The 57,671-nt window shown below is 40.5% G+C and carries 58 protein-coding genes and 1 pseudogene (1 of these 59 running past the window's edge); 28 read left to right on the forward strand and 31 right to left on the reverse strand.

Annotation, left to right across the window (positions count from 1 at the left end; all coding sequences use genetic code 11):
- Positions 1 to 559: 559 nt before the first annotated feature.
- From AY606_RS03640 to rplM, 5 genes are all read right to left on the reverse strand, one after another.
- Positions 560 to 1,222 carry a hypothetical protein gene (locus tag AY606_RS03640; RefSeq protein ID WP_067864902.1) on the reverse strand — a complete coding sequence of 221 codons (663 nt, stop codon included), beginning with the start codon at positions 1,220 to 1,222 and terminating at the stop codon, positions 560 to 562.
- Between the two features lie 19 nt (positions 1,223 to 1,241).
- On the reverse strand, positions 1,242 to 1,679 hold the full coding sequence (locus AY606_RS03645) for a ClpXP protease specificity-enhancing factor (protein ID WP_067864904.1): 438 nt from the start codon (positions 1,677 to 1,679) through the stop codon (positions 1,242 to 1,244).
- A gap of 11 nt (positions 1,680 to 1,690) precedes the next feature.
- On the reverse strand, positions 1,691 to 2,344 hold the full coding sequence (locus AY606_RS03650; RefSeq protein WP_067864906.1) for a glutathione S-transferase N-terminal domain-containing protein: 654 nt from the start codon (positions 2,342 to 2,344) through the stop codon (positions 1,691 to 1,693).
- A gap of 330 nt (positions 2,345 to 2,674) precedes the next feature.
- Positions 2,675 to 3,061, reverse strand: a complete 387-nt coding sequence (gene rpsI / locus AY606_RS03655) for a 30S ribosomal protein S9 (RefSeq protein WP_067864908.1) — start codon at positions 3,059 to 3,061, stop codon at positions 2,675 to 2,677.
- A 12-nt stretch (positions 3,062 to 3,073) separates the two neighbouring features.
- Positions 3,074 to 3,502, reverse strand: coding sequence for a 50S ribosomal protein L13 (gene rplM / locus AY606_RS03660; RefSeq protein ID WP_067864911.1), 429 nt, complete (start codon positions 3,500 to 3,502; stop codon positions 3,074 to 3,076).
- A gap of 325 nt (positions 3,503 to 3,827) precedes the next feature.
- Here rplM and pdxA point away from each other — a divergent pair, with 325 nt between their 5' ends.
- Genes pdxA through AY606_RS03675 form a run of 3 tightly spaced genes read left to right on the forward strand, consistent with a single transcriptional unit; the run spans position 3,828 to position 6,491 of the window.
- Positions 3,828 to 4,796, forward strand: coding sequence for a 4-hydroxythreonine-4-phosphate dehydrogenase PdxA (gene pdxA / locus AY606_RS03665; protein ID WP_067864913.1), 969 nt, complete (start codon positions 3,828 to 3,830; stop codon positions 4,794 to 4,796).
- A 33-nt stretch (positions 4,797 to 4,829) separates the two neighbouring features.
- The gene (gene rsmA, locus AY606_RS03670; RefSeq protein ID WP_067864915.1) at positions 4,830 to 5,642 is read left to right on the forward strand and encodes a 16S rRNA (adenine(1518)-N(6)/adenine(1519)-N(6))-dimethyltransferase RsmA; all 813 of its coding nucleotides are present in this window, start codon (positions 4,830 to 4,832) and stop codon (positions 5,640 to 5,642) included.
- A gap of 15 nt (positions 5,643 to 5,657) precedes the next feature.
- Positions 5,658 to 6,491, forward strand: a complete 834-nt coding sequence (locus AY606_RS03675; protein ID WP_249409212.1) for a symmetrical bis(5'-nucleosyl)-tetraphosphatase — start codon at positions 5,658 to 5,660, stop codon at positions 6,489 to 6,491.
- Between the two features lie 70 nt (positions 6,492 to 6,561).
- Here AY606_RS03675 and AY606_RS03680 read toward each other — a convergent pair whose 3' ends face one another.
- The 8 genes from AY606_RS03680 to hflX all read right to left on the reverse strand — a co-directional run bounded on the left by AY606_RS03680 (position 6,562) and on the right by hflX (position 11,954).
- Complete coding sequence (locus AY606_RS03680) at positions 6,562 to 7,011, reverse strand: DUF2147 domain-containing protein (protein ID WP_067864919.1); 450 nt, start codon at positions 7,009 to 7,011, stop codon at positions 6,562 to 6,564.
- 162 nt (positions 7,012 to 7,173) lie between these two features.
- Complete coding sequence (locus tag AY606_RS03685) at positions 7,174 to 7,623, reverse strand: DUF2147 domain-containing protein (protein WP_067864921.1); 450 nt, start codon at positions 7,621 to 7,623, stop codon at positions 7,174 to 7,176.
- Between the two features lie 163 nt (positions 7,624 to 7,786).
- Positions 7,787 to 8,236: a DUF2147 domain-containing protein gene (locus tag AY606_RS03690; protein WP_067864926.1), complete on the reverse strand. Its 450-nt coding sequence runs from the start codon at positions 8,234 to 8,236 to the stop codon at positions 7,787 to 7,789.
- Between the two features lie 147 nt (positions 8,237 to 8,383).
- On the reverse strand, positions 8,384 to 8,830 hold the full coding sequence (locus AY606_RS03695; protein WP_067864929.1) for a DUF2147 domain-containing protein: 447 nt from the start codon (positions 8,828 to 8,830) through the stop codon (positions 8,384 to 8,386).
- A 160-nt stretch (positions 8,831 to 8,990) separates the two neighbouring features.
- Positions 8,991 to 9,437, reverse strand: a complete 447-nt coding sequence (locus AY606_RS03700; protein WP_067864939.1) for a DUF2147 domain-containing protein — start codon at positions 9,435 to 9,437, stop codon at positions 8,991 to 8,993.
- 85 nt (positions 9,438 to 9,522) lie between these two features.
- On the reverse strand, positions 9,523 to 10,197 hold the full coding sequence (locus tag AY606_RS03705; protein WP_067864942.1) for an LrgB family protein: 675 nt from the start codon (positions 10,195 to 10,197) through the stop codon (positions 9,523 to 9,525).
- Positions 10,198 to 10,207: 10 nt separating this feature from the next.
- Entirely contained in the window at positions 10,208 to 10,579 is a 372-nt protein-coding gene (locus AY606_RS03710) for a hypothetical protein (protein ID WP_067864945.1), read from the reverse strand.
- A gap of 43 nt (positions 10,580 to 10,622) precedes the next feature.
- Positions 10,623 to 11,954, reverse strand: a complete 1,332-nt coding sequence (gene hflX, locus AY606_RS03715; RefSeq protein ID WP_067864948.1) for a ribosome rescue GTPase HflX — start codon at positions 11,952 to 11,954, stop codon at positions 10,623 to 10,625.
- Positions 11,955 to 12,338: 384 nt separating this feature from the next.
- On the opposite strand from hflX, the gene AY606_RS03720 reads away from it, so the two are divergent.
- A complete protein-coding gene (locus tag AY606_RS03720; RefSeq protein ID WP_067864951.1) occupies positions 12,339 to 13,148 on the forward strand; it encodes a lysophospholipid acyltransferase family protein in 810 nt (269 codons plus the stop codon).
- Positions 13,149 to 13,184: 36 nt separating this feature from the next.
- Here the strand turns inward: AY606_RS03720 and AY606_RS03725 are convergent, their stop codons facing one another.
- Entirely contained in the window at positions 13,185 to 14,819 is a 1,635-nt protein-coding gene (locus AY606_RS03725) for a phospholipase D family protein (protein WP_081408351.1), read from the reverse strand.
- 111 nt (positions 14,820 to 14,930) lie between these two features.
- Here AY606_RS03725 and AY606_RS03730 point away from each other — a divergent pair, with 111 nt between their 5' ends.
- Together AY606_RS03730 and AY606_RS03735 are read left to right on the forward strand one after the other, a co-directional pair.
- Positions 14,931 to 15,941 carry a metallophosphoesterase gene (locus AY606_RS03730; protein WP_067864954.1) on the forward strand — a complete coding sequence of 337 codons (1,011 nt, stop codon included), beginning with the start codon at positions 14,931 to 14,933 and terminating at the stop codon, positions 15,939 to 15,941.
- Positions 15,942 to 16,027: 86 nt separating this feature from the next.
- On the forward strand, positions 16,028 to 16,372 hold the full coding sequence (locus AY606_RS03735) for a hypothetical protein (protein WP_067864956.1): 345 nt from the start codon (positions 16,028 to 16,030) through the stop codon (positions 16,370 to 16,372).
- A 57-nt stretch (positions 16,373 to 16,429) separates the two neighbouring features.
- On the opposite strand, the gene AY606_RS03740 is transcribed toward AY606_RS03735, so the two are convergent.
- Both AY606_RS03740 and trhA read right to left on the reverse strand, forming a co-directional pair.
- Complete coding sequence (locus AY606_RS03740) at positions 16,430 to 17,746, reverse strand: MFS transporter (protein ID WP_067864958.1); 1,317 nt, start codon at positions 17,744 to 17,746, stop codon at positions 16,430 to 16,432.
- Between the two features lie 145 nt (positions 17,747 to 17,891).
- Positions 17,892 to 18,533 (reverse strand): PAQR family membrane homeostasis protein TrhA, encoded by a 642-nt coding sequence (gene trhA / locus AY606_RS03745; RefSeq protein WP_067864960.1) that lies wholly within the window; start codon positions 18,531 to 18,533, stop codon positions 17,892 to 17,894.
- A 102-nt stretch (positions 18,534 to 18,635) separates the two neighbouring features.
- Between trhA and AY606_RS03750 the strand changes: the two genes are divergently transcribed.
- Both AY606_RS03750 and AY606_RS03755 read left to right on the forward strand, forming a co-directional pair.
- Positions 18,636 to 19,862, forward strand: a complete 1,227-nt coding sequence (locus AY606_RS03750; RefSeq protein ID WP_067864962.1) for a class I SAM-dependent methyltransferase — start codon at positions 18,636 to 18,638, stop codon at positions 19,860 to 19,862.
- A 67-nt stretch (positions 19,863 to 19,929) separates the two neighbouring features.
- Positions 19,930 to 20,361: a GNAT family N-acetyltransferase gene (locus AY606_RS03755; RefSeq protein ID WP_067864969.1), complete on the forward strand. Its 432-nt coding sequence runs from the start codon at positions 19,930 to 19,932 to the stop codon at positions 20,359 to 20,361.
- A 73-nt stretch (positions 20,362 to 20,434) separates the two neighbouring features.
- Here the strand turns inward: AY606_RS03755 and AY606_RS03760 are convergent, their stop codons facing one another.
- The 4 genes from AY606_RS03760 to AY606_RS03775 form a co-directional block, all read right to left on the reverse strand.
- Positions 20,435 to 20,752, reverse strand: a complete 318-nt coding sequence (locus tag AY606_RS03760) for a hypothetical protein (protein ID WP_067864979.1) — start codon at positions 20,750 to 20,752, stop codon at positions 20,435 to 20,437.
- 289 nt (positions 20,753 to 21,041) lie between these two features.
- Positions 21,042 to 23,177, reverse strand: a complete 2,136-nt coding sequence (locus AY606_RS03765) for a 3-hydroxyacyl-CoA dehydrogenase NAD-binding domain-containing protein (RefSeq protein ID WP_067864981.1) — start codon at positions 23,175 to 23,177, stop codon at positions 21,042 to 21,044.
- Between the two features lie 11 nt (positions 23,178 to 23,188).
- Positions 23,189 to 24,394 (reverse strand): acetyl-CoA C-acetyltransferase, encoded by a 1,206-nt coding sequence (locus AY606_RS03770; RefSeq protein ID WP_067864983.1) that lies wholly within the window; start codon positions 24,392 to 24,394, stop codon positions 23,189 to 23,191.
- Positions 24,395 to 24,558: 164 nt separating this feature from the next.
- Positions 24,559 to 25,569, reverse strand: a complete 1,011-nt coding sequence (locus AY606_RS03775; RefSeq protein WP_067865120.1) for an AraC family transcriptional regulator — start codon at positions 25,567 to 25,569, stop codon at positions 24,559 to 24,561.
- Positions 25,570 to 25,812: 243 nt separating this feature from the next.
- Between AY606_RS03775 and AY606_RS03780 the strand changes: the two genes are divergently transcribed.
- From AY606_RS03780 to AY606_RS03790, 3 genes are all read left to right on the forward strand, one after another.
- A complete protein-coding gene (locus AY606_RS03780) occupies positions 25,813 to 26,931 on the forward strand; it encodes a CaiB/BaiF CoA transferase family protein (protein WP_067864985.1) in 1,119 nt (372 codons plus the stop codon).
- A gap of 357 nt (positions 26,932 to 27,288) precedes the next feature.
- Positions 27,289 to 28,932, forward strand: a complete 1,644-nt coding sequence (locus AY606_RS03785) for a nitrite/sulfite reductase (RefSeq protein ID WP_067864987.1) — start codon at positions 27,289 to 27,291, stop codon at positions 28,930 to 28,932.
- Positions 28,925 to 29,410 carry a DUF934 domain-containing protein gene (locus tag AY606_RS03790; protein WP_067864994.1) on the forward strand — a complete coding sequence of 162 codons (486 nt, stop codon included), beginning with the start codon at positions 28,925 to 28,927 and terminating at the stop codon, positions 29,408 to 29,410. Before AY606_RS03785 ends, AY606_RS03790 begins: the two co-directional genes overlap by 8 nt.
- Before the next feature lie 80 nt (positions 29,411 to 29,490).
- Here the strand turns inward: AY606_RS03790 and AY606_RS03795 are convergent, their stop codons facing one another.
- The 3 genes from AY606_RS03795 to AY606_RS03805 form a co-directional block, all read right to left on the reverse strand.
- Positions 29,491 to 29,940, reverse strand: a complete 450-nt coding sequence (locus tag AY606_RS03795) for a VOC family protein (RefSeq protein WP_067864996.1) — start codon at positions 29,938 to 29,940, stop codon at positions 29,491 to 29,493.
- Positions 29,941 to 30,106: 166 nt separating this feature from the next.
- Positions 30,107 to 31,282: a thiolase family protein gene (locus tag AY606_RS03800; RefSeq protein ID WP_067864998.1), complete on the reverse strand. Its 1,176-nt coding sequence runs from the start codon at positions 31,280 to 31,282 to the stop codon at positions 30,107 to 30,109.
- A gap of 115 nt (positions 31,283 to 31,397) precedes the next feature.
- Positions 31,398 to 31,919, reverse strand: a complete 522-nt coding sequence (locus AY606_RS03805) for a GspH/FimT family pseudopilin (protein ID WP_067865000.1) — start codon at positions 31,917 to 31,919, stop codon at positions 31,398 to 31,400.
- Between the two features lie 370 nt (positions 31,920 to 32,289).
- On the opposite strand from AY606_RS03805, the gene omp38 reads away from it, so the two are divergent.
- The gene (gene omp38 / locus AY606_RS03810; RefSeq protein ID WP_067865003.1) at positions 32,290 to 33,330 is read left to right on the forward strand and encodes an outer membrane protein Omp38; all 1,041 of its coding nucleotides are present in this window, start codon (positions 32,290 to 32,292) and stop codon (positions 33,328 to 33,330) included.
- A 141-nt stretch (positions 33,331 to 33,471) separates the two neighbouring features.
- Positions 33,472 to 34,308 carry an alpha/beta fold hydrolase gene (locus AY606_RS03815; protein WP_067865006.1) on the forward strand — a complete coding sequence of 279 codons (837 nt, stop codon included), beginning with the start codon at positions 33,472 to 33,474 and terminating at the stop codon, positions 34,306 to 34,308.
- A gap of 44 nt (positions 34,309 to 34,352) precedes the next feature.
- Here AY606_RS03815 and AY606_RS03820 read toward each other — a convergent pair whose 3' ends face one another.
- The 3 genes from AY606_RS03820 to AY606_RS03830 form a co-directional block, all read right to left on the reverse strand.
- On the reverse strand, positions 34,353 to 35,819 hold the full coding sequence (locus AY606_RS03820) for an amino acid permease (protein WP_067865007.1): 1,467 nt from the start codon (positions 35,817 to 35,819) through the stop codon (positions 34,353 to 34,355).
- Positions 35,819 to 36,853 carry a methyltransferase gene (locus AY606_RS03825; RefSeq protein WP_067865010.1) on the reverse strand — a complete coding sequence of 345 codons (1,035 nt, stop codon included), beginning with the start codon at positions 36,851 to 36,853 and terminating at the stop codon, positions 35,819 to 35,821. Before AY606_RS03825 ends, AY606_RS03820 begins: the two co-directional genes overlap by 1 nt.
- A gap of 65 nt (positions 36,854 to 36,918) precedes the next feature.
- Positions 36,919 to 38,289: a uracil-xanthine permease family protein gene (locus AY606_RS03830; RefSeq protein WP_067865014.1), complete on the reverse strand. Its 1,371-nt coding sequence runs from the start codon at positions 38,287 to 38,289 to the stop codon at positions 36,919 to 36,921.
- 173 nt (positions 38,290 to 38,462) lie between these two features.
- On the opposite strand from AY606_RS03830, the gene typA reads away from it, so the two are divergent.
- The 3 genes from typA (at position 38,463) to AY606_RS03845 (ending at position 41,812) form a co-directional block, all read left to right on the forward strand.
- Complete coding sequence (gene typA, locus AY606_RS03835) at positions 38,463 to 40,298, forward strand: translational GTPase TypA (RefSeq protein ID WP_067865017.1); 1,836 nt, start codon at positions 38,463 to 38,465, stop codon at positions 40,296 to 40,298.
- Positions 40,299 to 40,523: 225 nt separating this feature from the next.
- Complete coding sequence (gene mscL / locus AY606_RS03840; protein ID WP_067865020.1) at positions 40,524 to 40,961, forward strand: large conductance mechanosensitive channel protein MscL; 438 nt, start codon at positions 40,524 to 40,526, stop codon at positions 40,959 to 40,961.
- 401 nt (positions 40,962 to 41,362) lie between these two features.
- On the forward strand, positions 41,363 to 41,812 hold the full coding sequence (locus AY606_RS03845) for an HAD family hydrolase (RefSeq protein ID WP_067865024.1): 450 nt from the start codon (positions 41,363 to 41,365) through the stop codon (positions 41,810 to 41,812).
- Here the strand turns inward: AY606_RS03845 and AY606_RS03850 are convergent.
- Both AY606_RS03850 and mutM read right to left on the reverse strand, forming a co-directional pair.
- The gene (locus AY606_RS03850; RefSeq protein WP_067865025.1) at positions 41,793 to 42,074 is read right to left on the reverse strand and encodes a peptidylprolyl isomerase; all 282 of its coding nucleotides are present in this window, start codon (positions 42,072 to 42,074) and stop codon (positions 41,793 to 41,795) included. The genes AY606_RS03845 and AY606_RS03850 overlap by 20 nt on opposite strands.
- Complete coding sequence (gene mutM / locus AY606_RS03855; protein WP_067865029.1) at positions 42,071 to 42,925, reverse strand: bifunctional DNA-formamidopyrimidine glycosylase/DNA-(apurinic or apyrimidinic site) lyase; 855 nt, start codon at positions 42,923 to 42,925, stop codon at positions 42,071 to 42,073. Before mutM ends, AY606_RS03850 begins: the two co-directional genes overlap by 4 nt.
- A gap of 497 nt (positions 42,926 to 43,422) precedes the next feature.
- On the opposite strand from mutM, the pseudogene AY606_RS03860 reads away from it, so the two are divergent.
- The 4 genes and pseudogenes from AY606_RS03860 to AY606_RS03875 all read left to right on the forward strand — a co-directional run.
- A pseudogene (locus tag AY606_RS03860) lies at positions 43,423 to 43,665 on the forward strand (carbohydrate porin); the annotation flags it as partial.
- A 20-nt stretch (positions 43,666 to 43,685) separates the two neighbouring features.
- The gene (locus tag AY606_RS03865) at positions 43,686 to 45,821 is read left to right on the forward strand and encodes a TonB-dependent receptor domain-containing protein (RefSeq protein WP_067865038.1); all 2,136 of its coding nucleotides are present in this window, start codon (positions 43,686 to 43,688) and stop codon (positions 45,819 to 45,821) included.
- Between the two features lie 11 nt (positions 45,822 to 45,832).
- Entirely contained in the window at positions 45,833 to 46,954 is a 1,122-nt protein-coding gene (locus AY606_RS03870; RefSeq protein ID WP_067865041.1) for an NADH:flavin oxidoreductase/NADH oxidase, read from the forward strand.
- A gap of 58 nt (positions 46,955 to 47,012) precedes the next feature.
- Positions 47,013 to 47,936, forward strand: a complete 924-nt coding sequence (locus AY606_RS03875; RefSeq protein WP_067865043.1) for an AEC family transporter — start codon at positions 47,013 to 47,015, stop codon at positions 47,934 to 47,936.
- A 54-nt stretch (positions 47,937 to 47,990) separates the two neighbouring features.
- On the opposite strand, the gene AY606_RS03880 is transcribed toward AY606_RS03875, so the two are convergent.
- Complete coding sequence (locus tag AY606_RS03880; protein ID WP_067865045.1) at positions 47,991 to 48,797, reverse strand: tetratricopeptide repeat protein; 807 nt, start codon at positions 48,795 to 48,797, stop codon at positions 47,991 to 47,993.
- A gap of 332 nt (positions 48,798 to 49,129) precedes the next feature.
- Between AY606_RS03880 and AY606_RS03885 the strand changes: the two genes are divergently transcribed.
- Positions 49,130 to 49,381 (forward strand): hypothetical protein, encoded by a 252-nt coding sequence (locus AY606_RS03885; RefSeq protein ID WP_067865047.1) that lies wholly within the window; start codon positions 49,130 to 49,132, stop codon positions 49,379 to 49,381.
- 56 nt (positions 49,382 to 49,437) lie between these two features.
- Here AY606_RS03885 and ygfZ read toward each other — a convergent pair whose 3' ends face one another.
- Entirely contained in the window at positions 49,438 to 50,160 is a 723-nt protein-coding gene (gene ygfZ, locus AY606_RS03890; protein ID WP_067865049.1) for a CAF17-like 4Fe-4S cluster assembly/insertion protein YgfZ, read from the reverse strand.
- A 258-nt stretch (positions 50,161 to 50,418) separates the two neighbouring features.
- On the opposite strand from ygfZ, the gene acnD reads away from it, so the two are divergent.
- Together acnD and AY606_RS03900 are read left to right on the forward strand one after the other, a co-directional pair.
- Positions 50,419 to 53,025 (forward strand): Fe/S-dependent 2-methylisocitrate dehydratase AcnD, encoded by a 2,607-nt coding sequence (gene acnD, locus AY606_RS03895; RefSeq protein ID WP_067865051.1) that lies wholly within the window; start codon positions 50,419 to 50,421, stop codon positions 53,023 to 53,025.
- Positions 53,026 to 53,116: 91 nt separating this feature from the next.
- Positions 53,117 to 54,910, forward strand: coding sequence for a hypothetical protein (locus AY606_RS03900; RefSeq protein WP_067865054.1), 1,794 nt, complete (start codon positions 53,117 to 53,119; stop codon positions 54,908 to 54,910).
- Here AY606_RS03900 and AY606_RS16050 read toward each other — a convergent pair.
- Positions 54,882 to 55,052: a hypothetical protein gene (locus AY606_RS16050; RefSeq protein WP_155858115.1), complete on the reverse strand. Its 171-nt coding sequence runs from the start codon at positions 55,050 to 55,052 to the stop codon at positions 54,882 to 54,884. The genes AY606_RS03900 and AY606_RS16050 overlap by 29 nt on opposite strands.
- Positions 55,053 to 55,076: 24 nt before the next feature.
- Between AY606_RS16050 and AY606_RS15695 the strand changes: the two genes are divergently transcribed.
- The 5 genes from AY606_RS15695 to AY606_RS03920 all read left to right on the forward strand — a co-directional run.
- Positions 55,077 to 55,220 (forward strand): zinc ribbon-containing protein, encoded by a 144-nt coding sequence (locus tag AY606_RS15695; protein WP_081408354.1) that lies wholly within the window; start codon positions 55,077 to 55,079, stop codon positions 55,218 to 55,220.
- A 166-nt stretch (positions 55,221 to 55,386) separates the two neighbouring features.
- A complete protein-coding gene (locus AY606_RS03905) occupies positions 55,387 to 55,608 on the forward strand; it encodes a hypothetical protein (RefSeq protein ID WP_067865056.1) in 222 nt (73 codons plus the stop codon).
- 125 nt (positions 55,609 to 55,733) lie between these two features.
- Positions 55,734 to 56,000: a hypothetical protein gene (locus AY606_RS03910; RefSeq protein WP_067865058.1), complete on the forward strand. Its 267-nt coding sequence runs from the start codon at positions 55,734 to 55,736 to the stop codon at positions 55,998 to 56,000.
- Positions 56,001 to 56,635: 635 nt separating this feature from the next.
- Positions 56,636 to 56,884 (forward strand): DUF6868 family protein, encoded by a 249-nt coding sequence (locus AY606_RS03915; RefSeq protein WP_067865060.1) that lies wholly within the window; start codon positions 56,636 to 56,638, stop codon positions 56,882 to 56,884.
- 143 nt (positions 56,885 to 57,027) lie between these two features.
- Positions 57,028 to 57,671: the 5' portion of an SIMPL domain-containing protein gene (locus tag AY606_RS03920; protein ID WP_067865062.1), read on the forward strand. 70 nt of this gene lie beyond the right edge of the window; only the first 644 of its 714 coding nucleotides appear in the window; it begins with the start codon at positions 57,028 to 57,030; the stop codon falls past the right edge of the window.

The following is a 57,671-nucleotide window of genomic DNA, read 5'->3' on the forward strand; positions in this document are numbered from 1 at the left end:
CCTCTTTGCGCTGATGGTAGTGTGGGGTTACCCATGTGAGAGTAAGTCATCGCCAGCTCATTATTCCTGAAAACCCCCTCAAATGATTGAGGGGGTTTTTTTTAGGTCGTAAGTTTTATATGCTAAAAACATCCCTGCAGAGAGAGCCTTTGATTGGATGAAGTGTTTCAACAAAGTGAGGGTTAGCTAACTTGGTATTCAAGCTTGAACTTTAAAAATGAATATCTATGTCTAGAACTTGTTTTATTAAATTAAGAATAAGATAAATTGATGAATAGCTTAAAATTTCTCTTACCTTGTTAAAAGTCATTTCTCTGGTAAATAGGATAGGAAAAATACCTTCTACATCAAGTAGAAATGACTTAATCAATAGCTTAAATAGATAGACGACGGAATCTTCATGAATGAAAGAAGTCCACGGTAGGTTGGCTATATTGAGAAAATATATTAAGCATTATTTATTTTTAGCTACGCTATTTATAAGTCTAAACTATTGACCTATTTCCAAATAAAAATCGCCATTTAGGCGACTTCTATTTTTACTAAACTTTTAAATATTTCAGTTAAACATTTGAGTTGCAGCAGAATATAAAATCCAAAGAATGATGATGGCAACTGCAGGTTCTAGACGTTTTGCCCATGTTGGCACTGCACTACTTACTGCCGCTGCGGTTCTGTGCTGATCTTCATTAATATCAGTATGTTGTTGACTTACCATTTGATTAAACTCCTTCATTGTTGAATCTAATGATATCTCTTCTTGCACAATCGGTTTAGAGCCTTTTAACTCTAACAGATCATTTGTTGACCAAACCCAATCAGGCGCTTGACCAGCAAGATGTTCAATTTGTCCTAAGAGTAATTCATGTAATCCTCGAACTTCGAGATTACCAATATCATTAAGTTGCTTGAGCTCTGCCAGTTGTAAGCGCAATATCTCTGTGACTGCTGGCTCTAATTCACTTTTAGCTAATGTGGACTGATTTTTTGGAGAAGTGGTCAGGTGGCGGGCAACCTCTTGTATAAAGAGCTCATCGGGTGAGGAAATTTCCTGATAAACTTTTTTGTCATTAGAGCGCCAAAGTGTAATCAACTTACCCAACACAAGCGCATTTATTTCCAATAAATGCTCTTTTTTATCTTCTCTAGAGTATTGCCCGAGAAGCTGAGGCTTTTGAGTGTTAATCTGCTCAGCAAAATATTGTACTAAATCAAAAGCCATCAATTTACTCCATATTGTTTTAGTCTAATAACCGTAAACTCGGTTTTTTCTTGGTCTTGGGTTGTTCAGTTTCTTCTGAAAGTGTTGTTGATTTTAAAGTATCTTCAGGGATTTGGGTATCTTCATATTCACTTGGATCAAAGAATAGACCTTGACCATTTTCACGTGCATAAATACCCATCACAGCATTTAAAGGTACATATATATCACGAGACACGCCGCCAAAACGAGCGGAGAAAGTAATGCTAGCATCGCTTATATTTAATTTATGAACTGCATGAGGGGCGATATTTAAAACAATTTGCCCGTCTTGAATAAATTGTTCTGGAACCATGGTATTCGGTTGTGTGGCATCAACAAGCAAATGTGGGGTGAGGTTGTTGTCACAAATCCATTCATAAATTGCACGAGCGAGATAAGGACGGGTGGGAGTGAGGTTTAATTCCTGATCAGACATTGAAATATACTCTATTGATTCACTAAAATTTCACGATATTTATTTTTTTCCTGCATGGTCATAGACTTGATAAAAGCAGGACGGGAAAATATCCGTTGGCAATATAAAAAAATGGGGCGGCAATGTTGTTTAGGGAGTTCAATCCCCATTGAATGTAACCGTAAAAAAATTGGCGCTAACATGCAATCTAAAATTGTAAAATTTTCTGACATAAAATAGGGAAAATGCTGAAATAATGGCGTTAGAGAGATGAGTATTTCACGCAATTGTTTTTGGGCTTTTGCTTTATCTTTTGTATTTAAGCTATCTGGATGACGCAGCATGATATCTGCAAGCTTTAACCAATCTTGTTCAAATCGCCAAATATATTGACGCTGTTCAGCGCGCGGCATGGGTGCATCCGCATATAATTTATTTTGACGATAGCGATCATCTATATATTCGGAAATAATACTGGTATTGAACAGTTTAAGTTCATTTTCAATCAGCATCGGAACTTGGTTGTATGGATTTAAGCTAGCGAGATCTTCATCGTCTTCATCTACAATAATCAGATGATATTTAATTTGCTTCTCGGCAAGGACATAGCGAATCCAATGTGAACGAAAGTCATCTGCATGGCTATACAGTGTAATTCCTTGAACAGGTGCGGTTTCGACGGACATAATCCCAAACAAAGCAAAAATGAATAGAATAGGATACTAAAATTCAACCTAAAAAGCACGAAGCATAAAAGACGAATCAACTATTGCACAGGTAGATTATAAGAAAAAATGGCTGGAGTAAGAAAATATGATAATTAAACTGGGTTTGATGATGCTTTTTATTTTAATTGGTGTTGCTAACTACTATCTGAGTAAGTCATTTTGGTGTCATGAAGGAGTGTGGGGTAAAGATGTGCATAAGCAGTAGAAGAACAAAGGCCTCACCTAAATTTTTAGGACATAAAAAAGCCTTGGATAAACCAAGGCTTTTTGTCCGATTCGGTAAACGAATTAACGTTTAGAGAACTGAGGACGTTTACGAGCTTTACGTAAACCAAGTTTCTTACGTTCAACTTCACGAGCATCACGAGTAACGAAACCAGCTTGACGAAGAGCAGGTTTTAAAGTTTCGTCAGAAGCGATCAATGCACGAGTAATACCGTGACGGATAGCGCCTGCTTGACCACCAATACCACCACCAGCAACAGTGATGTAAAGGTCATATTTTTCAGTAACTTCTAAAAGCTCAAGCGGTTGACGAACAACCATACGAGCAGTTTCACGACCGAAATATTGTTCGATAGAACGGTTGTTAATTACGAGTTTGCCTGTACCAGCTGACAAGAAAACACGTGCAGTTGCGGTCTTACGGCGACCTGTACCATAATTAGTAGCCATGTGCTGTATCCCTTAGATGTCCAAAACTTGTGGCTGTTGAGCTGTATGTGGATGCTCAGTACCAGCGTACACTTTCATTTTTTTGATCATTGCATAACCAAGAGGACCTTTTGGTAACATACCTTTAACAGCTTTTTCTAAAACTGCTTCAGGTTTGTGAGCGATTAACTTCTCGAAGTTAGTCTCACGGATACCACCAGGGAAACCAGTATGGCGATAGTATTTCTTATCCTGAGCTTTTTTACCAGTCACAGTAATTTCTTCAGCATTGATTACAACGATATAATCGCCAGTGTCAACGTGAGGAGTATAAGAAGTTTTATGCTTACCGCGTAAACGACGAGCGATTTCAGTCGCAAGGCGACCTAAAGTTTTGCCAGAAGCATCAACAACATACCAGTCATGTTGAACTTCAGCTGGCTTAGCGCTGAGAGTTTTCATTAAACCACTACCTATTATAGTTGGTTTGGACTATGGAATCTGTCCAAACAAAAGGAGACGCGATTCTAAACGAATACGTGAAGAATCACAAATGAAAATGTAGAATTTCAAGGGCTATATTTTATAGGTAAAACCTGTAATGTGCAAAGAATAATCACAACTATTTTTCATATTATCAATAGAACGGATAGAACTTGATATTACCCCATCCATGATTAGGAGCTGATCTCTATTTTCTCTTGGAAAATAGCTGTTAGCGAAAAACTTGTTTATCTAACCTGTATATAATAATGAGATTCGAGCGCAGCTTAGACGAGACGAAAATATGCTTCCTTTATATGTAACCAGTGGTGAACCTGCAGGGATTGGTCCAGACATCTGTTTAAGTTTGGCGATGCGTATTGATGAACGTCCGGTTGTGATTTTGGCTGATCTCAATCTTTTAAAAAAACGCGCCGAAATTCTAAAGCAAACCATTGAACTGATTGAGTATCAAGGACAATCAGAATCCTCAGCCCAAGGTCAGTTATATGTGGAGCATATTCCACTCAATACTGAGGTGGTCTTGGGTGAGTTGAATGCTGAAAATTCTGCTTATGTATTAGAACAACTCCGTCGTTCCGCTGATTATGCGATGTCAGGTAGAAGTGTGGGGGTGGCAACAGCTCCCGTACAAAAATCAGTGATCAATGATGCCGGCATTCATTTTAGTGGTCATACCGAGTATTACCAAGAATTTGCAGGTGTTGAACGCGTCGTAATGATGCTCGCAACCAAGACCTTACGTGTAGCCCTCGCAACCACGCATCTGGCTTTACGCGATGTTGCAGATGCCATTACCACGCAGCGTCTGCATCAAGTCCTTGATATATTAATTCATGATTTAAAAACCAAGTTCAAGATTGAGCATCCGCATATTCTGGTCTGTGGCTTAAATCCGCATGCAGGCGAGGGGGGGTATTTGGGGATGGAAGAAATCGAAGTGATTAATCCGGTGCTTGAAAGCTATCGGGCGCAAGGCATTAATATGAGTTTGAGTCTTCCTGCTGATACCTTGTTCACTCCTGAAAATTTAAAAGATGCCGATGCTGTTTTGGCGATGTATCACGATCAGGGTTTACCTGTGTTAAAATCACAGGGCTTTGGTGAAGCCATCAATATTACTTTGGGCTTACCTTTTATTCGAACTTCTGTCGATCATGGCACAGCACTCTCCCTTGCGGGTAGCGGACTTGCGAAAAGTTCAAGCCTGCACGTTGCTGTCGATTTAGCCCTCGATTTGGCGCGCCACTGATTATTGTTCATTACTCACGTTGGAAATGTTTTTATGTATCAAATTAATGCCTTAAACCCAAAACAAGAAGGGCATCAGGCTCGAAAACGATTTGGTCAAAACTTTTTACATGACCAGCGTGTCATTGCCAAAATTGTACGCTCAGTCAATCCGCGGCCAGGTCAAAATATTCTAGAAATTGGACCGGGTTTAGCTGCGTTGACCTCACCATTAATTGGCGAGTGTGATGCTTTAACCGTGCTTGAGCTGGATCGTGATTTGGCGGCAGGCCTACCGGGTCGTGTGCCATATCCTGAACGTTTAACCATTATCGAAGCCGATGCATTGAGATATGATTATTCTCAATTGTTCCAAGAAGATCGCCCTTTACGTGTGGTTGGCAACTTGCCTTATAATATTTCGACACCACTTTTGTTCCATCTCTTGGAGTTTGGTGACAAAGTGCAAGACATGCACTTCATGTTGCAAAAAGAAGTGGTAGATCGGATTACCGCTTCGCCCAATACCAAAGAATATGGTCGTTTATCGGTGATGATCCAGTATTACTGTAAACCGACATTTTTATTTGAAGTGCCGCCAGGATCTTTTAATCCACCACCCAAAGTGACCTCTGCGGTATTCCGTTTAGAGCCGTACGCGGTAAAACCGATTATTGCCAAAAATGAAAAAGCTTTGGCCCGTCTGGTTTCACATGTGTTTACTCAGCGTCGTAAAACACTGCGTAACAGCTTGAAGGGTATGTTGGTGGAAGATGCCTTCGAAAAAACCGGTATTGATCCGATGGCACGTCCAGAGACCTTATCTATGGCACAATTTGTTGCTTTGTCAGATCAAATGGTGGCTTAAGTGGCACGCTCAGATATTCGATACAACTATGTCATTGGTGATGTTCAAGGCTGTTTTGAAGCCCTAAAAGCCTTGCTAAAAGAAATCAAGTTTGATCCGGATCAAGATTTTATCTGGTTTGCCGGTGATTTGGTGGCACGTGGTGAAAATTCGCTTGGTGCATTGCGGTTTGTTAAAAAACTTGTTGATGGTGGAGTCGCCGCAACAGTTTTGGGTAATCATGACCTGACTCTTTTAGCCTGCGCGCGTGGTTTAAAAGAGTTAAAAGACAAAGACAATACTCGTGATGTAATTGATGCGATTGATAGTGATGACCTGATTGACTGGTTGCGTAAACAACCCTTGTGTCTTTTCCCCAATGATCACACCATTTTGACTCATGCGGGTATTCCATGCATTTGGTCAGCAGAACAGACTTCTGCTTTGGCAAAAGAAGTTGAAGCGATCATCGGTCATGAAGACTTTGCTGTGCTCGATGCTTTCTTGAAGGAAATGTACGGTACCGAACCTGAGCTCTGGTCGGCTGATCTAGAAGGTCATGCGCGCATACGTTGTATTACCAACTATTTAACCCGTATGCGTTTAACCGATAGCCAAGGTCGCTTAGAGTTTAGCTTTAAAGATTCGCTCGATGAGCCAATGCCTCAAGGTTTTAGACCATGGTTTGAATTTGAATCGGAAGCTGCAAAAACACATCAATTGATCTTTGGACACTGGGCTGCATTACAGGGTAAAAGTATTAATCCACAGATTCAGAATGTCGATGGCGGCTGTGTTTGGGGTAATCAGTTGATTGCCTATCGCTTGGAAGATAAAGAAATATTTAAAGTTAATAATCCAGTGATGTAATCTTTGGATAATTTAAAAAATAAAAAGCCACATGATGTGGCTTTTTTATGGGTATTTATCAGGTTTAAATTTACTCAAGTCGAATCCATGTTTGGCTACGTCCCAAAGTTGAAACGCCCATATAGGCTCTCAAAGTAAGACGCTTACCAGTAGCATTCATTTTAATTTTGGCATCATAAACATTGCCTGCTAAAGGATCAATCACCCGACCTTTTTCATAATTGTTGGTTCCTGCAACATGTTTTAAGCCTTTAATGATTTCCATGCCTAAAATTGGCTGGTTGGTATAGGGTGCAGGGCAGTTATTACATGTTTCACGAGGAGTATAACCTGGACGAGGTGTTACTTTGACAATCTTAGCTGTAAAGCTGTTGTTGGCTTCTTGATGGATTTTGATAATTGCTTTGGCTGCACCCGATTTATCATCAATTTGCTGCCAAGTTCCAGAAATGTCTTCAGCAAAAACATTCGCACTAAAAAGTACACTCGCCAAAGTTGCAAGCAATATATTCTTTTGCATATACATCCTTTACATAATTCATTATTTTTTATTGAGTCGGTATATTAGAAGGATTATGTGATTAGTCAATATTCTGGAGAGTGTGCAAAAAAATGAGATCATTTGATTGACTAATGTAAAAAAGCCACTTTAGGGTGGCTTTTTGTTGAGTTTACATTCTGATTATTCTACCCGAAGCCAAGTTTGACTGCGTCCCAGTGCGGAGATACCGACATAACCGCGTAAGGTCAAGCGTTTGCCATTGCTACTTATCTTGACTTTAGCATCGTAAATTTTTCCTGCAAGCGGATCAATCACGCGACCTTTTTCATAATTATTTGTATCAGGCACATGTTTTAAGCCGGTGAGGACATCCATGCCTAAAATTGCTTGGTTGGTATAAGGTGCCGGACAGTTGTGGCATAACTTTTGAGGTGTATAACCTGGACGAGGCGTGACTTTAATAATTTTACCCGCGTAAGTATTATTGGCTTCTTGACGAATTTCGATTAGCGCTTTAGGTGAACCGGTTTTATCGTCAATTTGTTGCCAAGTCCCCGACAGGTCTTGTGCCCATATATTTCCACTGAAAAATAAGCCAGCGAAAGTAGCAAGCATAATATTCTTTTTCATATCAATTCCTTCGATTGTGGACAATAATTTTTTTTTATCTATAAGAACATAATATGAGCGTTTAATTATTAGTCAATATGTGGGTTTATAAAAAATCAAAATAATGTGAAATATTTAAAGAATTATAAATAAAAAAGCCACATAGTGCGGCTTTTTGTCAGGATTAATCACTTTTAATCCAGGTTTGAGTTCGACCTAAGGCAGAAATCCCCACATAACCGCGTAATATAAAACGTTTACCGTTGGCGGAAACTCGTCCTTTCAAGCCATATATTTTTCCAGTTAAAGGATCCAATACCCGACCGTTGGCATAATTATTTCCTTCGATATGTTTTAAATCTTTAAACACTTCTAATCCTAATATGGGTTGATCTGTGTAGGGCGGTGGGCAACGATAACAGGTTTCTCTAGGTTTATAACCCGGGCGTGGCGTTACTTTAATAATTTTACCAGTATAAGATTCATTATTTTGTTTCTCAATTTGAATCAGTGCTTTAGGTGAACCTGTTTTATCATCAATTTGTATCCATGTACCGGCTATCTCCTGAGCAAAAATTGAAAAACTGCTGAATAGTGCGACAAAAAATGAAGTCGCGATTGCTATTTTTTTCATAAAATTTCCTTATTTATATAAGTTCACTGTCCTGCTAACTTAGTTTAAGGTAAGGCTGTGATACGAAATTAAGCAATCTTTTAAATGAAAATTAAGCTGTTATTCGTACCACATTAACCTTCTATGCTGAATGGTAATGAGCATAATTTAATCTTGCTTAATCCAGGTTTGGCTACGACCCAATGCGGAAACACCGACATAACCACGTAGCGTGAGACGTTTACCATTGGCACTCAATTTTGCTTTCCCGCTGTAAATTTTACCCGTGAGAGGATCAAGAACTTTAGCATTTACAAAGTGGTAATCATCCGCAGCTTTCAATCCGGTTAAAATATCTAAGCCTAAAATGGGTTTGTTGGTATAAGGCGCAGGACAATTTATACAGGTTTCCTTCGGGGTATAGCCTGGGCGCGGGGTTACTTTGATGATTTTTGCGGTATAAGTACCATTATTTTCTTGGCGCATTTCCAAAATTGCTTTTGATGAGCCTGTTTTATCGTCAATGGTCTTCCATGTTCCGGTAATATCTTCTGCTAGTACATTCCCACTAAAAGCTAGACTAGCAAAAGCAATACATAATAGATTTTTCTTCATATCCATTCCCATAAGTAAGGAAAATATTTTTCTTATCAGTTTAAAGATATAATCATTGTTTAAAGATCAGTCAACCTATTGCTTCATAAAAAATGAAAATAATGTGAATTATTTAGATACTATTAAAGAAAAAGCCACATAGTGTGACTTTTTGTCATATTTAGTCATTTTTAATCCAGGTCTGGCTGCGACCTAAAGCTGAAACTCCGACATAACCACGCAGGGTTAAACGCTTACCGTTTGGACTTAATTTTGCTTTCATACTGTAAATATTGCCGCTAAGTGGATCAATAATCTTGCCGTCAGTAAAGTTGGATCCTGCGGCCGGTTTTAAACCTTTTAAAACATCCATCCCTAGAATAGGCTTATTGGTATAAGGCGCAGGACAATTCACACAGGTTTCTTTGGCTGTATAACCGGGGCGAGGAGTGATTTTTACAATTTTTGCGGTATAAGTGCCGTTATTTTCTTGGCGAATTTCAAGAATCGCTTTTGAAGAACCGGTTTTATCATCAATATTTTTCCAGACTCCCGAAAGGTCTTCCGCAAAAACAGCACTACTGCTGGTGGATAGAAGTAGCGCTGCTAAAAGTCTAAAATTTTTCATCAAATAACCGTTCAATAAATTTAGGAATAATTTTCATCATAAGGTCAAATTTTGACTATATAAATGTGTATTAGTGAAGTATCAGTCACATTTTTTGCAAATAGAGTATAAACGTTGGCAACCAGATGGCGGTGAACACGGCATTCACAGCCATACCAAATGCCGCATAACGGCCTGCCACACTGCCTCGTTGCCATGCCTGTGCAGTTCCAATGGCATGTGCTGCCAAGCCTAATGCCAGACCAGAGGCTCTTTCATCATTCATATGACGCAAGATAAATGGAGAAAAAGCAGCACCAATCACACCGGATAAAATGACAATTAAAATAACCAAGCTGAGGGGTGCATGTAACAGTGTGGCGATATTAATGGCAATTGGTGTGGTTACCGCCCGAGTTGCAAAGGCCATGATGCTTGCATCAGACATATGCAATAAATAGGCAAGTCCCATCGGTAAAGCCACAGCACTAATACTGGCAAAAATCAAAATACCGACAATCGCTTTGAGTGGTAAGTCGTCATAACGCATGGCGGCAAGCGGAATGGCTAAGGCAACAGTGACATAGCCGAGTAAATGATTAAACAGCGGATTGACCCGAGTCATATAAGATTCGTAAGGAATCCCAAACACAAATAACAATCCAATAATGAAAAACATGCCGATGACAATGACTGGAACTTGAGGAAGCCTTTTGTTTAAAGGTTTGGCTATAATATAGGCGAACAGGGTTAAGATAAAACCGTAGAGTACTGCTAACATCATATTTCCCCTATAACCAGCGTTTGGCCATTTTTGCGTAGATCCATAATGGAATCAGGGTACTGATACACATCACCACAAGAAAAACAGGAATTTCCTTTCCCATGTGTACCAGCATAATCAGCGAGCCTGCACTAATCGGCAAAAAAGCAAAGGCACTTTCCTTCATGATTTTATTGTTGGTATCGACTAAACGCGCAGGTAATTTGTGGACATTTCTCCAGATAAGCAGAGTCAGCAACAAGCTAATCAAGCCGACCAAATTACCCAGTTCAGGATGATTAAATTGCGTCATTAACCATACTGCTCCCTCACGAAAGCAGATGATTAAAGCCAGTGTACCGATCCATGCTGGCCAGTCGATGGTTTTTATCCCGTGCATTTTTACCAAACTTTAAAATTATACTTATCACGTTTTAACCGATTTATCTTTTGATTTCAAATTCCTCAAGCGGTTTTTTAAATTGCGTGGCTTTTTTCCCCAGAATTTCATCAATCGGTAAATGTGCCTGTTTAATCAGTTGCTCCAGCTTTTGTGGGGCAATAATGACGTGTAAATGCAGATTGCCATTTTCATCATGATTTTCAGTTTGAATGACATTTAGCGCATACAGTTGAGTACGCAATTTTCCATATTCGGGTTTTAATACCAGCTCGAAACTTTGCAACTGTCCCATCAAGCATTCTTGAACTGCTTGGCGTAACAGGTCTAAACCTTTGTTGGCATGCGCAGATACATAGACACGATCGGGCAAATGCGGTTTGGCATACACAATTTTGGCATCTTCACCGCTGATATCAATTTTGTTATAGACGCGAAGTACCGGGACATCGACCCCAATCTCTTTTAAAACAGACTCGACGGCTTCAATTTGTTCCAGCATATCTGGACTGCTGGAATCGATGACATGCAGCAGCAAGGTAGCCTCCGCCGTTTCCTCAAGCGTGGCTTTAAAGGATTCTACCAAGGCATGGGCGAGGTTACGGACAAAACCTACGGTATCAGCCAGAACCAGAGCACCAATCCCATCCCAATTTAAACGGCGTAAAGTCGGATCAAGTGTGGCAAACAGCTGGTCTGCGGCATATACGTCAGAGCGCGCCAATAGGTTAAATAATGTCGATTTACCTGCATTGGTATAACCGACTAGAGATACCGTTGGAATGGCCGCTTTCTGGCGTGCAGAACGACCTTGCATACGGGTTTGACGAACTTTTTCCAGTTTGTCTTTTAATTGTCCAATACGTAAACGCAGTAAACGGCGATCTGTTTCCAGTTGTGTTTCACCAGGTCCACGTAAACCGATACCGCCTTTTTGACTGTCTAAACTGATGCCACTGCCGACTAGACGTGAAGACAAATAATCCAATTGTGCCAATTCAACTTGAAGTTTACCTTCATGGGTACGGGCACGTTGGGCAAAAATGTCCAGAATAAGCCGCGTACGATCAATCACGCGGCATTGAATGACTCTTTCTAAATTGCGTTCTTGGGAAGGGGTCAGGCTATGATCAAAAATGACCAAATCTATTTCTAATTCTTTAGCTCGCTCCGCGATTTCTTCTGCTTTCCCCGAGCCAATAAACAGTTTTGGGTCGGGCTTGATACGTTGAGCGGTAATATGTTCTACAATTTCAGCACCCGCTGACTGGGCCAATAAGCGAAATTCTTCTGCATCAAGGTCATCTAAAAGTTGTACAGAGACACTTACTAATAGGGCGCGTTCGCCACCTTGATGTCGCTCAATATATTCCACTAAATACTATCTCAACTACGTTAAAACTTCATTTTAGTAGAAAATAAGCACGGATAGTGAAAAATAGATCAGACTGGCTAAAGTAAGGTAACAAAACATTCAGTAAATAAAAATATCCTGGCTAAATGTAAAAGTCATTTTTGTTAAACTGATTTTAAGATATTGATAAATTTTATAATTTTAATGGATGGTCAGGTTGTTAAAGCAGACGGATTTATTCGTATAATTTGTGTATTAGATCAAAGTGCCGTGTTTTTGGATTTTCATCATTCCATTAAAAAGGCAGGATTCGGTTTTTATGATCAATGCAAGATCAAAATGAACAGTATAGAATGGCTGAAAATAAATGATTAAACCCTGTGTCTGGTAATTAGTGATCAATCTATGACTCAATCCTCTGTAACTGAAACTTCATCGTTAAATAGTATGTCTAAATTTTTCTTATATAGTAAAAAGTTATTGGCGGTTATCGCGGCGATTGCACAAGGGTTTTATCTGGTTTTTCGGCACCGTTTATATAAAGATCCGAATAATCCGTGTAACACGCGTTATGTGCAGCATTTTTGCCGTCAATTATGTAAGGTTTTTAATCTTGAGATTCAGGTACATGGAATCATTCCACGTGAGCCGGCGCTCTGGGTGAGTAATCACATTTCCTGGTTAGATGTTGCCGTTTTGGGATCTGGGGCTCGAGTTTTCTTTCTGGCAAAAGCTGAAATTGAACAATGGCCGTTACTTGGCAAACTGGCAAAGGGCGGTGGGACACTGTTTATTAAACGTGGTTCCGGCGATTCGGTTAAAATTAAACAGCAAATTACCGATTTTTTAAAACAGGATATTCCAGTATTATTTTTCCCTGAAGCGACCACTTCAGATGGCTCAAGAATAAAAAAAATCTATGGACGTATTTTAGGTGCAGCCATTGAAGCCAAGCGTCCTGTACAAATATGTTTGATTTGTTATGTGAATCAACATGGACAACTGGATCTGGTAGCGCCGTTTGTTAATGATATTAGCTTTGCCGATCATGTTAAAAACGTCTTGGAAATGCCTAAAGTGAAAGCACATTTAATCGCCTTGCCGGCAATATCTACTGAAGGGCATACGGTAGAAACATTGACTCAAGAAGTTCAAAGCAAAATGACTGAAGGGCTAGCACAATTGCAGCAAAAAGTGCTTAAAACTGCAGCTTGAACAGGCAAAACAATGAATGTCAGACAAAGTAAAGGCTTACATAAAGCCTTCGAGTGGCAACCATGAAATCACTTTAACTCCTGCCTTTTGCCACCATTTCATTTTCGGTTCTTTGAGATAGGTTTTGATGCTGCCATCATGGCGTTTGATTTTCCAGTTGATGTTATTATTGGCATCTAAAACCAGTTTATAAGCATATTTGGATAAATTTTCATCCATGGTTTGGTGTACAGCTCTGGCTAAATTCGGGCTGTCCAGCAACACGCCAATTTCCGTATTTAAATAGGCAGAACGTGGATCAAAATTGAAAGAACCAATAAAAACCTGTTTTTGATCAATCGTCATCAGTTTGGCATGCAGGCTGGAACGGCTTAAACCTTTTAAGCTAACTTTGGCTTTTTTAGCAAGTTCATCGGTATTGGCATTCAAGTTTACCGTTTCAGGGGCAGACAGAAACTCATATAACTCGACATCATCCTTTAATAAATTTTTTCGATACTTTCCATAAAAAGCATGCACTAAAAACACATCATTGGCTTTAAAAGAGTTGGTGAGTACTCGGACATGGATATTATTTTGAGCCAGTTCACTCAGCATCTTTTCGCCTTTTTTTTCAGGGACGAAATAGGCTGAAATAATATCGACGCTTTGTTCCGGTTTGTCTAAACGATTCAGCAGCTGAAAATTCAGGTGTTGCTCTTTTTTCGCTTTAGCCCTGATTTTACTGGGTGAATCATTCACGATTTCGGCTTTGACCCAGTCAAACTGGATACTGCTATTGAGCCATTTTTCAAAGGCGTGCGATCGGTTGGCTAAATCTAGATAGTTTTGAACGTTAACAGTTTGTGAATGCTGCTCGAGTTGCTGTTTTAGACTTTCAAAACGCAATGCATAATGTCGAGGATTAACAATTTTTTTAACTGGAAATGCATAATCATCATTCCAGTAGTCATCAAAAGAATGAACGATTTCATCGGACGCAGAGCCGACCAGCATCACATCGACATCAGAAAATTGATAATTGTCGCTGACGTTATAATATTGATTACTCATATTGCGACCACCAATTAAAGCGATCTGGTTGTCTGCAATGAAGCTTTTGTTATGCATACGACGGTTAATACGTTTTAAATCCAGCACCATATCCATGGCACGGTAATGTCTAAAACGGTAAGGATTATACAGTCTGACATCAATATTTTTATGTTGATCGAGTGCCAGATAAATGCCTTCCATCTTTTTGGCATTGTTGTCATCCATCAACAAACGGACTTTTACCCCACGGTCTGCTGCTTTAATGATGGAATGCAGTGCAAGCGAGCCAATTTTATCGTTGTCCCAGATATAGTATTGTAAGTCTAGAGTTTTTTCTGCTTTATCAATAAGATGTATGCGTGCTGCTATAGCTTCCAGGGGGTCGTATAAAACATGATAACCGGTAAGATTAGGGTTCTGTTCTCTTAAGGGTAAAATGATTTGAGCCAGTGAGGTTTGTTTGGTTTCGGTATCAAATGCATATTCAATCGGTTGCGGCGTTTGTTTAGGCAGAGTGGTACATGCGGGAATCCCTACAATCAGGCTACAACTTAGTAATACTGTAGTTTTAGTGGAGGTAGAGTTACGCAATTTATAAGTATCTGATTGAGTTTTAGGAGAGCAAGATCGCGCCATAAGTTATAAACAATACCAAAATTTGGTTTGAGTATAATGGTCAGCTATGAAAAGATAAATATCAGAATAGATGAATGATGTCATATCTTCGTTATCGTTAGAGAAATCATTATGTGGGATACAGACTCGGTCGTTTTTTATTTTTATATCAGTTTTTTAGTGCTTGGAATTTGGGGTGTGGCCCAAGCATGGTTAAGTCAAACGCGTACGGAAACCATTCATCCGTTTAAAGCTTTTGTGCATTTACTGGCATTTTATCTATCTTATTTACTCCTTCCTTTGTTTTTCTTTAGCATTTATGCCGGTTGGAGTGGCTATTACTCCATTCATCAAGCTGTTTTTATCTTCCTGCTGAGTAGCGTACTCATTTATGCACGTTTTATTGAGCCGCAGCATGTGATGGTGAAAACCCTGCAATATCAGTTGAATCCGAATCAGAACATGCAGCGTCCAATCAAACTGGCCTTGATTGCCGATTTACATATTGGTCTGTTTTCAGGGCATGAACGGCAACTGAAAATTATTGTCGATAAAATTAACCAGCAGAATCCTGATTTAGTGGTAGTAGCCGGGGACTGGACCTATGAACCAGAAAACAAACTTGCCGATGAACTGGCAATTTTAAAACAGATCAATGCCCCGGTTTATTCAGTCAATGGCAATCATGACGAACAATATCCAGGCCCCCCGATTCAGCAATTATTAAGACATGCTTTAAAGATCAATGATGTGATTGATATTGAAGGACAGATGGTGGAATTTGATGAATTTCGCTTGTTGGGAGTCGGTGATTTATGGGCAGGCAAAACCGATATGCGTTTTATGCCTGATTTACCTCAAGATAAACCTTGGGTGATTTTGTCGCATAATCCTGACACAGTGGATATGGTGCCACAATTGCCGACACGTCCTTTAATGCTGTCTGGTCATACGCATGGTGGTCAAGTTGAGCTGCCTTGGTTAACCAATTACATCATGAAAAAAGTGTCTATACTGGGACATAAAAAAGGTTTATATCAGCATGAATATGCGGATGTATTTGTTACGGTTGGAACAGGAATGGTGGGCGTACCGTTTCGTTTTCGGGTGCCACCGACCATTGATATCATTGAGCTGGTTTGAAATTAAAGATCGAGTACTGGAACAATTATTGACATAGCGTAAAACAAGATTGCTTTATAACAATGAGAACAAAACAGGAGAAGAGTATGTCTTTTTCAGAAGAGGTCGGTCAGTTTTTTGCTTTAACAGAGACTCAATCGGCACAGCTTGAAGCGGGTCTGCTTGCTTTAGAACAGGCTTTTCAGCAAGCCGAAAGCGATGTCATCAATACCCCAGCTTTTGCCAGCCGGTTTTATCAAAAGTTTCAGCAACTGATGACGGCATTTGATATTGATGAAAATCATGTGGAAGCTTTTTTAGACCACTTATATGGGACGGAAAGATACCGTCAACTGGTGACTTACATTGTTCCGAGTTATTACATTGCCGGTGGTGATCGTAAGGTTTTTGAAGAGCTTTATCAGGAAATGTTAAGTGATGAACAGATCTGAAAAAACAGCATAAAAAAACCAGCATGATGATGCTGGTTTTTTTATTTTTCGATGATATTAAACTTGGTTGTTTACATCATCGTTTTTGGTTTCACGCATCGCCAGGAAAGCAAGAAGTGAAAGGATGGATGCAGCCGTCAAGTAATAACCTACCGCTTGTAAACCATAAGTGGTTGCAAGTTTAGTGGCAATAAGGGGAGCAAAAGATGCCCCAAAAATACCAGCAAGGTTAAAGGTTAATGCAGAACCAGTGTAACGGACTGAAGTCGGGAAGAGTTCAGAAAGTACAGTACCAATGGGACCATAGGTTAAGCCCATGATCGCTAAACCCGTACATAAGAATAAGAACACGACAATAGTGCTGCCAGACTCAAGCATGCTTGCGAACACTAAACCGAATAACGCTGAAGCGATACATACGCCAATAGATGTTGCCTTACGACCAAATTTCTCGGCAAAAACTGCAGAAAGTGGAATGAATGCAGCAAAACACAGGGTAGCAACCAATTGCAATTGCAGGAATTCAGCGCGGCTATAACCGAGCTTGGTTGTGCCCCAGTTTAATGCAAATACTGTGGTCAAGTAGAACACCACAAAAGTACAGATAGCAGCAATAGTACCCAGAATCAGCATGCGCCAGTGTTTGGTCATGACTTCTTTAAATGGAATATTTACTTCTTTTTGCTTGTCCAGTACTTTTTGGAATGCAGGCGTTTCGTGAAGTTTTAAACGAATCCAGAGACCCACAATGACCAGTGCAGAACTTGCAAGAAACGGAATACGCCAGCCCCATTGCATAAAGTCTGCTTCAGACATAAATGCGCCCAGGGTCAAGAATGAACCTGTAGCCAAGATAAAGCCGATTGGTGCGCCCAGTTGCGGGAACATGCCATACCAGGCACGTTTGCCTTCAGGGGCATTTTCCGTAGCAAGCAGAACCGCACCACTCCATTCGCCACCAAGACCCAGACCTTGTCCTAAACGGCAAAGCGCGAGCAGTAATGGGGCAACAATACCAATCTGTGCATAGGTTGGAAGTAAACCGATACATACAGTTGAAACACCCATGGTGAGTAAGGCAGCAACCAGCGTGGCTTTTCGACCAATACGGTCACCCAAATGTCCAAACAAAGCAGCACCAATTGGACGGGCAATAAAGGCAATAGCAAAGGTTGCTAAAGACTGAATGGTTGCAGTCGTTGGATCTGTACTTGCAGGGAAGAACAAATGAGGAAAAATAAGCACTGCAGCGGTGGCGTAAATATAAAAATCGAAGAACTCGATTGTTGTACCTACAAGACTCGCAGTGAGTACGCGGAATTTTGAATTTGTAGCTACTTCTTCCGAAGCAGGAATAGAATTTGATGACGCCATGAGAAACCTTACACTTACTAAAATTAAAAAAGATTAGTTTTAAAAGCGTAATCTTTTTAAAAAAGGCGTAATTTCTTAAAAAAATACGAAATACCGGCTCATGTCTACGGATTTAGGGTTACTAAAAAATATAGAGATAGAGGGTTTATATCACGTAAAGACAGATCGCTAAGAAGTGTGATCCAGCACCAATCAATACAAAAACATGCCAGATAGCATGCGTATATCTTACCTTTTTTAGGGCATAAAACAATGCACCAATGGTATAGGCCAGTCCACCGATCACCAGATAGGTTAATGCTTGATCGCTTAAAAAGCGTCGCATATCATCCATGACCAACAATGCAAGCCATCCCATAGCCAGATAGGCGATGAGTGAAACTTTCTGGAAACGATGAATGAAAACTAACTTGAATAGGGTGCCAATGCCAGCAATCACCCACAGTGCAATTAATAGGTATTGCGCTTTTGCCGTTGGAAGGGCGATAGACAAGAACGGAGTATAGGTTCCAGCAATCAAATAATAAATTGCGGTGTGATCGAGTTTTTTGTACCAGCCGCGACGCTGTGGCGATTCGGCATAGTGATATAAACTTGAAGCGGCAAAGAGTAAAATCAGGCTCAATGCATAAACACATAGGCCAATAAATTGTCCTAGCGGTAAATAACTGCCTTTAACCAGCATGAAAATACTGGCTATGACTGCCAGAAGTGCGCCAATTGCATGACTAATCGCATTTATTTTTTCTTCATGTGGATCGTAAGCCTGCAAGGTAGATGTACTCATTGCTTATTTTCTTTAATTAAAAATACACTTGTATAGTAATGAAGTTTTACCTTTAAAGTAAGAAGTTTTACACTGAGCACTTAATTTACTCGGGTTATGTATATGTCTCAATTGGCTTCTCCTTCTATTCAGGAACAACAATTCTTAGATGCTTTTCAGCAAGCCATTGAAACACAAAGTTTTGATCGAATGATTCTTAGCCAGTATAAAGGTGAACTTGAAAATCTGGAGAAAATGACCTTGCGAGTCATTTCACTGCAAGGACAGCTGGTTTTAAGTTGTTTATATCGGTATAAGACTCAGGATGTCACCAAAAACTACCCTTTAGCGGAAGCCAAACCACTCGTTCAGGATTTATTGGCCCAATGTAAACAAGCCAATCTGTTTAGCACTGAAGAAGAGTTGCAACTCAAAAAGAATAAGAAAAAAGCCATGTTGACGGTGAGTAAAAATAAATCTGCATTAAAGCCACAGAATATAGAAAATCAGCACGGGCATGACCGCAGCAAATATCGCTATGTTGATCAAAACAGTTATTTTCTACAGCCTTTAGGCATTACTGACGCGAAAGCGCAAATTATTCCCAGCATGGCGCGTAAATGGAAGCAGATTAATAAATTTGTAGAAATCTTCTCGGGTGCTTTAGATCAACTTCCACAACAAGAGCATGCTTTGCGTGTGGTCGATTTTGGTTCGGGTAAAGGTTATTTGACTTTTGCCTTATACGATTATCTGGAAAAGCAGGATCAAACCCCATTTGTTACCGGTGTTGAGTTGAATGACAAAATGGTGGAGTTCTGTCAGCAGGTTGCCGAAGAGTCTCAATTTAGCCAACTGGATTTTTTCCAAGGGGATGTACGAACCTATCAACCTGAACATCTGGATGTAATGATTGCTTTGCATGCCTGTGATGTGGCGACCGACTTTGCCATTCACAGCGGTATTCGTTTAAATGCACAAATGATTATGTGCGCGCCGTGTTGTCACAAGGAATTGCGTCCACAGCTGAAAAGCCCGGAAGTGCTAAAGCCGATGTTGCAATTTGGCATTCATTTAGGTCAGCAGGCAGAAATGCTGACCGATACCATTCGTGCTTTATTGCTTAAAGCCTATGGCTATGAAACCAAAGTGTTTGAATTTGTGGCTTTGGAACATACCAGTAAAAACAAGATGATCTTGGCGACCAAACGTAAAGACTATCAAGCGCCGGATCAGGCAGTATTGGAGCAGATTCACGCCTTAAAAGAGATGTATGGCATTCACAAGCATTCGCTGGAATTGTTGCTCAACAACCAGTGGGATCAGCAGGATATTGGCTGCAAGTGTTAATTTAAAACCAGTTTAAAATGAATGAAGCGGTCGCAAGGCTGCTTTTATTTTAGGAAGATGATTTTTGATGAGCCAATTTATCATACGTACAGGCAGTTGGGATGAGCTGCAAAATGATGCAAAACTGATTCGTGAGCAGGTATTTGTTCAGGAACAGCAGATAGCTGCTGAAGATGAATGGGATGCTGACGATGCAGTGTCGCTACACTTTGTGATTTACAATCAAGATCAGCCGATTGCCACAGCGCGGTTATTACAAAATAACAGCGTCGGGCGCGTGGCGGTGCTGAAATCGTATCGCGGTGTAGGCATTGGAAAATGGCTGATGCAACAGATTATTCAGCAAGCCCAACAGGAACAGCGCGAATTTTTAAAGTTGTCTTCTCAAGTACATGCCATTCAGTTTTATGCGGGTCTGGGTTTTAAAGTGGACGGTGAGCAATATCTGGATTGCGGTATTCCGCATATCAATATGCGATTGCTATTCAATTACGCTTAGATATTTAAAATTTCCGTGTTGAAAATAAAAAAGCCACTAAAAAGTGGCTTTTTTATTTTCAGAAATCTTGGAATCAATGCCCATGCTGAACTGATTTTTCCGCTTCTGTCATTGCAGCATGTTCTTCTGCCGACATTTGAGGATCTTGAGCAGTCACTGTTGCAGCAGCTTCTTTCTGATTTTTAGCCTCAGCTAAAGCTTCTTCAGACATTGCTGGTGCATTTTTAAAAGCATGTTGCTGGGTATTTTTTTGCTGTTGGCTCGGCATGTAATCTGGTTCGTTGCTTACGGCAAGATAGAAAAAACCCATGAAAAAAGCACCTAAAATACACGCAATAATCAGCGCTTTCCAGCCCCAAGGGGATTTTTCGGGAGAAGAATTGTCAGTCATGAATAAATACCAAAATGGATAAAAATAAATCAGAATCTATGTAACTTTATAACACAGAATAGAAGAAAATCCGACTCATAACTGATTCAACTATTTATTTAAACTAAGCGAGTGAAATGAATTCAAGGAGCTGGTTTCGGTTTAAGTGAAGTCAAAGTTTATATCGCTATAAATATTCAGGCTTAAAAGATAGGGAAGTGTTTTAAATGAGCAAAAAACATTTCAATGTATTAACGCCCTTATCTTCAATCTAAAGAAAGGGCGTTAATGCTTTATAACTTAAGGGGTTTTATGAAATTTTCTCGCCAGTGTGTACTTTATCTTTCAGTAATTGTGGCGCTTTAAAACGTTCACCATATTTAGCTTTAAGCGTATTGGCGCGGATGAAGGCTTTTTCCAGACCATACTGGTTCAGATACTGTATGGCTCCACCGGTCCATGGGGCAAAACCAATCCCGAAAATGGAACCGACATTGGCATCGACAACCGACTCCAACACACCTTCTTCAAAGCAGCGCAAAGTATCCAGCGCTTGAACAAACAGAAAACGGTCAATCATTTCCTGTTCGGATATCTCCACGTCTTTTTTCCAGTGGCTTAAACCTTCCCATAAGTGCTTTTTGCCAGCTGCAGGATATTCATAGAAACCCGCACCCGCAGCTTTACCTTTACGGTTGAATTGATGAATCATGCTTTCAATCACCTCATCGGCAGCCGAACGTGGCAGGGTTTTGCCTTCTGCGTGTAAGGCTTTGCGCGTCTCTGCAGCCACGTGTTCAGACAAGGTTAAAGAGACTTCATCCTGAATCGCAAGTGGCCCAACAGGCATGCCGGCTTTAAGTGCTGCCATTTCAATCTTGGCAGGATGAACTCCTTCCGCAAGCAGTCGTAAACCCTCTTGCACAAAGGTACCAAACACACGACTGGTGAAAAAACCACGACTGTCATTCACCACAATTGGGGTTTTACCCATTTGCTGCACGAAATCAAAAGCCTTGGCTAAGGTTTCAGCTGAGGTATTTTTTCCTTTAATGATTTCCACCAGTTGCATCTTATCCACAGGGCTGAAAAAGTGCAGACCAACGAAGTGGGTGTCGTCTTTAGAAGCTTTGGCAAGTTCGGTAATGGGCAGGGTAGAGGTATTTGATGCCATCACACCACCGTCGATTAAATAGCGTTCTGCTTCTTGAGTGACTTTGGCTTTCAGTTGCGGATTTTCAAACACTGCTTCAATGATCAGGTCACAACCTTGCAAGTCTTCTGCTGAAGCGGTTGCTGTAATTAAACTTAAAACTTGATCACGTTTTTCAGCCGTTAAACGGCCTTGAGAAATTTTCTTGTCCAGTAGCTTTTGACTGTAGGCTTTGCCTTTTTCAGCCGCCTCTAATGACACATCTTTTAGAACGACTGGTATGCCTTTCGATGCAGTCGCATAAGCAATGCCTGCGCCCATCATTCCTGCACCTAAAATACCGACTTTGCTGGCTTTCCATTTGGGAATATTTTTAGGCCGGCTTGCACCTGACTTAATCGCATTCAGACCATGCCAAAAAGTGCCTATCATATTTTTGGAAATCTGACCGGTCGCCAGATAAGTAAAGTAGCGCGATTCGATGGTCAGTGCGGTATCTATATCTACCTGCGCACCTTCCACGGCTGCTGCCATAATGGCTTCAGGAGCGGGATAGCAACCTTTGGTCTTGTCACGCAGCATGGCAGGTGCAATGGCAAGCATTTGAGCAACAGCAGGGTTTTTGGGGTCGCCACCTGGAATTTTGTAGCCTTTCACATCAAACGGTTGTTGTGAGATTGGATTGGCTTTGACCCAGGCAAGCGCCTGGTCTAAAAGTTCTTGTTCAGTTTCCACAATAGCGTGAATTAAACCTAAAGCCTTGGCTTTATCGACAGAAAACTGTTTGCCTTCCATCAACAGTGGAAAGGCATTTTGCAAACCGAGCAGGCGCACCATACGCACAATTCCGCCACCGCCGGGAAGCAAACCTAAAGTCACTTCTGGTAAGCCAAATTTGGCTGTCGGGTCATTCAGTGCAATACGGTGGTGACAGCACAAAGCCAGTTCCCAGCCGCCACCCAGCGCCGTACCATTGAGTGCTGCAACCACCGGAACACCACGTGTTTCGATATAACGCAGTTTGGCTTTCATCTCTTCAATCATGTTGAAAAATGCTGTGGCATGCTCCGGCTCTGCCTCAATGAGTTCATCCAAGTCCCCCCCAGCAAAAAAGGTTTTTTTCGCTGAACGGAAAATAATCCCGGAAATTTCTGCATCTGCTTGCAGTTTTAAAACAATATCTTCCAGTGCCACACGGAAATCTGCATTCATAGTGTTGGCAGACTGATTTGGAGAATCTAAAGTTAAAATGACGATGTTGTCTGCATTTTTTTCATATTGAATTGCGCTCATTGTTGTTCTCCTTATACCAATTCAATAATGGTTGCGATGCCCATACCGCCACCGACACATAAAGTGGCCAAACCGCGTTTTTTACCTTGACGTTCCAGTTCATCCAGCAGCGTACCCAGAATCATTGCCCCGGTTGCCCCGAGTGGATGACCCATGGCAATTGCCCCGCCGTTAACGTTGACTTTAGCCGGATCTACTTTAAGTTCAGTAATAAAGCGCATCACCACCGCTGCAAAGGCTTCATTGACTTCAAACAGGTCAATGTCATCTATTGTTAAACCTGCTTTTTCCAATGCCTTACGTGCCGCAGGGGCAGGACCGGTTAGCATGATGGTTGGATCAGATCCGACCAGTGCAGTAGCCAAAACTTTGGCACGCGGTTTTAACCCTTGTTCTTTCACTGCTTTTTCTGAAGCAATTAAAACAAGCGCTGCACCATCGACAATGCCGGATGAATTTCCTGCATGGTGCACATGATTAATTTGTCCGACTTCTGGGTATTTTTGCAGGGCGATCGCATCGAAGCCCATTTGTCCCATCATGGCAAAACTTGCATTGAGCTTGGTCAAGCTTTCTGCAGTTGTGGTCGGTTTAATAAATTCATCTTGGGCTAAAATGGTTACCCCAGCTTTGTCTTTGACCGGCACAATCGATTGATTGAAATAGCCGGCGGCTTGAGCAGCGGTAGCCTTACGTTGTGATTCTGCTGCGAATGTGTCGACATCTAAACGCGTATAACCGTCAATGGTAGCAATCAGGTCAGCACCAATGCCTTGCGGAACAAAGTCGCAGGCCATATTGGTTTCCGGATCGAGTGCCCACGGGCCACCATCTGAACCCATTGGCACACGTGACATCGATTCCACACCACCCGCCACCACGATATCTTCCCAACCGGAACGGACTTTCATGGCTGCCATATTTACCGCTTCTAGTCCTGATGCACAGAAACGATTGATCTGTACACCTGCGACATCATTGTCCCAACCTGCAGCAATGGCAGCGGTCTTGGCAATGTCAGCGCCTTGGTCACCAATCGGGGTCACACAGCCCAGCACAATGTCATCCACTTTAGAGGTGTTGAGCTGGTGACGGTCTTTCAGTTCATTGAGTAAGGTGGTGAGTAATGTGATCGGTTTCACCTGATACAGCGAACCGTCTTTTTTTCCTTTTCCGCGTGGTGTGCGAATGGCATCAATGATGTAGGCCTCGCTCATAGCTGTTCCTTTGTTATGACTTTTAAATTGTTATACTTTTTGAGTTTAATGATTAATTTTTGAAGTGCAATGACGAGAACGGATCAGATCAAATGAGTTTTTTTGCCAATAAAAAAAGCCCAGACATCGAGTCTGGGCGGAGAAACTGTTATGCAATTAAATGATTAATGATAGCCGTGTAACTGACGATACAGTCCTGGGGTGACTCCGGTCCATTTCTTGAATGCGCGGTGGAAAGTACTGGTTTCACTGAAACCAACTTGTTGTGCTACATCTTCCAAGGTTAGGCCCGGGTTGAGTAAAAGGTGAATGGCCGCATCACGACGTAATGCATCTTTAACCCCTTGATAGCTTTTACCTTCAGCAGCCAAGCGACGACGTAAAGTCTGTGGAGACAAGTACAACATAGAAGCGACATCATTCAAGGTTGGCATTTCTTCACCAATCTGGCTTTTGAGGACTTCACGAATACGCGAAGTTAAAGAGTTGGTGTTCTTGAATTTGACCAGTAACTGAGCCGGTGCAGCTTTTAAGAATTCTTCCAGATTTTCTTCAGTTTGACGAAGCGGTAAATCCAGATAATCTGCTGCAAACGTAATTTCGGTGCGTGGAGCATCAAACTGCATCACCGGTGCAAAGAACAGTGCATCGTATTCATCGGCCTGGGTAGGGCGTGGATAGCCAAAATGCACGCGTTCCAATGGAATACGGCGTTCAATTAACCAGGATGCCAGACCATGCCAAATCATCAGCATACTTTCAGTAATGAAATGGTCGGGATCCATGCTCTGGGGAACATGAGGAACTAGACGTGCTTCGTGTTTATCACGCTCTATAGTCACTGACCATTCATCACCAAACAGTTTATAGAATTGTGCAGAAAGATCTAAAGCATCTCCTAGCGTTTTCGCGTGAATTATCAACTGACACATAATGGCAAAAGTGCCCAAGCGACGTGGCTGTAAGTCAAAGCCCATATGTTCGTCTTGAGTCACCATCCATAACATTTTAATAAATCGGGTGTATTGCTCAGGAGAAATACGTGCCTTAGGTTGACGTAATAAGTCGGGTTCAATGCCTACATGTGACAATAAAGTTTCGACGTCCATACCTAGACGTTTTACGCCTGTTAAAGCCGCATTCACGAAGTGGATACTAATCGTATCGCGACTTATATTGAAGTCTTCAGTTTCTTTATCTTTTATATTCACTGGTAGTTGACCTAATTTTATATTCACTTGTGGTTGACCTAAATGACGCTAAAAAATGTTGGGGTGGCAATTTACAATATATATTTTACCTTATCTACATATTAAATTGCCGAAATAATCAAGGTAAATGGCTGAACATGACATTGTTTTGTTGCATTTATATTTCTAATATGAGGAAAAAATCAACATAAAATGAGTAAAAAGAACATGGACGCTGCTTTAAAAGGACTAAAAGTTCTCGATTTTTCTACGCTTTTGCCGGGACCATTCGCCACATTATATTTGGCTGACATGGGTGCAGAAGTCATCCATGTGGAATCGCCGACACGTCCGGATTTAATCCGTTTGTTGCCACCTTATGCCAATGGACAAGCGACTGCACATAGTTATTTGAATCGAAATAAACAATCTATAGCGCTGGACTTGAAAGATCCTGAAAATATTGCTGCCATTAAACAGAAAATTTCTGAATTTGACATTGTGGTTGAACAGTTTAGACCCGGAGTGATGCAACGGCTGGGCTTGGATTACCAAAGTCTTGCCAAGATTAATCCGCGACTGATTTATTGTTCCATTACCGGTTATGGACAAACCGGACTCTATAAAGATAAAGCCGGTCATGACATCAATTATCTCGCCCTTTCCGGAATTGCAGGACATAGCGGTCGACAAGACAGTGGCCCACCGCCCATGGGTATTCAAATTGCAGATGTTGCAGGAGGCTCTTTACACGCAGTGATTGGAATTCTGTCTGCGGTAATTGAACGGCAACGTAGCGGACAGGGTCAATATATTGATATTTCCATGACCGATTGTGTGGTGGCCTTAAATAATATGGCAGCGTCAGCATCCCTTGCCGGAAAAACTAGCCAATATGCTGAACAAGGGCATTTAAATGGCGGAACTTTTTATGATTATTATCAGACCCAAGATGGTCGTTACTTGTCTGTAGGGAGTTTAGAACCGCAATTTATGTCTGGCTTGGCCAGCATTTTACAACTTCCAATCCTTTTAGAAAAAGGTGCTTCTTTTGATGAGTCAGATCGACAAATGGTTAAGCAAGCCATTCAAGACAAAATAAAATCCAAAGCTTTTGTTGAGTGGCAGGCGGTTTTCGCAGCGCAAGACGTTTGTGTTGAACCTGTACTACATTTGCATGAGGCGCTGGATTCGGAGCTTGCCAAGCAACGACAATGGACAGTCTTGGTGCCTTTAAATACAAACTCAGAACAGACTGAGCAGCAGTTAAGTTGTCCCATCAAGTTTTCCCGATCAAAAAATATCTATAACTTCGCTGGACAGCGGCTCGGGGAAGGAAAATGGTAATTACTTTACCTGATCAAAAGAAATAAGTATTAAAAATAAAAAAGCCTAATTCTTCAGGCTTTTTTATTGGATCAATTTAATCATTTTTAAAAAATTTAAATTTCTCATATAAAAAATAGGAGTATTTACAGGGGGATTTGCAGATTTATTTTCTATATGAAAAATAATGCTAAGCAATTGAAAACAACATCAAATCTGGTTGAAACTGGCAGGATTCGGCTGTAAGTGGCTATATCAGTGAAATCCAGACATGCTTATCAATAAAACCGCTATTAAATATGTAAAAAACGCATTTTGTTGATAGGTTAAATCTCGTTATGCTGTCAGCCGTTATAATGAACCTACTAGCTGTACGCCATGTATTTATATACTGATTTCGATCAGCAACTGATCAATGAACGTGTTGCACAGTTCCGTGACCAAACGGAACGTTATTTAGCGGGTAAATTGACGGAAGATGAATACCGTCCGCTACGTCTCCAAAATGGTTTATACGTGCAACGTTATGCACCAATGTTACGTATTGCTGTGCCGTATGGTCTGATGAATTCGAACCAGCTCCGTAAAATTTCGGATTTGGCTAAAGACTATGACCGTGGTTATGCACATGTATCAACACGTCAAAACATTCAGTTTAACTGGCCTGCACTAGAAAATGTACCTGACATGTTGGCAGAACTGGCAACAGTTCAAATGCACGCCATTCAAACATCGGGTAACTGTATTCGTAACACTACAACTGACCAGTATGCAGGGGTGGTTGCCGGTGAAATTGCTGACCCGCGTCCAACCTGTGAATTGATTCGTCAATGGTCAACCTTCCACCCGGAATTTGCTTTCTTGCCGCGTAAATTTAAAATTGCGGTGTCTGCTCTGGCTGAAACAGACCGTGCAGCGGTTTCATTCCATGATATCGGTGTATATATCGTGAAAAATGAAGCAGGCGAGATCGGCTATAAAATTAAAGTCGGTGGCGGTCTTGGTCGTACACCCGTCATTGGTAGCTTTATTCGTGACTTCTTGCCGCGTGAAGATTTAATTGCTTATCTTGAAGCAGTGCTTCGCGTATACAACTTGCACGGCCGCCGTGATAACAAATATAAAGCACGTATTAAAATTTTAGTAAAAGCGTTAACGCCTGCTGTATTTGCTGAAAAAGTCGAAGCCGAATTTGCCCATACTATTCAGACTTTAAAGATTCAGCCTGAAATCCTGAAAAAGCTGGATGAAGAATTCACTCCATTTGATTATCAAACTTATGAAGATGAAGATTTCACTGAACAGTTTGCAGCGCATCCAAAATTCAAACAATGGTTCAACATCAATACCAATGCACATAAAGTGAAAGGCTATCGTATTGTTACGATTTCACTGAAACGTGCCGGTATTGCACCGGGTGATATGAGCGTTGAAGAAATGAATTTGATTGCAGATCTTGCAGACAAATATACTTTCGGTGAACTTCGTACCACACATGAACAAAATATTTCATTGGTTGATGTTCCACAAAAAGATTTGTTTGAATTGTGGCAAATCCTTGAACAAAACAATTTGGCACGTGCGCATATTGGTTTTATTACCGATATTATCTGCTGCCCGGGCGGTGATTTCTGTTCATTGGCAAATGCAAAATCGATTCCTATTTCTGAAGCGATCTCTCGCCGTTTCGATGACTTGGATACCGTATATAACCTCGGTCATCTTGACTTGAATATTTCTGGTTGTATGAATGCCTGTGGTCATCACCATGTCGGTAATATCGGTATTTTAGGTGTTGATAAAAAAGGCGCTGAATTCTACCAAATTACTTTAGGTGGCAATGCCGATCATGATGCTTCAATTGGTGACATCTTAGGACCATCATTTGCCGCGGATCGTGTACCGGATGTTGTAGAAGAAATCTTGAATACTTATCTCGATTTGCGTGCAGATGGTGAAGAGTTTATCGATACTTACCGTCGTGTTGGCATTCAACCCTTTAAGGAGCGTGCATATGCTTAATACTGCGCTACAAGTGCTCTCTAAAGATGGCACGATTGCAGACAACACTTATCAATTGATGGATGAAGATGGGGTTTTGCCGCAAGGTGACGTGGTTCTGACGGTAGAGCAGCTTGATCAATTGGCAAATGTACAAGGTAAAAAAGCTTTGTATATTACGGTTGATGCTTCTCCTGAAGTCAATGAATTCCCGCTTGACCAGTTAGATGCAATCTTTATCGAGTTTGCAGGCTTTAATGATGGCCGTGGCTATTCATTTGCAGCATTGTTGCGTCGTCAAGGTTATCAAGGCGAACTTCGCGCGACTGGCGATATCTTTAAAGATGTGTTGAACTATTTAAAACGTTCAGGCTTCGATACTTTCGTGGTTAAAGAAGGTAAAGATATTGTGGAAGCTGCTGAGGGCTTAAACGATTTTAAAAATCCGTACCAAGCATCTACTGCAGTTGCACAAGCACGTTATCAAACAGGTGCTTAATCTGAATTAAGTTGCTGTAAAAATCAAAAAGCCGGAGTAATTCCGGCTTTTTTATGCGTGGTATTTAAAGTAATTGGATATCACGTGACGTCTAACTGACAATTCACCATCCATTTAATTCCAAACTGATCAGTGAAAGCACCGTACAGCGCACCCCAAAAAGTCTGTTCCAAGGGCATTTCAACTTGTCCGTTAACAGATAAAGCCTCAAACAAGCGTTGTGCTTCCGCTTGTTCATCGGTATTTAGATTGATCGAAATATAGTGATTATTACCTTTGGTGAAAACGGTATTGTTTTGCGCACAGAATTGATCATTGGTATCGGATGCCATCAGTTCTGTAAACGCATTGATGGGGAGTGAAACATGCAAAATAAGATTTTTATCCGCTTCAGAGAGCGTAACACCTTCTTCAGCAGGTAGCTCACCATAACGGGTAAGATTCGAAAATTCGCCACCAAAAACTGATTTATAGAAGTTAAAGGCAGCTTCAGTTTCACCTTGAAAATTGAGGTAATGATTGAGTTGCATGGAGAAGCCTGTTTGTTGTTGTTTTATTCAGGTTTAATTTAGCAGGCTTAAGTTTAAATTTTGATAATAAAAATATGAAAAAATGTAAGCATAAAAAATCCCTCCAAGTGGAGAGATTGTTTATGCTTTCTCCCTATGGGATAGAGCTACAGAGGGGGATATAAAATTACAGTAATTCAATCGCCACGGCAGTCGCTTCACCGCCACCGATACACAGAGCCGCAATACCGCGTTTGCCACCTGTACGTTTCAGCGCATGAATCAAAGTCAGGATAATACGTGAACCGGTTGAACCGACTGGATGACCAAGAGCACAAGCACCACCATTAATATTAACTTTAGCTGGATCAAGCTTGAAATCATCTATAGGACACATCGTCACCATGGCAAATGCTTCATTGATTTCCCAAAGGTCAACTTCTTGCGCATCCCAACCAGTTTTTTTGAGAACTTTTTCAATCGCCCCAACCGGTGCAATAGTAAATTCAGAAGGGTGCTGTGAATTTGATGCATAAGCGACAATTTTCGCCAAAGGTTTTAAGTCTTTTGTGGCAGCATTTTCAGCAGAAGTTAAAACCAGGGCCGAAGCACCATCGGAAATTGAGCTAGCATTTGCAGCAGTAATTGTACCGTCTTTAGCAAAGGCAGGGCGGAGTGTTGGGATTTTTGCAATGTTGGCATTAAACGGTTGCTCATCTTTATCTACAACCACCTCACCTTTACGTGTTGAAATGGTCACAGGAACAATTTCATCAGCGAAGTAGCCTTCATTCACTGCAGTTTGAGCACGTTCCAGTGAGCGAATTGCAAAGTTATCCATTTGCTCGCGCGTATAACCCCGGCTATTTGCCATATCTTGGGCAAATGAACCCATCAGGCGACCCGTTTCAGCATCTTCAAGACCATCAAGGAACATGTGATCTTTCACATCCCCATGCCCCATGCGATAACCTGAACGTGCTTTGGTCAATACATAAGGTGCATTGCTCATTGATTCCATACCGCCAGCCACCACAATTTCAGCAGATCCTGCTTTGATCATATCGGCAGCCTGCATCACCGCTTTCATGCCTGAGCCACAAAGTTTATTGATAGTGACTGCTCCAGTTGAATCAGGCAGACCGGCTTGACGCATTGCCTGACGCGCAGGCCCTTGTTTTAAACCGGCAGGGAGTACACAGCCCATAATGACTTCTTCGACATCTGTTGGTTGTAATCCTGCACGCGCAATTGCTTCTTTAATTGAAGCTGCACCAAGCTCAGGTGCTGTTACACCTGCTAAGCTACCCTGAAAACCGCCCATAGCTGTACGTGCGCCATTTACAATTACGATGTCTGTCATTTTTTTTCTCTCCGAGATTTACTTTTTAGGGGATTGTTTTACAAACATAAGCAGTATATGGAAAAATGAACAGGAATAAAGTCTGTTTGTTCTACGCCTTTAGACTGATAAGTTTTTAGCAAGTGAGGGGATTCTCAATACGGGTATGTCCCATCCTACTCAATAAAATTTTATAGTGGGTTTGTTGATAATTAGAACAATAATAAAAACTGCCATTTGATCCATTCGGAAGCCCATTTTCAGCTTGAAAAGTGACACTTGGCGTCCTTAACGTACCTCTCCAATCTAAATTTCCATATTTCAGCTCAGTCGTTTCTATAGAGATAATTTTTTCATCCGCATCAACCTGTCTATTTTTATTGCTGTCTAAAAAAACAATGAAACCTGAATTCCAATGACTTGATTGGCAACTCACTTTATTTTGGCTAGGACAGAGCACGACATTGGTGTGATGTATGGCAGCATGAGATTTTGCTAATTGAATACTTGAAATTAATTTGTTGCTAATGTTTTTGATTTCTTGTCTTGCCATGATGTCGTGAAAATAAGGCAAAGCGATGGAAACAATAATCGCTACAATAGCGAGCGTGATAATAAGCTCAATGAGGGTAAAACCATTTTTTTGTTTGGAAATCATTAAATTAACCTTGTAATGTATTTTTTTAGTTATTTGTGTTATTAATATTTTGTTTTTTAATGGTTTTTTAAAGCTAATATTTATTACTCAACTTTTAAGAAAGCTGTTAAAATAATTTAGCAAGTGACAATAAGCTATTCATAAGAATAAATTGAGTAAAAAATTACCGAATTACAACGGAAATTGTAAGTAATTTTGTCAATAATTTACTTGATTAAAATTATCAAGCACTTGGAAAAAAAATAAAGTGTTTGTATGATTCAAAGTGAATGGCTTAAAAATAAAACTGGGGTATTGGAAAGCCTATCTCAGGTAGCCCAAATTTAGGCTTGAGCTTGAACAACAATTGTTATCTCTGGAGGATAATTCCATGAAAATGAGTCGTATTGCATTAGCAATGCTCGTTGCTGCACCTTTGGCTGCTGCTAACGCTGGCGTAACTATTACACCATTAATGCTTGGTTACACATTCCAAGACACTCAACACAACAACGGTGGTTCAGATGGTGAACTAACTAATGGTCCTGAGTTACAGGACGATTTATTCGTTGGCGCTGCACTGGGTGTTGAATTAACTCCTTGGTTGGGTTTTGAAGCTGAATATAACCAAGTTAAAGGTGATGTAGAAGGCCCTGGTGTACTTGCAGGTTCAGAGTACAAACAAACTCAAATCAATGGTAACTTCTATGCTACTTCTGATTTGATCACTAAAAACTATGATAGCAAAATCAAACCTTATGTTTTATTAGGTGCTGGTCACTATAAATATGACATCGACGGTATTGCTGAAGACAAAGAAGGTACTTTGGGTAACGCAGGTCTAGGTGCTTTTTGGCGCTTAAACGATGTTTTATCTCTTCGTACTGAAGCTCGTGGTACTTATAACTTTGACGATAAATTCTGGAACTATACAGCTTTAGCTGGTCTTAACGTAGTTCTTGGTGGTCACTTGAAACCAGCTGCTCCTGTAGTTGAGGTTGCTCCAGTTGAACCTGTAGCTCCAGTTCAACCAGCTCCACAAGAGTTGACCGAAGACCTTAACATGGAACTTCGTGTGTTCTTTGATACAAACAAATCAAACATCAAAGATCAGTACAAACCAGAAATCGCTAAGGTTGCTGAGAAGTTAGTTGAATATCCAAACGCTACTGCTCGCATCGAAGGCCATACAGATAACACTGGTCCACGTGCATTGAACGAACGTTTATCTCTAGCTCGTGCTAACTCTGTTAAATCCTCACTTGTTAATGAATACAATGTAGATCCAGCTCGTTTGTCTACTCAAGGTTTTGCTTGGGATCAACCGATTGCTGACAACAACACTAAAGAAGGCCGTGCTATGAACCGTCGTGTATTCGCGACTATTTCTGGTAGCCGTACAGTTGTTGCAGAACCTACTCAAGCTCAATAATTAATTATTGATCTAATATAAAAAAGCAGCCTTAGGGCTGCTTTTTTATATCTGCTACATATGCATAACTTGTTTAATACATTGTTTTATTTTTATCTTGTTCTAATAAATACCCCTATACAATAAAAAGAGGGTATAAAAATGACCCAGATATTAACGACTGAAGATGGCACCTCAATTTATTATAAAGATTGGGGGGGCGGTACTGTGGTTGTCTTTTCACATGGATGGCCTTTATCGAGTGATGCTTTTGAAGATCAAATGTTGTTTTTAGCTGAGCATGGCTATCGAGTCATTGCATTTGATCGGCGTGGACATGGGCGGTCAAGTCAACCTTGGGCTGGGCATAGTATTGATCAATATGCAAAAGATTTACATCAGTTGGTTGAACATTTGAATTTAGATCATTTTGCTTTAGTCGGACATTCTATCGGTGGGGCAGTCGTCACCCGTTATACGGCAAAATATGGACAGCAAAAGGTCACTAAGCTTGCATTGATTGCTGCTGTGACTCCGTTAATGATTAAGCGAGATGATCATCCAGACGGAGTTGATCCAGAAGTATTTGATGAAATGCGTGCAAATTTATTGGATAACAGAGCTGATTTTTATCTGGATTTTGCTAAGAAGTTTTATGGTTACGACAAATTACTCAATAAAAAATCTGAAGGTGTAGTGCAAAATTTTTGGCGTATCGCGATGCAGGGTTCAATCAAAGCACATTACGATTGTATAGAGGCTTTTTCGGAAACAGATTTACGTGAAGATTTAAAAAAAATTGCTGTGCCGACTTTGGTGCTGTATGGAACGGCAGATGAAATTGTACCTCCAGAAATTTGTAGCCAGCAGGCGGTAAAGCTTTTAAAGCAGGGCGTAGAAGAGCAAATTAAAGGAGCATCACATGGTTTGTGTACGACTCATAAGAATGAAGTTAGTTTTGCTTTAAAACAATTTTTGGCAGATAACTCAGTATTATAAAAATAAAAAACAGCCCGAAGGCTGTTTTTTATTGAAGTAGAAACTTATTCACGGTCTACGTTTACAGGCTGAACATCCATTTCTTTATATGGAATTAGTTTGGTTTTATATTTCCATTTATAACCGAGCCAGATCACAAGAAATAATGGAATACTGATATAGGTTGAAAGCAAACCTAACCAATCAATTTTTCCACCGGTCAACGCTTCATAGTTCTGACCTAGAATAATGATCGAGCAGAGAATGAAGGCAAACCATGGAGCAAAAGGGAAGAACTTGGCTGTATACGCTAAGTCTTCAAGTTTATAGCCTTGTGCTAAATAACCTTTACGGAAACGGTAATGTGAAATGGCAATGCCTAACCAGACAATAAAACCACACATGCCTGACATGTTGAGCAGCCAGTTAAACACTTGTTGTTGGCCAATAAATGTCGTTAAAAAGCAGAGTGCAGCAATTGCAGTGGTGGCATAAAGTGCATTCATTGGTACGCCACGCGGGTCGAGTTTAGCAAACCATTTCGGTGCGCGGCCCTGACGTGCCATATCAAATAGCATACGCGTAGATGAATACATACCTGAGTTGCCCGCAGACAATATTGCAGTCAGGATCACCGCATTCATTAAACCTGCAGCAAAAGCAAAACCTGCTTTTTCATACAAGAGGGTAAAAGGTGAAAGGGTAATGTTGTCGCTTGCCGCGGCTTGTAAAAGACGCGGATCATCATAGGCAACTAATGTACCTATAATGAAAATACATACCACATAGAATAATAAAATACGCCAGAAAATTTGCTTGATGGCAACAGGAATGGTCTTTTTAGGATCTTTAGATTCACCTGCCGCAACCCCGACCATCTCTGTTCCCTGGAACGAGAACCCGGCAATCATCGCAACACCAATCATGGCTTGTAAGCCGCCAACAAAAGGCGCATCGCCTTTGGTCCAGTTGGAGAAGGTCATCATATTTGGTGTCAGCATGATTTTTGCAATCATGGCAATACCAATGATGATAAAGACAATAATCGCAATCACTTTGACGAGAGAGAATAAAAATTCAGTTTCACCAAAGCCTTTAACAGTTAGGGCATTAATACCAAAAATAATGGCAAGGAAAATGGCACTCCAGTAGAAACCAGGAATGTCTGGAAACCAGAACTTCATAATAAACTGTACTGCAACCAGTTCAAAAGCCACGGTAATGGCCCAGTTGTACCAATAGTTCCAGCCTAAGGCAAAACCAAAGCCACCTTCCACATATTTAGTCCCATAGGTGAAAAATGCACCTGAGGTGGGGTTGTGGGTCGCAAGCTCACCCAGACTGGTCATCAAGAAATAAATCATGATTCCAATCAAACAGTAAGCAAGTAATGCACCACCAGGACCGGCATTGGCAATAGTTGCACCAGAAGCCAGAAATAAACCGGTACCGATAGAACCACCAATGGCGATCATATTAAGATGGCGAGCACCAAGCTTACGCTGTAGGTGAGGTTGTTCTGTTTCGCTCATCATTTTTCCTTAACATTTTTTTGCATTTTGGCGAACAGTACTTTAAAGCCTTGTTGATCTGCTTTAGTCGTACATTGACCAAAATTCTGTTCAATTAATAATGGATAATTCAGAAAGCGGTTTGCCACAATCCATAATTCGCCGCCCGATTTTAAATGACGTCGTGAAGTTTTACATAAACTTTCACTGGCGTTGTAATCGGTTTGGATGCCCTGATGGAAAGGAGGATTGCTGACGATGGCATGCAAGAAGAGAGGAGCCTCCTCAATCCCTGTCACTGCGGTAATTTCAAGTTGTTCTGGGGCAAGATCATTTTTTTCAAAGGTCATGCGGGTAGAAGCCAATGCAAAAGCATCAACATCCATCGCAAAAATTCGATTTTTAGGATTCAGTTTGGCTAAATACGCACTGATCACGCCCGCACCACAACCAAAGTCGGCAATTTTACCTGAAGTCACTTTTGATAAAAAAGGCAATAATACGGCTGTGCCGATATCTAGACGATTTTGACTAAACACCCCTGGAAGGGCACAAATGGTTAAATCACCGTTAGGTGTCGCGACCGTATATTGCTGCGCCCAATCTGCTAAAGCTTTTGCAGTCACTGTAGCGTCAATGGTGAGTTGCCACATCTGGCAATGGCGTGCGCTGTCAAGTTTTAGTGCTTGACCATAAGGTTGTAATTGCTTGGCTGCACGTTCAACACCGGCTTTCTTTTCGCCGACTAGAAAGATAGAAGCCCCCAGACTTAAGCGACTAACTACATTGTGTAGAATATAGTTGAGTAATTCTTTCGACTTGGGCACAAAAATGATTGCTTGGTCAAAATCGCCTTCAGGAAGATCGACACCAAAGTGGACATGGGCTTGTTGTGACTGAAAGTATTGAAGTTCATTATAATCCCATGTCCATAAACAGGGAGTGATGTCTTTCTCTAAATTGGAAAGTAAATCATCTGTTGGTGCATTAACCAGCAATACACGTCCTGAAAGATATTCATGCTGTCGAATGACAACTTCACTTCTTGGATCCATTTTTTATCTCGCCATTGAAAAACTCTGCCCAGACAATGCTGGGCAGAGTTGATGCTGAAATGAAATTATTTCTTCGACTCAGGAAGAATAATATTTAATAACAATGCTGCAATACCGCCTGTCGCAACACCAGAACTGAAGATATTACGGACTAATTCAGGGAGGTGTTCAAGAATTTGTGGCACTTGTGCAACACCTAAACCGAGGGCAAGCGAGATTGCAATAATCAATAACGCACGGCGGTCAAGTTGCACACCTGAAAGGATGTTAATCCCCGAAGCTGCAACAGCACCAAACATCACCATAACAGCACCACCTAGAACAGCTTGAGGCACAGCTTGGATGACACTGGAAACCGCAGGAAACAAGCCAAGAATCACCAATAATGCAGCAATCCAGAGGCCGACATAACGGCTTGCAACACCAGTCAGTTGAATAACACCATTATTTTGTGCAAATACAGAACTTGGGAAAGTATTGAAAATACCGGCCAAGAAAGAGTTAGCCCCATTGACCAGTACACCACCTTTAATACGTTCCATCCATTTCGGACCACCTACCGGTTGGTTTGAAATCTTGGAAGTCGCGGTGATATCGCCAATCGCTTCTAGCGACGTCACCAGATAAATGAATGCCATTGGAATAAATAAACTCCAAGAGAAACTTAAACCAAAATGCATCGGGGTCGGAATTTGTACAATCGGTGCATCTTTTAAGGCTGAAAAATCAAGGTGTCCCATGAAGCCAGCAAGTGTATAACCAATAATTAAAGCTATTAGAATTGCAGAGCTTTTTACCCAGGTAATACGGACACGGTTCAAGATAATAATAACCGCCAGTACGGTACATGACATGATCAGGTTGTCGGCATTGGCAAAGGTTTTATCGCCCATGGCTTGATAACCACCCCCCATACTGATTAGACCTTCTTTAATTAAGGTCAAGCCAATCAGCAGGACAACAATACCTGTCACCAATGGGGTAATGAGTTTTTTCACCCAAGGTAAAATGCGTGAAACACCCATTTCAATAAATGAGCCTGCAATCACCACACCAAAAATAGAGGCCATTACCGCTTCAACCGGGGTGCCGGCAGCGACCATGGCTGAACCGATACCAATAATTGGACCAATAAAGTTAAAGCTAGTGCCTTGAACAATCAGCAAGCCAGCACCAAAAGGACCAACTTTTTTACATTGCAGAAAGGTCGCAATCCCCGAGATCACCAATGACATCGAAAGAATCATATTGGTGTCTTCTTTTGAAACACCAAGGGCTAAACAAATCAGCAAGCCGGGCGTGACAATCGGGACAATAATTGCAAGTAAATGTTGCAGTGCAGCTAAAAAAGCGATGAAGGGTTTAGGACGATCGTTCAATCCATAGACCAAATCAAGGCGATCTTGTTGCTCGGGAGAGTTATTTAAATCAGACATGTAAGACAAGTACAGCAGCAATTTGTCGTTATTCTAATCGAGTTACAGGACATTACAAATGAAAAAAAGCCCGATTTGTCAAAAAAACTTGTAACTGTCAATAAACTGTCACTACTAAAAGTTTGTATTTTTCTGTATAATTTGCCCTCAAATTAAATATGCATCGAATTTACATGTCAGATATTAAAACTCTCCGTAACATCGCCATTATTGCGCACGTCGATCATGGTAAAACCACTCTTGTAGATAAACTTTTACAACAATCAGGTGCTCTTGGTGATCGCGCGGGTGAGATCGAGCGTGTCATGGATTCAGGCGCTATTGAAAGCGAACGTGGTATTACCATTCTTGCAAAAAACACTGCAATTAAATGGACTGATGCACGTACGAACACTGAATACCGCATTAACATCGTGGACACCCCGGGACATGCTGACTTCGGTGGTGAAGTTGAACGTGTAATGTCTATGGTTGACTGTGTATTGCTTCTAGTAGACTCACAAGAAGGTCCAATGCCACAAACTCGTTTCGTAACGCAAAAAGCGTTCGCACGTGGTTTGAAGCCAATCGTAATTATCAACAAGGTTGATAAACCAAGCGCGCGTCCAGACTGGGTAATTGACCAAGTGTTTGACTTGTTTGATAATTTGGGTGCTACTGACGAACAGTTAGACTTCCCAATCGTTTATGCTTCAGGCCTTCGTGGTGTTGCTGGTCCTTCTCCAGAAGAACTTGCTGAAGACATGACCCCGTTGTTCCAAACGATCGTAGACATCGTTGAACCACCAGCAGTTGACGTTGATGGTCCATTCCAAATGCAGATTTCATCTCTAGACTACAACAGTTTCGTAGGTGTAATCGGGATTGGTCGTATTCAACGCGGTTCAGTGAAATTAAACACTCAAGTGACTGTCATTGATAAAGAAGGTAAGACCCGTAACGGCCGTATCTTAAAAATCATGGGTTACCATGGTCTTGAGCGTATTGACATCGATGAAGCAAATGCAGGCGATATCGTTTGTGTAACAGGTATCGATGCGCTGAATATTTCTGACACGATTTGTGATCCGAAAGCAGTTGAAGCTTTACCACCATTGTCTGTAGATGAACCTACAGTTTCGATGACATTCCAAGTAAACAACTCTCCGTTTGCTGGTCGTGAAGGTAAATTTGTAACTTCACGTAACATTCGTGAACGTCTAGACCGTGAATTGATTCACAACGTAGCACTTCGTGTTGAAGATACTGAAAGTCCAGACCGTTTTAAAGTCTCTGGTCGTGGTGAACTTCACCTTTCTGTATTGATCGAAAACATGCGTCGTGAAGGCTTCGAGATGGGTGTTTCTCGTCCGCAAGTGATCATGAAAGAAGTTGATGGTCAAATGCAAGAACCGTTTGAAAACGTAACTTTTGATGTTGAAGAACAGCACCAAGGTTTCGTTATGGAACAAATGGGCTTCCGTAAGGGCGAAATGACCAATATGGAAGTAGACGGCAAAGGCCGTATGCGTATTGAAGCAACTGTTCCTTCACGTGGCTTGATTGGTTTCCGTTCGGAATACCTAACCATGACTTCTGGTACAGGGATCATGACTTCAAGCTTCTCGCATTATGGTCCTGCTAAACCAGGTACTGTTGCGCAGCGTCAAAATGGTGTGTTGGTTTCTATGGTTCAAGGCGTATGCTTGGGCTATGCATTGTTCACACTGCAAGACCGTGGTCGTCTATTTGCTCGTCCGCAGTTAGAAGTTTATGAAGGTATGATCGTAGGTATTAACTCACGTTCTGACGACATGGCTGTGAACCCGACTAAAGCGAAACAGTTAACTAACGTACGTGCATCTGGTACAGATGAAGCGTTAACATTAGTTCCTGCAATTGAATACACGCTTGAACAAGCGCTTGAATTCATTCAAGATGACGAATTAGTTGAAGTAACACCTAAATCAATCCGTATCCGTAAACGTTGGTTGACTGAAGGCGAACGTAAGCGTAACCGTGGTAAATAAGATTTAAAATAATTTTGCTCACATAGGGCACTGTTATAAAAAAATGCTATCAATTTATTGGTAGCATTTTTTTGTTTGTAATTGGCAATTCAATATATTCAACACAAATAATTCCGAGTAAATTAGAGGGAATTATAAGCTGTGATAAATGCATTACAGTGCAATACAGTTCTCAAAATATTTTACTTAATAAAGAATACTATCAAAGATAAGCTGGAGAAAAGCATGAGTATTGTTCAGGAATTCAAAGAATTTGCCCTCAAAGGTAACATGATGGATTTAGCCATTGGTGTCATTATTGGTGGCGCTTTTGGTAAAATTATTGATTCATTGGTTAAAGACATTATTATGCCTTTAATTACAGTTATTACGGGCGGTGGAGTCGATTTCACGCAAAAATTCTTTGTATTAGGAAAGAATCCCGATAATTTGCAATCTTTAGATGCCTTAACTAAGGCCGGTGTAAATGTACTGACTTACGGTAACTTTTTAACGATTTTGATTAACTTCTTAATCTTGGCTTGGGTCGTGTTCTTGTTGGTTAAATTCATGAATCGCTTGCGTAAACAGGAAGGCCCGGTAGAGGAAACACCAACAACTCCAGCCGATATCGAATTGCTGCGCGAAATTCGTGATGAATTAAAAAAACGTTCACAGCTGTAAGTTTATTCATATGAAAAACGGTACTTTGAGTGCCGTTTTTTATGGCTTAAAATAAAATATTTATAATTAAATGAGCAGAAGCCTAAGATTTTTATGGGTTAACTTGATGAAAAAAAATCATGTATAAAGTTGATGCAACAGCCAAATCAAGCTATTAAATTAATTATCTTTGACTGGGATCGTAACTGGGATTAAGCCCAACAACTTGCACGAAATAAACTCAATGAAATATTTTATAAATAGCTGAATCTAGAATAATTTTGGAGGATCTATTCAGAATTAGACGAAGACTTGTTTCGAGCCTTTTGGGTTCAAAAATTGTCTGTGAAGGAATATCGTCTTCTTCGCTATTTAAGGCCATTACAAAGCTGGGGAGTAAATGATGAATCTTCGCTGCAAGATTGAATCAATGTTTTCTGGAAAATGTGCAGCACTGCACATGGTTATGTGCAGGTGCAGAAGATGTTCTGAATTATTTTCAAAGTGTAGATGTGAAATTAATTTTACTGACCAATGAACCAGCACAGCGGCAAGTTCAAAAAATCTGCAGGCTGGCTTTGGATCATGGGGTTGATGCTTATTATATGAGTCAAGAAAAACAAGTCGCAAAGCCAGAAAGTGCCGCATTTTTAAATATTTGTCAGGACTTTGTTATCCACCCACAAGAGTGCTTGATGGTGGGAAATGATCTCGATATTGATATTTTGCCTGCTGCCGTATTAGGCTTTAAGACATGTTGGGTCGGCAAGCAAAATATTAGGCAACGTGCGGGCATTAAGAAACATCGACTCATCGAATTGATTTTTTATTTGACCCAGCTCAATGGAACATTTAATCCATCCGAAACTTAATTTCGAGTAAATGCCAGCCAAACTGACTCTTGATTGGGCCATGCAATTCACGCTCAGGAAGGGTAAATACCGCTTTATCAATCGGGCCGACCAATTGCCCTTTTTTAATCTCGCCAAGTTCACCGCCTTTTTTACCCGACGGACAAGTGGAATGCTGTTTGGCAAGTTTGGCAAAATCTGCATCGGCTTTAATTTTCTTTTTCAGCTGTTCAGCCAGTTCTTTGTCTTTGACTAAAATATGACGGACGATGGCAGATTTCATGCTTTATTCCCTTTAAATGGAGTCTTGGTCGCTATTTTAACTTTTTTTAAAGGCTGACACTGCGGACAAAATACACTGGCACGTTGTCCAAGCTTTAAATTTTCTAAAGTGGTTTCACAGTTCACGCACATTTCACCAGCACGGCCATAAGCCAATAGAGTTTGCTGGAAATAGCCATTTTCGCCCATGGCATTGGTATAGTCGCGTAGAGTAGAACCGCCCAAATCAATGGCCTGTTTTAAAATTCGTTTAACTTCGATAACCAGTTTTTCAATTTGTAGACGGGTTAAGCTTGATGCAGGTTGAGCAGGATGAATGCCCAAGTTGAACAGGCTTTCGGTGGCATAGATATTTCCAACACCGACCACTATATGATTATCCATAATCGCCACTTTGGCAGCGACATTTTTCTTTTTAAATTTTTCCGCTAAATAATCCGCATTAAAGGCCTCACTTAAAGGTTCAGGGCCTAAAGTATCAATCAGTTTGCTTTGCGAATGGGGGTCCAACCATAAAATACAGCCGAAACGACGCGGATCGTGATAACGCAGTTCTACATCTTCAAACTGAATAATCAAGTGATCATGCTTGCGCAATTCTGTGTTGGCATCACACAGGCGAAAACTGCCCGACATGCCTAAATGCCATAACATGCTATCTTGCTCAAACTCCGCCAAAATATATTTAGAACGTCGGGTTAGCCTAACTAATTTTTGTCCCTGCAGTTTTTGAATATCGTTCGGGATAGGCCAACGTAAACGTGATTCACGGACTTGAATAGAATTCACTTTTTGATCAATTAAAGGCAATAAACTGGTTTTGGTGGTTTCGACTTCTGGTAATTCAGGCATGTTGGATTCTAGTGTGAGTAGATAAAGCTAATATCGGGTTGCAAAGCAATGAATGCAAGTTTTTATTTTGAATTGCAGCCTGTTAAATTTGCGATTTATCTTCTAGAGATCGGTCTTTTAAATTGATTAAACATATATCTATGAGTTTAATTTTAAATTCCATTTTTAATATAGATAACTATTTTTTAAATTTTAGCTTTTTCTTAATTTATTGAAAAATATTAATTTATTTTACTTTATGTATAGCTTTTTGTTTTTTGTATAATAAAGAAATGATGAAATGAAGATTTAAAAATTATGTAATTTTCACACAATATTTAAAATTTATTTGAATTGTAGCCTGTTGCTGGGGTTTTCCTTATGAAAAAATTTAGTCTAGTTCATTTATCCACTTTGATGATGGTGGCTATATATGACCCACACTCAAGCCGCTGAAGCATTTGGCCTAAATGGTGAGGATCAGTTAGGTGACTGGAACGGTAAAGGTACTGAACTTGCTGCTTGATTCTCAACCCAATGACATTTTAGGTCTGGCGATAAACCGTGTACATATGAATGACCGTATCCCTAATCCTGCCTTTAATGCCACTGCTGAATGCAATGTTGAATTGAATTATAGTTATTACCCAACCAAGTGGTTAATGCTTGGTGGGAATATTCAGTATGTTATTAACCCAGGGGCTACAAATAACGTAGACGATGCCTTGGTACTTGGTTTAAGCTCTAAAGTAGTATTTTAATATGACATAGAGAGTCCCTCATGCAAGGTAAATATCACGTGATGCCCATCAATATGACTTTACTTTGCCTGACGGTATGTATCTGCCAAAACCTCTATGCTGAAACAGCTTCCTCAACTGAACCTGTTTTGTTGCCTACCTTAAAAATTGAAGCGACACGTACCGATACTGACTGGTTGCAAACCCCGGCTTCGGTATATCGAATCGACCAAAATAACAATCAAAATAATCTCGGGGTCAATCTCTCTGAAACCTTAAAAGGGGTTCCCGGCTTACAACTGAATAACCGTGAAAATTACGCCCAGGATTTACAAATCTCGATGCGTGGCTTTGGTGCGCGCTCAACTTTTGGGGTGCGTGGCATACGTTTATATGTGGATGGTATTCCGGCAACCATGCCTGATGGTCAGGGACAAACCTCGAATATTGATTTAAGCAGCTTGGATCATATTGAAGTTTTGGGTGGACCATTTTCATCGCTTTACGGTAACTCTTCGGGTGGGACAATTTTAACCACCACTCAACAAGGTGAGGGCCGTGATTCTATCGAGTTAGGCTACTCAGGCGGGAGTCATAATAAAGGTCGTGCGGATATTGTCTTGCAAGGGGGGGCAGACAAAACTAATGAACCAAGTTATGTCGTAAGCTCTTCTTATTTTGATACCGATGGTTATCGTGAGCATAGTGCTGCCAAAAAAGTATTAAGCAATGCCAAACTGACTTGGGATTTAGACGATGGTTCTAAACTGAACTGGATTGTCAATCATGTGGATATTAATGCGGATGATCCGCAAGGTTTAACGCGTAAGCAATGGAAAGAAAATCCGAAACAACAAGTCCCATTCTTAAAACAGTTTGATGTACGTAAAGAAATCAATCAGACCCAGACGGGTTTAACCTGGTCGAAACCGATTAATGATCAGCATGAAATATACGGTATGGCTTATTACGGTCAACGTGAGGTGGTGCAATATCAATCTATCCCAAGTTCAACACAAGTAAACCCACGTCAAGCAGGTGGAGTCATTGATTTTAGCCGTAATTTCTATGGAACTGATTTACGTTGGATAGGTAAAGATCTATTACCGAATACTCGATTTACTGCGGGTTTAGCAGTTGATTTTATGGATGAAGATCGTCAAGGTTATGAAAACTTTGTATTGGTAAATAATCAGCCACAATATGGCATCAAGGGGGATTTACGCCGTGATGAGACTAATACGCTGTGGAATTTAGATCCCTATCTTCAAGCATCATGGAACTTTTTACCCAATTGGACGTTAGATACAGGGCTACGTTATAGCAATGTCCATTACAAATCTAAAGACCATTACATTGTCACAAATAATGGTGACGACAGCGGTAAAAAAGACTATAAAAAGCTGTTACCTTCAGCTGCATTGAGCTGGAACATTACTCCAGAATTTTCGACCTATATCAGTTATGCCAAAGGTTTTGAAACGCCGACTTTTACCGAAATGGCCTATCCAACAGTGGGAACTTCCGGGATTAACTTTGACTTAAACCCTGCGACCAGTGACAACTATGAACTGGGCTTAAAATCTCAAAATCGCTTCGGTAATTTTACTGCTGCTATTTTCCAAAGTGAAACGCACAACGACATTGTTTCAGCTGAATCGAACAATGGACGGAATACTTTCCGCAATGCCGATAAAACGCTAAGACAAGGTATGGAACTCTCATGGAATAAAAAGCTATGGCGTGATCTGACTGCTCAAGCGAGTTACAGTTTTGTCGATGCAACTTTTGATGCCGATATCCCAAATACTGACCCTGCAAAGGTCGTAGCGAAAGGCAATTACATTCCGGGTGTAGCTAAAAATCAGGCTTTTGCATCTTTAGGCTGGCAGCCTGAAACTGGCTTTAACGCAGGCGTAGATGTTCGCTATATTGACAAATTATATGTCGATGACATCAATTCTGATGCTGCACCAAGCTATAGCGTAACCAGTGCCAATGTTGGCTATGTCTGGAAAAATGCAGACTGGAAAGTGCGCACTTTTGCCCGGGTCGATAATTTATTTGATAAAGAGTATGTAGGCTCAGTCATTGTCAATGACGGCAATGGTCGTTTCTTTGAACCTGCCGATGGTGCGAACTGGAGCGCAGGTTTAAGTGTCACTAAAGCATTTTAAGGAGAGAAAGAGTGGCTTTATTATTTGAAACTATTCAGTTTGGAACATTAAAACTCAACAATAAAATCGTGATTGCACCCATGTGTCAGTATTCAGCGACTGAACAAGGGGAAGTGACTTATTGGCACGAACAGCAATGGGCGAACTATGCCTTGTCGGGTGCAGGTTTATGCATTATTGAAGCCACTGCGGTTCAGCCTGAAGGGCGGATCAGTTATGCGGATTTAGGGCTTTGGAATGATTTGCAACGTGCTCAAATGAAAGCGCTCTTGGCTAAAGTGAAATCTTTATCTCCTATGCCTTTTGGTATTCAATTGGCGCATGCAGGCCGTAAAGCCTCTACTGATAAACCCTGGACTGGAAAAGATCAATTCAAACCAGAAGAAGCCCATGGCTGGCAAACTGTTTCTGCCAGTGATTTGCCATTTAACTCCACTGATTACCCACCGCATGCGCTGAGTAAAGATGAAATTCAGAAAGTGATTCAGGACTTTGCTGATGCAGCCGTGCGCGCCGTAGATGCAGGATTTGACCTGATTGAAGTCCATGCCGCACATGGTTATTTACTGCATCAGTTTATGTCGCCACTGTCTAATACACGTGAAGATGAGTATGGCGGCAGTTTTGAAAACCGGATTCGCTTGACGCTTGAAGTATTGCAGGCGATAAAAAATGCAGTACCTGCAGGTTATCCAGTCGGGGTACGTATTTCAGCGACCGATTGGATCGATGGAAAAGACAGTTGGGATATTGAATCTTCGGTTGGTTTATCCAAAGCTCTAGAGCAGCTGGGTGCAGTTTATATTCACGTATCTAGTGGCGGCTTGCATGCAAAGCAACAGATTCAAATTGGTGCCAATTATCAGGTGCCTTTTGCGGATGCAATAAAGAAAGTGGTGCATATTCCGGTCATTGCAGTAGGGCTGATTACTGAAGCGCAGCAAGCTGAACATATCTTGCAAACAGGACAAGCAGATGCCATTGGTCTTGCACGTGCCATGCTTTATGATCCGCGTTGGCCTTGGCATGCTGCTGCAACATTGGATGAACAAATTGAAATTTCACCGCAATATTTGCGCTGTCAGCCGCATGGTTTGAAATCACTGTTTAAGCCTTTTCAAAACCAAAATTGAACGGCTCAAATCGCAGTGATTGAGCTGAAGTAAGTTGATTTAACAACAAGGAGCAGTTGTGGTTTTAAGTGTAATTTTACCGATTTGCCTGCTGCTTCTGTTGGGATTTATCTGCGTAAAATTTGAATTTATTTTAGCCGAGCATATCAAAGGTTTAAGCCAGTTTGTTTTTAAAATATCCTTGCCGGCATTTTTATTGCAAGCCTTAGCGAGTAAGCGTTTTGATGAAATTTGGCATCCCAGTTATTTCATCGCTTATGGCGGGGGGTCACTGCTTGTTTTTGCCTGTGCATTTTTGTTGTATCGTCAATATTTTCAATGTCGTTTGACCGAATCTGGCGTATTGTCTATGGGTGCATCCATGTCCAATACCGGGTTTATTGGTACAGCCATATTGATGATGTTGATTGGACAGCATGCCGCAATTTATCTTTCCTTGACCCTGATTATTGAAAACCTACTGATTATGACTTTGACCCTGATTATTGCCGAAGCAGGTATTCATCAACATCGGGCGAAATCTCAGTTGCTCAAGCAGACCTTATACAATGTCATTAAAAATCCGGTTATTCTGTCTATCGTGTTTGGCATGTTGTGTGTAATCTTGAAAATCCAACTTCCATCTTCGATTGTTCAGGCTTTAGAGATGTTAGGCAAAACCGCATCTCCGATTGCTTTATTCGTCATTGGGGGAAGTCTGGTTGGAATGAGTTTAAAAGCTGTAGATTTACAAAGCATGACTTTGGTGCTAATAAAAATTGTACTGATGCCACTGACTATATTTGTCTTATTGAGTATTTTGCCCAATGTCAGTCAGGAAATGTTATATGCCGGCACATTGCTTGCTGCGCTACCCATGCCGATTGCGTTCGGTATTCTGGGGCAGAACTATGGACTGGGTGATAAAGCACTCAGCGCTCTAATGTTAAGTACAATATTGGGTTTTATGCTGCTGAGTGGTCTAATTGCAATTTGGTGGTAAATGATGACGGCAATAAAAAAGCCCCGAGTTCGGGGCTTTTTTATTGAAGAAAATTTAACTTTTCTTTTCAGTTTTTGCTGGAGTTTTCGCTTGTTCAGCCATCATTTTATCTACTACAGCTAAAGATTCTTTGGCTTGCGGTATATTTTCTTTTGCCAGGGTAGAGAAAATCTTTTTCGCTTCAGGCAGGTTTTGCGGAACAATGTTGCCATTCGCGAACATATTGCCCACCGCCATCAAGGCTGGAATATAGCCTTTTTGCGCCAATTCTTGAATGCTTTTTAAACCTTGTTTAATGGGTGCTTCATTTTTATTTTTAAAACCCTGACTAATGTCATATAAGGCTTTGGCATGAATCGCTTGATAGTTATCTTTTTTAATTAAAGGATCTAATTTTTGCAAGGCCAGTTTATCTGAAGCCGGTGTGCCTTCAGCAAAAAGTAAAACTGCTAAATCGACAGTTGCATCAGAAAAACCTTGGCTCGATGCTTTTTCTAAATACTGTTTGGCTTTTTTGGTGTCTTGTTTAAGACCTAAAGTTCCCCCCATGTAATTTTTACCTAAGACATAGTTGGCAACAGGGTAGCCTTTGCTTGCCGCCTCTTCATACAGCTTGATGGCTTTTTTCTCATCTTTGGCTGTACCTTGGCCGGTTTGAGTCAGATAGCCTAAGTTATAAATGGCTTGAGCATTGCCCGTTTTGGCCAACTTATCCAGTTCTTGGTAAGCATCCTTCATATTATTGGATTTGATTAATGTTTCAATTTTAGCAAATGCAGGATCAACAGAGTTTGTAGCCATCTCTGCCATTGCAAGATGTGAAGACAGGGCGATGATGCTGGCAAGTATAATTTTTTTCATAGTTTAATAACCTTTTTATAAACAATCACATAATTCCATTTATGTGTTTAAGAATGTATGTGGAAGACTCAATACAACATCATAAGTTTAATTATGTGAATGTAAATATATGATTTGTGTATTGCAACAAAATTTTTTGCTATTCGCATAGCACGTACTTAAGTAAATAATGAGTAGCTTAAATCAGCCTTAAGTGCTTTTCTGTTTTAACATGAATCATTTTGCTAGAGTTGAAATTTTATGACATAAAAAGGTTTAGAGAAGGCAACTTCACTTTGCTTTTTTCTCAATGTTTGTTTAAATCGCAGTTGAATAAAATTGTGAGTATATGAATGTTCATCAACGCGATTAAACGGGCTTATGATCAGATTAATCTGGATGAAACTATTCCAGATGAAGACAAATTTGACGCCTTGTTAATGAGATTAGGCAAAAACTTTTTGGTGAGCAAAGAAGACCGGGTTTATATCTTTGAGTATGAGGGAAAGACGGCGCGTATTGATGCAAAACATGCGCGTGCCTACCATTTTAAAGAGTATGTCATTAAAGATATGAACAAACTTTTTCACGATTTTAATTTATGATTTAAAAAAGCCTCCGATTTGGGAGGCTTTTTTAATGGGGTGTATAAAATTGAATATTATTGTGGACGTGCCACGTCGCCTTTTAACGCTTCTGGCAAATCTAAAACGGCTAAGCCTAGTTCTTCAAGTGCTGCAGGTTTAGCGACCACTAAAGCTTTATAACCGCCATCAATCGCAATGCTGTTTACCACTTCGACATCATTATTTAACTTTGTTGCCAAAGCTGGTGTCGCACCTGCGCCTTGAACTAGGTGTAACCAGCTTTTCGGCTTGGCTTTAAACCACAGGCGCGCAATAATTTCCTGACCAATATAACAGCCCTTGTCGTAATGCACGCCTTCACGTTGGTGTAAACGTAGCTCTTGCGGTTGGAACTCATGCGCCGTTGCTGCTTCAATCCAAGCTTGACCGGCTTCAATGGCTTGAAGTTGCCACGCTGCAATATCGGTTTTAGCCGCAGAAAAATCGGTAGTATCGCCATTTAGAGTAGGGAACACTGGACCGACTTGTTCCAGTTTCATTTTGGAAAATGCACCAAACTTTTTAATATGCTGGGCAAACTCTTCGGCTTGATCGGCAGTCACAACAATTTCAAAACTTTCCGGATTAATTTTTTTCAGCCATAAACCAAACTGAATACGACCTTTTAAACTACAGATGGCTGTATAGCGAGTTAGGTTTTCTGCTAAGGCTTCGGCATTTAAAGTTACTTGACCTTGAAGAAATTTTTGCGCATCTACACCGTTTAGCGTGTATAAGGAGAAAGCTAGATTGCTCATTTATTGTCCACCAATACTGGATCTAATACTAAAGAATTAGCGGTATTTTCCGCTATTTTGCAAAAAAAAGCACATTTAGGGCAAATATTCTAAATTTTATGCAACTAAATATTTCAAAAGTGTTCATTTTAAACTTAAGTTTTTGAAATATATATGATTTGGGAAATGGCTTTTTCACAGCGTACAATGCTAACAAACCCGTGTGACTCGTCAACAACAATTACGCAGTAAAAAAATGATTTAAGAGGCAGGTAAGCTATGAACAACAACTACCGTAAACCACTGCAAGGCACCCAGCTCGAATATTTTGACGTGCGTCAAGCCGTAGAAGATATCCACCCAGGCGCATATGCCAAACTTCCTTATACCTCTAAAGTACTTGCAGAACAGTTGGTACGCCGTTGTGACCCAGCCATTTTAGAGCAGTCATTAAAACAACTTATTCAACGCAAACAAGATCACGATTTTCCCTGGTATCCGGCACGTGTAGTCTGTCATGACATCTTGGGTCAGACCGCACTGGTCGACTTGGCGGGCTTACGTGATGCGATTGCCGACCAGGGCGGTGACCCGTCTAAAGTCAATCCGGTGGTGCCGACACAGCTCATCGTTGACCATTCATTGGCCGTGGAGTTCGGCGGTTCCGATCCTGATGCTTTCGATAAAAACCGTGCCATTGAAGACCGCCGTAATGAAGACCGTTTCCACTTTATTGAATGGACCAAAACAGCCTTTGAAAATGTCGATGTGATTCCGGCGGGCAATGGCATCATGCATCAAATTAACCTGGAGAAAATGTCTCCGGTGATTCAAAACCGTGATGGCGTGGCTTATCCAGATACCTGTGTGGGTACAGACTCGCATACGCCACATACCGATTCACTCGGGGTAATCTCGATTGGGGTAGGTGGCTTGGAAGCTGAGAATGTCATGCTCGGCCGTGCATCATGGATGCGTCTACCCGATATTATTGGTGTCGAGCTTGTGGGACAGCGTCAAGCCGGCATTACTGCAACCGATATCGTGTTGGCACTCACTGAATTCTTGCGTAAAGAACGTGTTGTGGGTGCATATTTAGAATTCTTCGGTGAAGGTGCGGACAGCATGTCGGTAGGAGATCGTGCCACGATTTCCAACATGACCCCTGAATATGGCGCAACGGCTGCCATGTTCTACATCGACCAGAACACCATTGATTATCTGACTTTAACTGGTCGTGAAGCCGAGCAAGTGAAACTGGTTGAAACCTATGCCAAAGAAATCGGGCTTTGGTCATCCGAGATGAAGCAGGCGGAATATCCGCGTGTACTGCGTTTCGATTTGTCGACTGTGACCCGTAATATTGCCGGGCCATCCAATCCGCATGCACGTGTATCGACAAGTGACTTAAAAGAAAAAGGCATTGCCGGCGTGGTTGAACAGCGTACCGATGGTTTAATGCCGGATGGTGCGGTGATCATTGCTGCCATTACGTCGTGTACCAATACTTCAAACCCACGTAATACCGTTGCCGCGGGTTTGCTTGCACGTAAAGCCAATGAGTTGGGTTTAACCCGTAAACCATGGGTGAAATCATCATTTGCACCGGGTTCTAAAACGGCAGCGCTTTACCTTGAAGAAGCAGGCGTATTGCACGATTTGGAAAAACTCGGTTTTGGGATCGTGGCTTATGCCTGCACCACCTGTAACGGTATGTCGGGTGCGCTAGATCCAAAAATCCAGCAAGAAATTATTGACCGTGACCTGTATGCAACTGCGGTGTTATCGGGTAACCGTAACTTTGATGGCCGTATCCATCCTTATGCAAAACAGGCATTTTTGGCATCGCCGCCGCTTGTGGTTGCTTATGCCATTGCCGGTACCATTCGTTTTGACATCGAAAAAGATTCGCTTGGCAACGATAAAGACGGCAATCCAATTTACTTGAAAGACATCTGGCCATCTGATGCTGAAATTGATGCTTTGGTGCAAAAGTCTGTTAAGCCTGAACAGTTCCGTCAAGTCTACATTCCAATGTTTGATTTGGGCGAGCGAGTAAAATCGGTCAGTCCGCTATATGATTGGCGTCCGCAAAGTACTTATATTCGCCGTCCACCCTATTGGGAAGGGGCATTGGCTGCACCGCGTACTTTAAGCAATATGCGTCCGCTGGCAATTTTGGGTGACAACATTACCACCGACCATTTATCTCCTTCAAATGCGATTGTGCTGGACAGTGCATCTGGTGAATATCTGGCGAAAATGGGCGTGCCTGAAGAAGACTTTAACTCTTATGCAACTCACCGCGGTGATCACTTGACTGCGCAGCGTGCCACGTTGGCAAATCCGAAACTGTTTAATGAAATGGTGGTTCGTTCCGACGGCACGATTAAGCAAGGTTCGAAAGCGCGTGTAGAGCCGGAAGGCGAAGTAATGCGTATGTGGGAAGCGATTGAAACCTACATGAACCGCAAACAGCCTTTGATTGTCATTGCAGGGAAGGATTATGGTCAGGGTTCTAGTCGTGACTGGGCTGCGAAAGGTGTGCGTCTTGCCGGTGTGGAAGCGATTGTAGCAGAAGGTTTTGAGCGTATTCACCGTACCAATCTGGTCGGCATGGGGGTATTGCCGCTTGAGTTTAAACCGGGTACAGACCGAAAAACATTAAAGCTGGATGGTACTGAGCTGTATAGCGTGATTGGTAACATTGCGCCACGTTCGACTTTAACTTTAGTCATTGAGCGCGCAACGGATGATGGTAAAAACCAAATTGTTGAAGTGCCGGTGACCTGCCGTTTAGATACCGAAGAAGAAGTACATGTGTATGAAGCGGGCGGTGTATTGCAACGCTTTGCACAGGACTTCTTGGAAGGGCAATTCGCTTAGTAGATTGTTCTAAAAGTTATTGATTTTGCATAAAAAACACTCTATTTTTTAATAGGGTGTTTTTTATACAACTTATTTGCTGGGGGCTGATATGCCTGAAAGATTAGAGCTAACAAAAAACGTACTATTTTTCAAAACTGTTGCTCCAATTGATGATAATGCTATTTCTGAAATATTAGATGAAGCTGTTGAAAATAAAGAAGCAGGTACAAATTTTATTATTGATAATTTTAGGTATTCAGAATCAACAAATTTAAATGTTGATTACAAAGTTTCAATTAAAGTTTTTCCCACCGTTAGGCCTGTATATTTTTTAGATGATGATAATTTTGAAGATCGAATTTATGCTTTTATTATCATAATTGAATTAAGTAATTATTTAGTTGTACTTAGTAAAAGTTGTTCTAGTTTCTTACAAGTTTTAAAAGAAAAATTTGATTTAATTCAAGTGTCTGATTTGAGTAAGTTATTAAGGAATGATGCTGAATTTCAAAAAATGTCATTACGAAATATGACAGTTTCCGATAAGGCAATTCGAAGTCGCTCGTATGAATCAGGAAATCTTATTGGAACATTATCAACACATGCAGCAGGTCGTTCAATCCCATCTCATTTTAAAGTAAGAGAAGGTGGTAATACTAAATCAATTTCTGGTACGGGACGAGTTGTTGAATCATCTGCTAGACAATCTATCAATGACATCGTTAATTGGGCAGATACTCAAATTAATTTACTTACAACAGCTAATCAAAATGATTTTTTAAATTTATTTGCTAAAAAAGTATTACTAAAAGATGTTCTAATGATTAGTAAGCCTAGTGCATTGTTAATTGATATATCTTCAATAGAAGACAAAATTTTGGATGGATCTTTACAATTAAAATATGAGTTAATTAAGAAAGAAGTTTTGAATGGTAAAAAAAAGCGATCTAAGAAAATTATAAATATTACGGATAGAATTCAAGCAAAACTTATTTTAGAACTTGGAAAAGTTTACGAAATAGATTCAAATTTAGACTTGGTTGGTTATAAAAGTTCATCAAAAATTAAAAAGAATAAAAAAACATTATCAATTTCATCAAATCTATTGAGAAAGATAAAAGTTGAAGAAAATAATAAATTAGAAAGTTTTATGGGGTATATCAATAAACATGGATTGTTTAGTATAACTTTTGATGATCCAAAATATATGTATTTTATGGATAACTGCTTTGAGGATGTTTCTGGAGTTGCTGAAATTGAAAGTATTCTTGAAATACTTCACCCGCAGATTAACATTGAAAAAGTTCTATCAGAGAAAGGGGCTTTTATAAATAATCAGATAGCCTTTGATAACGATTCCATGTTTGGATTTGTTGAAAAAACACATGCCAACGATGATTATATTTTTTGTGATGATCTAGGTGATGAATGGGCGGATCATATTACTTTAAATTTAACCGATCCAAGTATTAGTTTTATCCATTCAAAACATGGAAATGTTTCAACATCAGCAAGTAACTTACATGATGTAGTCGGTCAAGGCATAAAAAATTTAGGGAACATGTTTTTTTCAAAAAATCAGATCAACCAGAAAGTCACCCTATCTTTAGCAAATCACTATAAGTGTGGGAAAGGTGTTCAAACTCAAATTGCTAGAATTCGTAAATCTACGCCAAATTTTGATACAGATATAGATTCATTATTTAGAGATCATAAACTACATAGAAAATGTATTTTAAGTTGTAGCTTTATTTCAAAGACTGCAATCACAGCAGAATTTAATAAATTGAAAAATGGGCAAAAAGTTAGGGGGAATATTGTTCAGTTATTATGGATATTATCCTCCTTTGCACATGCTGCAAAAGATGTAAATGTTATTCCAATGATTTATTGCGCGGCTTAATTTTGATTAAGTCTTTGACTTTAGATTTGCCAATTATTTTAATAATGATCAAAGTGGATAAATTGTTCGCCCAAACGCCACCATCACCTGTCGAAATGGACAATAGACATTCATCATAAGAGGGATATACTGGTTCTACCATTTCTAAAACCCATGGAGAACAAAAATGGTTACTGCTGGCGAAAAACCCGGAACAGGCTTCTATTTTTGTGTTCAGTGCGGAAAACGCACTTACTTAGAAATTGGTACAGATCGTTTACCCCCGTGTACCAAATGCCTTGGCAATATATTTAACAACAAAATTGCCTAAGCAGCACATATAAAAACAGTTACCCTCTGTTTTGAACAAAAGCCCTATTACACGATAGGGCTTTTTTATTACTTAAGCATAGCGGTTACACTCAATGCTTGTTTGAAAAATAATCAAATTATCCCCATATAAAAACAAGCAATTCATGGTTTTCAGGACTATTCACTTGGAACATTATCTAGATCTCAATCACGACTCAGGTGTTGCCAACTATGAAATTGGCAATGAGTTTATTCGGGTTCAATTCAAGAAAAAATCAAAAATTTATACTTATAGTTATGCCAGTGCCGGCTATCAGCATGTCGAGAACATGAAACAACTGGCACAGTATGGCGATGGTTTAAATGCCTATATTAATAAAAATGTTTACCACCTTTATGTGAAATAGCACAACGAACATTTCATGGCTTAAATATTGCTTAATAAATTATCCCAAGTTGCGAGCATCTCTTTAAGGGTTTGTGCTCCTATCAAAGGGCTAGATACATTTAAAAAGCAGAAGGAGAAATTAAAATGGAACACACCAGCGAAATAATGAAAATTGAAAAAACACCGAAATATGTACACTTAATTGCAGGTTGGCCTTTTATTTTGGTGCTATTTGGCGGCTTGATTGGCGGTGGATTGGGCGGACTGGCTTATCTGGTTAACTTGAAAATCTATAATTCCGAGCTCAGCAAAATCAATAAAATACTGGCCAATATCATGTGTGGCATGGTCGCGATCAGTGCATGGTGGTTGATTGCCGGTGCAGTGCAAAACACGTTCTTTAATTCTTAACGGTCATTTTCATGCATATGAGAACCTTCATATTTTCATATGCAGCTTTTGCTCAACATAAAGTTAAAGCCAAGATTCTGCCAACTACTTAACATCAAAAAAGTAAATCTGGAAAGTAAAAATTATCTAAAAATATCAATAAATCGCAATAAAAAGCGGTAATTAATGCTGTTTTGATTAAATATTCCGTAAATATTAATTTTTAAGAAAATAATTTCCAAAAAATATTTAAATTGGCTTTTCTTAGGGAAATAATCCCGAGCCTAACTTGGTAAATTATATCTCAAGGGTGTGACGGGGATCGAAAAGAGTAGATTGCTACCAGTTGCGTATAACGTGAGTGTAGTACTTACCCAAAAGGTCTCGATTCGGCTTAGGACGCTATAGATCACGAGTTTATAGGCATAAGGTTATCGCTTACAAAGCTATAATTGTTGAAGTTAAACATTATGTTTTCCCTAACACCCTCAAAAATTATCTACCGAATAAAAAATAATAAAAATATAAAAATGAATTAAAAATCATAATCTTAAAATAAATTAGAAACCATAAGGTGTAGATACACATCATCTACTCGTTTCAGCATATTAAATCTGTTATTTTAGAAATCACAAGCTACCGCGTAGAGAATCAGTATGAATCTCGATTTTTGGTTTCGTTTTTTACTTTCCTCAGTACTGATCAATTACATCATTTTAATGCTTTGGTTTTTGGCCTTTATTTTTGCCCGTGACTGGATTAAGCAAGTCCATGGAAAATGGTTCCATCTGTCAGATGCGACCTTCGATGCAATTCATTATGGGGGAATGGCGGTCTATAAAGTGGGTATTTTAATGTTTAATTTAGTGCCTTTAATGGCTATATACTTTATGGGTAAAAGTTAAAAACTACCCCACCATTTTAAAAATTCAACTACAAAGTAAACGTGCTATACCACAATAATTTAATCAATATTTTCAGGCGTTTGTAGTACTTATAAAAACGGAAAAATCTAAATTATAATAATGTTTAAAAGGAGTTTAGTCCGATGAATCAGCTCAAACCCGCCCTTATTTTAGGTGTATTCATTTGCTTGGGGATGATTGTTGCAGGATGGATATTAGGTAATAGCGCACTGAAAATTAAACAATATGAACGCATTGTTTCGGTCAAAGGTTTGTCTGAACGCGAAGTCAAAGCCGACGTTGCGGTGTGGCCGATTCGCTTTAGCGCTGCCAGCCAAGACCTGACGCAGTTGTACGACACCATGGAAATAAATACCCAGCAAATTCAGGCATTTTTAAAAAGTGAAGGGTTTACTGCTGAGGAAATCACCTCGGCTGCGCCAAGCATAACCGATAAATATGCCCAGCAATATGGCGGCAATGAAAATGTCGCGCTACGCTATACCGCACATCAAAACATAACCGTATATACCCACAAAATAGATGCGGTACGTGCTGCACAAAGTCGCTTGGTGGCTTTGGGTAAAAAAGGCATTGCCTTTGGCGGAGATGACTCTGGACAAAAAACCGAATATTTATTTACCAAACTCAATGACATTAAGCCGGCCATGATTGAACAGGCCACCGAAAATGCACGCAATGTTGCAGAAAAATTTGCTGCCGATTCTAAAAGCGGTTTAGGTAAAATTAAATCGGCAAATCAGGGCTTGTTTAGTATAGAAGATCG

It is taken from the genome of Acinetobacter sp. SFB, from assembly GCF_001647545.1.
Classification (GTDB): domain Bacteria; phylum Pseudomonadota; class Gammaproteobacteria; order Pseudomonadales; family Moraxellaceae; genus Acinetobacter.

Coding starts and splice junctions, on each gene's coding strand:
- AY606_RS03695 (WP_067864929.1), bottom strand. CDS start 8,830: ATGAAGAAAAATCTATTATGTATTGCTTTTGCTAGTCTAGCTTTTAGT.
- omp38 (WP_067865003.1), top strand. CDS start 32,290: ATGAAAATGAGTCGTATTGCATTAGCAATGCTCGTTGCTGCACCTTTG.
- AY606_RS03820 (WP_067865007.1), bottom strand. CDS start 35,819: ATGAGCGAAACAGAACAACCTCACCTACAGCGTAAGCTTGGTGCTCGC.
- AY606_RS03915 (WP_067865060.1), top strand. CDS start 56,636: ATGAATCTCGATTTTTGGTTTCGTTTTTTACTTTCCTCAGTACTGATC.
- AY606_RS03725 (WP_081408351.1), bottom strand. CDS start 14,819: ATGGCGCGATCTTGCTCTCCTAAAACTCAATCAGATACTTATAAATTG.
- ygfZ (WP_067865049.1), bottom strand. CDS start 50,160: ATGAGCAATCTAGCTTTCTCCTTATACACGCTAAACGGTGTAGATGCG.
- AY606_RS03885 (WP_067865047.1), top strand. CDS start 49,130: ATGTTCATCAACGCGATTAAACGGGCTTATGATCAGATTAATCTGGAT.
- AY606_RS03770 (WP_067864983.1), bottom strand. CDS start 24,394: ATGAGCGAGGCCTACATCATTGATGCCATTCGCACACCACGCGGAAAA.
- AY606_RS03780 (WP_067864985.1), top strand. CDS start 25,813: ATGGACGCTGCTTTAAAAGGACTAAAAGTTCTCGATTTTTCTACGCTT.
- AY606_RS03735 (WP_067864956.1), top strand. CDS start 16,028: ATGTCTTTTTCAGAAGAGGTCGGTCAGTTTTTTGCTTTAACAGAGACT.
- AY606_RS03765 (WP_067864981.1), bottom strand. CDS start 23,177: ATGAGCGCAATTCAATATGAAAAAAATGCAGACAACATCGTCATTTTA.
- AY606_RS16050 (WP_155858115.1), bottom strand. CDS start 55,052: ATGGTAGAACCAGTATATCCCTCTTATGATGAATGTCTATTGTCCATT.
- AY606_RS03785 (WP_067864987.1), top strand. CDS start 27,289: ATGTATTTATATACTGATTTCGATCAGCAACTGATCAATGAACGTGTT.
- AY606_RS03795 (WP_067864996.1), bottom strand. CDS start 29,940: ATGCAACTCAATCATTACCTCAATTTTCAAGGTGAAACTGAAGCTGCC.
- AY606_RS03760 (WP_067864979.1), bottom strand. CDS start 20,752: ATGACTGACAATTCTTCTCCCGAAAAATCCCCTTGGGGCTGGAAAGCG.
- AY606_RS03880 (WP_067865045.1), bottom strand. CDS start 48,797: ATGAAAAAAATTATACTTGCCAGCATCATCGCCCTGTCTTCACATCTT.
- AY606_RS03815 (WP_067865006.1), top strand. CDS start 33,472: ATGACCCAGATATTAACGACTGAAGATGGCACCTCAATTTATTATAAA.
- AY606_RS03750 (WP_067864962.1), top strand. CDS start 18,636: ATGTCTCAATTGGCTTCTCCTTCTATTCAGGAACAACAATTCTTAGAT.
- AY606_RS03720 (WP_067864951.1), top strand. CDS start 12,339: ATGACTCAATCCTCTGTAACTGAAACTTCATCGTTAAATAGTATGTCT.
- AY606_RS03705 (WP_067864942.1), bottom strand. CDS start 10,197: ATGTTAGCAGTACTCTACGGTTTTATCTTAACCCTGTTCGCCTATATT.
- AY606_RS03710 (WP_067864945.1), bottom strand. CDS start 10,579: ATGCACGGGATAAAAACCATCGACTGGCCAGCATGGATCGGTACACTG.
- typA (WP_067865017.1), top strand. CDS start 38,463: ATGTCAGATATTAAAACTCTCCGTAACATCGCCATTATTGCGCACGTC.
- acnD (WP_067865051.1), top strand. CDS start 50,419: ATGAACAACAACTACCGTAAACCACTGCAAGGCACCCAGCTCGAATAT.
- AY606_RS03650 (WP_067864906.1), bottom strand. CDS start 2,344: ATGTCCGTCGAAACCGCACCTGTTCAAGGAATTACACTGTATAGCCAT.
- AY606_RS15695 (WP_081408354.1), top strand. CDS start 55,077: ATGGTTACTGCTGGCGAAAAACCCGGAACAGGCTTCTATTTTTGTGTT.
- trhA (WP_067864960.1), bottom strand. CDS start 18,533: ATGAGTACATCTACCTTGCAGGCTTACGATCCACATGAAGAAAAAATA.
- AY606_RS03850 (WP_067865025.1), bottom strand. CDS start 42,074: ATGAAATCTGCCATCGTCCGTCATATTTTAGTCAAAGACAAAGAACTG.
- AY606_RS03645 (WP_067864904.1), bottom strand. CDS start 1,679: ATGTCTGATCAGGAATTAAACCTCACTCCCACCCGTCCTTATCTCGCT.
- AY606_RS03830 (WP_067865014.1), bottom strand. CDS start 38,289: ATGTCTGATTTAAATAACTCTCCCGAGCAACAAGATCGCCTTGATTTG.
- AY606_RS03730 (WP_067864954.1), top strand. CDS start 14,931: ATGTGGGATACAGACTCGGTCGTTTTTTATTTTTATATCAGTTTTTTA.
- AY606_RS03700 (WP_067864939.1), bottom strand. CDS start 9,437: ATGAAAAATTTTAGACTTTTAGCAGCGCTACTTCTATCCACCAGCAGT.
- AY606_RS03910 (WP_067865058.1), top strand. CDS start 55,734: ATGGAACACACCAGCGAAATAATGAAAATTGAAAAAACACCGAAATAT.
- rsmA (WP_067864915.1), top strand. CDS start 4,830: ATGTATCAAATTAATGCCTTAAACCCAAAACAAGAAGGGCATCAGGCT.
- AY606_RS03805 (WP_067865000.1), bottom strand. CDS start 31,919: ATGATTTCCAAACAAAAAAATGGTTTTACCCTCATTGAGCTTATTATC.
- mutM (WP_067865029.1), bottom strand. CDS start 42,925: ATGCCTGAATTACCAGAAGTCGAAACCACCAAAACCAGTTTATTGCCT.
- rpsI (WP_067864908.1), bottom strand. CDS start 3,061: ATGGCTACTAATTATGGTACAGGTCGCCGTAAGACCGCAACTGCACGT.
- mscL (WP_067865020.1), top strand. CDS start 40,524: ATGAGTATTGTTCAGGAATTCAAAGAATTTGCCCTCAAAGGTAACATG.
- AY606_RS03755 (WP_067864969.1), top strand. CDS start 19,930: ATGAGCCAATTTATCATACGTACAGGCAGTTGGGATGAGCTGCAAAAT.
- AY606_RS03900 (WP_067865054.1), top strand. CDS start 53,117: ATGCCTGAAAGATTAGAGCTAACAAAAAACGTACTATTTTTCAAAACT.
- AY606_RS03865 (WP_067865038.1), top strand. CDS start 43,686: ATGCAAGGTAAATATCACGTGATGCCCATCAATATGACTTTACTTTGC.
- AY606_RS03790 (WP_067864994.1), top strand. CDS start 28,925: ATGCTTAATACTGCGCTACAAGTGCTCTCTAAAGATGGCACGATTGCA.
- rplM (WP_067864911.1), bottom strand. CDS start 3,502: ATGAAAACTCTCAGCGCTAAGCCAGCTGAAGTTCAACATGACTGGTAT.
- AY606_RS03685 (WP_067864921.1), bottom strand. CDS start 7,623: ATGAAAAAGAATATTATGCTTGCTACTTTCGCTGGCTTATTTTTCAGT.
- AY606_RS03825 (WP_067865010.1), bottom strand. CDS start 36,853: ATGGATCCAAGAAGTGAAGTTGTCATTCGACAGCATGAATATCTTTCA.
- AY606_RS03680 (WP_067864919.1), bottom strand. CDS start 7,011: ATGCAAAAGAATATATTGCTTGCAACTTTGGCGAGTGTACTTTTTAGT.
- AY606_RS03740 (WP_067864958.1), bottom strand. CDS start 17,746: ATGGCGTCATCAAATTCTATTCCTGCTTCGGAAGAAGTAGCTACAAAT.
- pdxA (WP_067864913.1), top strand. CDS start 3,828: ATGCTTCCTTTATATGTAACCAGTGGTGAACCTGCAGGGATTGGTCCA.
- AY606_RS03800 (WP_067864998.1), bottom strand. CDS start 31,282: ATGACAGACATCGTAATTGTAAATGGCGCACGTACAGCTATGGGCGGT.
- AY606_RS03690 (WP_067864926.1), bottom strand. CDS start 8,236: ATGAAAAAAATAGCAATCGCGACTTCATTTTTTGTCGCACTATTCAGC.
- AY606_RS03640 (WP_067864902.1), bottom strand. CDS start 1,222: ATGGCTTTTGATTTAGTACAATATTTTGCTGAGCAGATTAACACTCAA.